The organism is Sphingobium sp. HDIP04, from assembly GCF_000445085.1.
Classification (GTDB): domain Bacteria; phylum Pseudomonadota; class Alphaproteobacteria; order Sphingomonadales; family Sphingomonadaceae; genus Sphingobium; species Sphingobium indicum.
This window is the reverse complement of sequence record NZ_ATDO01000112.1, coordinates 1-57,671: the sequence shown is the minus strand read 5'-3', so window position 1 is coordinate 57,671 and position 57,671 is coordinate 1. Positions and strand designations below refer to the sequence as shown.

The 57,671-nt window shown below is 62.8% G+C and carries 52 protein-coding genes, 1 pseudogene and 1 other annotated feature (1 of these 54 running past the window's edge); of the genes and pseudogenes, 27 read left to right on the top strand and 26 right to left on the bottom strand.

The genetic code is table 11. From position 1 onward, the window contains the following. Positions 1 to 560: the 3' portion of a rod shape-determining protein RodA gene (rodA, locus tag L286_RS40325; RefSeq protein WP_029986627.1), read on the top strand. Its footprint begins 547 nt before the window's first position; the window shows 560 of its 1,107 coding nt (coding positions 548-1,107); the start codon falls outside the window, past its left edge; it ends in the stop codon at positions 558 to 560. Positions 561 to 613: 53 nt separating this feature from the next. On the opposite strand, the gene L286_RS40320 is transcribed toward rodA, so the two are convergent. The 6 genes from L286_RS40320 to L286_RS40305 all read right to left on the bottom strand — a co-directional run bounded on the left by L286_RS40320 (position 614) and on the right by L286_RS40305 (position 8,098). Further along, on the bottom strand, positions 614 to 3,781 hold the full coding sequence (locus L286_RS40320) for a penicillin-binding transpeptidase domain-containing protein (protein WP_052033851.1): 3,168 nt from the start codon (positions 3,779 to 3,781) through the stop codon (positions 614 to 616). A 220-nt stretch (positions 3,782 to 4,001) separates the two neighbouring features. Further along, positions 4,002 to 5,942, bottom strand: a complete 1,941-nt coding sequence (locus L286_RS40315; protein WP_380774401.1) for a lytic transglycosylase domain-containing protein — start codon at positions 5,940 to 5,942, stop codon at positions 4,002 to 4,004. Positions 5,943 to 6,427: 485 nt separating this feature from the next. Next, positions 6,428 to 6,652, bottom strand: coding sequence for a TSUP family transporter (locus L286_RS0124855; RefSeq protein WP_031293439.1), 225 nt, complete (start codon positions 6,650 to 6,652; stop codon positions 6,428 to 6,430). A gap of 660 nt (positions 6,653 to 7,312) precedes the next feature. After that, positions 7,313 to 7,564, bottom strand: coding sequence for an ion channel (locus tag L286_RS49705; protein ID WP_021223726.1), 252 nt, complete (start codon positions 7,562 to 7,564; stop codon positions 7,313 to 7,315). Next, complete coding sequence (locus tag L286_RS49700; RefSeq protein ID WP_338010817.1) at positions 7,512 to 7,757, bottom strand: hypothetical protein; 246 nt, start codon at positions 7,755 to 7,757, stop codon at positions 7,512 to 7,514. The genes L286_RS49705 and L286_RS49700 overlap by 53 nt, the downstream gene beginning before the upstream one ends. A gap of 65 nt (positions 7,758 to 7,822) precedes the next feature. Next, entirely contained in the window at positions 7,823 to 8,098 is a 276-nt protein-coding gene (locus tag L286_RS40305) for a universal stress protein (RefSeq protein WP_021223725.1), read from the bottom strand. A gap of 69 nt (positions 8,099 to 8,167) precedes the next feature. On the opposite strand from L286_RS40305, the gene L286_RS40295 reads away from it, so the two are divergent. Further along, positions 8,168 to 9,396 (top strand): IS3 family transposase gene (locus L286_RS40295; protein WP_443214957.1). Its coding sequence is split into 2 segments (ribosomal slippage): positions 8,168 to 8,456 and positions 8,456 to 9,396, totalling 1,230 coding nucleotides; the frame shifts between segments, so codons are not numbered across the junction. Next, positions 8,449 to 8,563 (top strand) — a sequence feature (AL1L pseudoknot). It overlaps the preceding gene by 115 nt. Here the strand turns inward: L286_RS40295 and L286_RS48030 are convergent. Both L286_RS48030 and L286_RS48630 read right to left on the bottom strand, forming a co-directional pair. Then, complete coding sequence (locus tag L286_RS48030; RefSeq protein WP_238559324.1) at positions 9,360 to 9,593, bottom strand: universal stress protein; 234 nt, start codon at positions 9,591 to 9,593, stop codon at positions 9,360 to 9,362. The genes L286_RS40295 and L286_RS48030 overlap by 37 nt on opposite strands. 443 nt (positions 9,594 to 10,036) lie before the next feature. Then, a complete protein-coding gene (locus L286_RS48630; RefSeq protein WP_152522351.1) occupies positions 10,037 to 10,252 on the bottom strand; it encodes a hypothetical protein in 216 nt (71 codons plus the stop codon). 230 nt (positions 10,253 to 10,482) lie between these two features. Here L286_RS48630 and L286_RS48025 point away from each other — a divergent pair. From L286_RS48025 to L286_RS40275, 5 genes and pseudogenes are all read left to right on the top strand, one after another. Then, positions 10,483 to 10,618 (top strand): annotated as a pseudogene (locus L286_RS48025) (transposase); the annotation flags it as partial. Between the two features lie 373 nt (positions 10,619 to 10,991). Beyond that, positions 10,992 to 12,956 (top strand): BCCT family transporter, encoded by a 1,965-nt coding sequence (locus tag L286_RS40290; protein ID WP_031293435.1) that lies wholly within the window; start codon positions 10,992 to 10,994, stop codon positions 12,954 to 12,956. A 7-nt stretch (positions 12,957 to 12,963) separates the two neighbouring features. Next, entirely contained in the window at positions 12,964 to 13,407 is a 444-nt protein-coding gene (locus L286_RS40285; protein ID WP_021223721.1) for a hypothetical protein, read from the top strand. Positions 13,408 to 13,831: 424 nt separating this feature from the next. After that, the gene (locus L286_RS40280; RefSeq protein WP_031293433.1) at positions 13,832 to 14,740 is read left to right on the top strand and encodes a tyrosine-type recombinase/integrase; all 909 of its coding nucleotides are present in this window, start codon (positions 13,832 to 13,834) and stop codon (positions 14,738 to 14,740) included. A gap of 4 nt (positions 14,741 to 14,744) precedes the next feature. After that, positions 14,745 to 15,944 carry an IS91 family transposase gene (locus tag L286_RS40275; protein WP_031293431.1) on the top strand — a complete coding sequence of 400 codons (1,200 nt, stop codon included), beginning with the start codon at positions 14,745 to 14,747 and terminating at the stop codon, positions 15,942 to 15,944. A gap of 449 nt (positions 15,945 to 16,393) precedes the next feature. Here L286_RS40275 and L286_RS0124840 read toward each other — a convergent pair whose 3' ends face one another. The 3 genes from L286_RS0124840 to L286_RS40265 all read right to left on the bottom strand — a co-directional run bounded on the left by L286_RS0124840 (position 16,394) and on the right by L286_RS40265 (position 19,549). Then, positions 16,394 to 17,401 carry a copper resistance protein B gene (locus L286_RS0124840; RefSeq protein WP_031293429.1) on the bottom strand — a complete coding sequence of 336 codons (1,008 nt, stop codon included), beginning with the start codon at positions 17,399 to 17,401 and terminating at the stop codon, positions 16,394 to 16,396. Then, the gene (locus L286_RS40270; protein ID WP_021223716.1) at positions 17,398 to 19,224 is read right to left on the bottom strand and encodes a copper resistance system multicopper oxidase; all 1,827 of its coding nucleotides are present in this window, start codon (positions 19,222 to 19,224) and stop codon (positions 17,398 to 17,400) included. Before L286_RS40270 ends, L286_RS0124840 begins: the two co-directional genes overlap by 4 nt. An 85-nt stretch (positions 19,225 to 19,309) precedes the next feature. Further along, positions 19,310 to 19,549, bottom strand: a complete 240-nt coding sequence (locus tag L286_RS40265; protein ID WP_139111417.1) for a hypothetical protein — start codon at positions 19,547 to 19,549, stop codon at positions 19,310 to 19,312. Here L286_RS40265 and L286_RS48625 point away from each other — a divergent pair. The 4 genes from L286_RS48625 (at position 19,536) to L286_RS40250 (ending at position 23,744) form a co-directional block, all read left to right on the top strand. Then, on the top strand, positions 19,536 to 19,856 hold the full coding sequence (locus L286_RS48625; RefSeq protein WP_139111418.1) for a hypothetical protein: 321 nt from the start codon (positions 19,536 to 19,538) through the stop codon (positions 19,854 to 19,856). The genes L286_RS40265 and L286_RS48625 overlap by 14 nt on opposite strands. A gap of 261 nt (positions 19,857 to 20,117) precedes the next feature. Beyond that, positions 20,118 to 22,481: a heavy metal translocating P-type ATPase gene (locus L286_RS40260; RefSeq protein ID WP_021223714.1), complete on the top strand. Its 2,364-nt coding sequence runs from the start codon at positions 20,118 to 20,120 to the stop codon at positions 22,479 to 22,481. Further along, the gene (gene cueR / locus L286_RS40255; RefSeq protein ID WP_031293427.1) at positions 22,478 to 22,891 is read left to right on the top strand and encodes a Cu(I)-responsive transcriptional regulator; all 414 of its coding nucleotides are present in this window, start codon (positions 22,478 to 22,480) and stop codon (positions 22,889 to 22,891) included. The genes L286_RS40260 and cueR overlap by 4 nt, the downstream gene beginning before the upstream one ends. A gap of 220 nt (positions 22,892 to 23,111) precedes the next feature. Next, positions 23,112 to 23,744 carry a tyrosine-type recombinase/integrase gene (locus L286_RS40250; RefSeq protein ID WP_021223712.1) on the top strand — a complete coding sequence of 211 codons (633 nt, stop codon included), beginning with the start codon at positions 23,112 to 23,114 and terminating at the stop codon, positions 23,742 to 23,744. Between the two features lie 139 nt (positions 23,745 to 23,883). Here L286_RS40250 and arsH read toward each other — a convergent pair whose 3' ends face one another. From arsH to L286_RS40225, 5 genes are read right to left on the bottom strand one after another with little or no spacing between them, the layout of a single operon-like run. Next, on the bottom strand, positions 23,884 to 24,624 hold the full coding sequence (gene arsH, locus L286_RS40245) for an arsenical resistance protein ArsH (RefSeq protein WP_021223711.1): 741 nt from the start codon (positions 24,622 to 24,624) through the stop codon (positions 23,884 to 23,886). Next, complete coding sequence (locus tag L286_RS40240; protein ID WP_021223710.1) at positions 24,621 to 25,055, bottom strand: GNAT family N-acetyltransferase; 435 nt, start codon at positions 25,053 to 25,055, stop codon at positions 24,621 to 24,623. Before L286_RS40240 ends, arsH begins: the two co-directional genes overlap by 4 nt. Next, complete coding sequence (gene arsB, locus L286_RS40235; RefSeq protein ID WP_021223709.1) at positions 25,052 to 26,110, bottom strand: ACR3 family arsenite efflux transporter; 1,059 nt, start codon at positions 26,108 to 26,110, stop codon at positions 25,052 to 25,054. Before arsB ends, L286_RS40240 begins: the two co-directional genes overlap by 4 nt. Beyond that, on the bottom strand, positions 26,107 to 26,538 hold the full coding sequence (gene arsC / locus L286_RS40230) for an arsenate reductase (glutaredoxin) (RefSeq protein ID WP_031293426.1): 432 nt from the start codon (positions 26,536 to 26,538) through the stop codon (positions 26,107 to 26,109). Before arsC ends, arsB begins: the two co-directional genes overlap by 4 nt. 8 nt (positions 26,539 to 26,546) lie before the next feature. Further along, positions 26,547 to 26,879 (bottom strand): ArsR/SmtB family transcription factor, encoded by a 333-nt coding sequence (locus tag L286_RS40225; RefSeq protein WP_021223707.1) that lies wholly within the window; start codon positions 26,877 to 26,879, stop codon positions 26,547 to 26,549. Between the two features lie 147 nt (positions 26,880 to 27,026). Here L286_RS40225 and L286_RS49025 point away from each other — a divergent pair, with 147 nt between their 5' ends. Beyond that, positions 27,027 to 27,185 (top strand): hypothetical protein, encoded by a 159-nt coding sequence (locus tag L286_RS49025; protein WP_193746244.1) that lies wholly within the window; start codon positions 27,027 to 27,029, stop codon positions 27,183 to 27,185. Between the two features lie 86 nt (positions 27,186 to 27,271). Here the strand turns inward: L286_RS49025 and L286_RS40220 are convergent, their stop codons facing one another. Together L286_RS40220 and L286_RS40215 are read right to left on the bottom strand one after the other, a co-directional pair. Beyond that, the gene (locus L286_RS40220; RefSeq protein WP_021223706.1) at positions 27,272 to 27,859 is read right to left on the bottom strand and encodes a response regulator transcription factor; all 588 of its coding nucleotides are present in this window, start codon (positions 27,857 to 27,859) and stop codon (positions 27,272 to 27,274) included. Then, positions 27,856 to 29,412 carry an ATP-binding protein gene (locus L286_RS40215; RefSeq protein ID WP_238559323.1) on the bottom strand — a complete coding sequence of 519 codons (1,557 nt, stop codon included), beginning with the start codon at positions 29,410 to 29,412 and terminating at the stop codon, positions 27,856 to 27,858. Before L286_RS40215 ends, L286_RS40220 begins: the two co-directional genes overlap by 4 nt. A gap of 527 nt (positions 29,413 to 29,939) precedes the next feature. Here L286_RS40215 and L286_RS40210 point away from each other — a divergent pair. Together L286_RS40210 and L286_RS40205 are read left to right on the top strand one after the other, a co-directional pair. Continuing rightward, positions 29,940 to 30,584: an outer membrane protein gene (locus L286_RS40210; protein ID WP_021223704.1), complete on the top strand. Its 645-nt coding sequence runs from the start codon at positions 29,940 to 29,942 to the stop codon at positions 30,582 to 30,584. A gap of 281 nt (positions 30,585 to 30,865) precedes the next feature. Next, entirely contained in the window at positions 30,866 to 31,066 is a 201-nt protein-coding gene (locus L286_RS40205) for a DUF5818 domain-containing protein (protein ID WP_031293424.1), read from the top strand. Positions 31,067 to 31,069: 3 nt separating this feature from the next. Here L286_RS40205 and L286_RS40200 read toward each other — a convergent pair whose 3' ends face one another. After that, a complete protein-coding gene (locus L286_RS40200) occupies positions 31,070 to 31,834 on the bottom strand; it encodes a hypothetical protein (RefSeq protein ID WP_021223702.1) in 765 nt (254 codons plus the stop codon). A gap of 160 nt (positions 31,835 to 31,994) precedes the next feature. Further along, positions 31,995 to 32,480: a thermonuclease family protein gene (locus tag L286_RS48020; RefSeq protein ID WP_238559322.1), complete on the bottom strand. Its 486-nt coding sequence runs from the start codon at positions 32,478 to 32,480 to the stop codon at positions 31,995 to 31,997. A gap of 675 nt (positions 32,481 to 33,155) precedes the next feature. Here L286_RS48020 and L286_RS49620 point away from each other — a divergent pair. Further along, entirely contained in the window at positions 33,156 to 33,290 is a 135-nt protein-coding gene (locus L286_RS49620; RefSeq protein ID WP_274518525.1) for a hypothetical protein, read from the top strand. Between the two features lie 943 nt (positions 33,291 to 34,233). On the opposite strand, the gene L286_RS40190 is transcribed toward L286_RS49620, so the two are convergent. After that, a complete protein-coding gene (locus L286_RS40190; RefSeq protein WP_021223699.1) occupies positions 34,234 to 35,487 on the bottom strand; it encodes a tyrosine-type recombinase/integrase in 1,254 nt (417 codons plus the stop codon). Positions 35,488 to 35,615: 128 nt separating this feature from the next. Between L286_RS40190 and L286_RS40185 the strand changes: the two genes are divergently transcribed. The 3 genes from L286_RS40185 (at position 35,616) to L286_RS40175 (ending at position 37,960) form a co-directional block, all read left to right on the top strand. Further along, complete coding sequence (locus tag L286_RS40185) at positions 35,616 to 36,782, top strand: hypothetical protein (protein WP_007686500.1); 1,167 nt, start codon at positions 35,616 to 35,618, stop codon at positions 36,780 to 36,782. 96 nt (positions 36,783 to 36,878) lie between these two features. Continuing rightward, positions 36,879 to 37,277: an MbcA/ParS/Xre antitoxin family protein gene (locus L286_RS40180; protein WP_007686501.1), complete on the top strand. Its 399-nt coding sequence runs from the start codon at positions 36,879 to 36,881 to the stop codon at positions 37,275 to 37,277. After that, complete coding sequence (locus L286_RS40175) at positions 37,277 to 37,960, top strand: RES family NAD+ phosphorylase (protein WP_013041559.1); 684 nt, start codon at positions 37,277 to 37,279, stop codon at positions 37,958 to 37,960. The genes L286_RS40180 and L286_RS40175 overlap by 1 nt, the downstream gene beginning before the upstream one ends. Positions 37,961 to 38,004: 44 nt before the next feature. Here the strand turns inward: L286_RS40175 and L286_RS40170 are convergent, their stop codons facing one another. The 5 genes from L286_RS40170 to L286_RS48005 all read right to left on the bottom strand — a co-directional run bounded on the left by L286_RS40170 (position 38,005) and on the right by L286_RS48005 (position 42,554). Beyond that, entirely contained in the window at positions 38,005 to 38,355 is a 351-nt protein-coding gene (locus L286_RS40170; protein ID WP_007688086.1) for a hypothetical protein, read from the bottom strand. Positions 38,356 to 38,419: 64 nt separating this feature from the next. Next, a complete protein-coding gene (locus L286_RS40165; RefSeq protein ID WP_013849890.1) occupies positions 38,420 to 39,433 on the bottom strand; it encodes a ParB/RepB/Spo0J family partition protein in 1,014 nt (337 codons plus the stop codon). Between the two features lie 47 nt (positions 39,434 to 39,480). Continuing rightward, on the bottom strand, positions 39,481 to 40,683 hold the full coding sequence (locus tag L286_RS40160) for an AAA family ATPase (RefSeq protein WP_007688084.1): 1,203 nt from the start codon (positions 40,681 to 40,683) through the stop codon (positions 39,481 to 39,483). Between the two features lie 195 nt (positions 40,684 to 40,878). After that, positions 40,879 to 41,967, bottom strand: coding sequence for a replication initiation protein (locus tag L286_RS40155; protein ID WP_007688083.1), 1,089 nt, complete (start codon positions 41,965 to 41,967; stop codon positions 40,879 to 40,881). A gap of 386 nt (positions 41,968 to 42,353) precedes the next feature. Beyond that, complete coding sequence (locus L286_RS48005; RefSeq protein ID WP_013041755.1) at positions 42,354 to 42,554, bottom strand: hypothetical protein; 201 nt, start codon at positions 42,552 to 42,554, stop codon at positions 42,354 to 42,356. 79 nt (positions 42,555 to 42,633) lie between these two features. On the opposite strand from L286_RS48005, the gene L286_RS40150 reads away from it, so the two are divergent. From L286_RS40150 to L286_RS40115, 9 genes are all read left to right on the top strand, one after another. Further along, a complete protein-coding gene (locus L286_RS40150) occupies positions 42,634 to 42,960 on the top strand; it encodes a single-stranded DNA-binding protein (RefSeq protein WP_007688082.1) in 327 nt (108 codons plus the stop codon). Between the two features lie 61 nt (positions 42,961 to 43,021). After that, positions 43,022 to 43,888: a DUF7146 domain-containing protein gene (locus L286_RS0124825; protein ID WP_007688081.1), complete on the top strand. Its 867-nt coding sequence runs from the start codon at positions 43,022 to 43,024 to the stop codon at positions 43,886 to 43,888. A 66-nt stretch (positions 43,889 to 43,954) separates the two neighbouring features. Beyond that, positions 43,955 to 48,154, top strand: coding sequence for a strawberry notch-like NTP hydrolase domain-containing protein (locus tag L286_RS40145; protein WP_031293422.1), 4,200 nt, complete (start codon positions 43,955 to 43,957; stop codon positions 48,152 to 48,154). A gap of 111 nt (positions 48,155 to 48,265) precedes the next feature. After that, positions 48,266 to 50,278, top strand: a complete 2,013-nt coding sequence (locus L286_RS40140) for a ParB/RepB/Spo0J family partition protein (RefSeq protein ID WP_007688079.1) — start codon at positions 48,266 to 48,268, stop codon at positions 50,276 to 50,278. A 92-nt stretch (positions 50,279 to 50,370) separates the two neighbouring features. After that, positions 50,371 to 51,117: an ArdC family protein gene (locus L286_RS40135; protein WP_013041752.1), complete on the top strand. Its 747-nt coding sequence runs from the start codon at positions 50,371 to 50,373 to the stop codon at positions 51,115 to 51,117. Positions 51,118 to 51,270: 153 nt separating this feature from the next. Further along, positions 51,271 to 52,662: a tyrosine-type recombinase/integrase gene (locus L286_RS40130; RefSeq protein WP_013039032.1), complete on the top strand. Its 1,392-nt coding sequence runs from the start codon at positions 51,271 to 51,273 to the stop codon at positions 52,660 to 52,662. Further along, positions 52,659 to 54,446, top strand: coding sequence for a hypothetical protein (locus L286_RS40125; RefSeq protein WP_013039033.1), 1,788 nt, complete (start codon positions 52,659 to 52,661; stop codon positions 54,444 to 54,446). Before L286_RS40130 ends, L286_RS40125 begins: the two co-directional genes overlap by 4 nt. Beyond that, the gene (locus tag L286_RS40120; protein ID WP_013039034.1) at positions 54,443 to 56,668 is read left to right on the top strand and encodes an integrase; all 2,226 of its coding nucleotides are present in this window, start codon (positions 54,443 to 54,445) and stop codon (positions 56,666 to 56,668) included. Before L286_RS40125 ends, L286_RS40120 begins: the two co-directional genes overlap by 4 nt. Before the next feature lie 44 nt (positions 56,669 to 56,712). Continuing rightward, complete coding sequence (locus L286_RS40115; RefSeq protein WP_013039035.1) at positions 56,713 to 57,615, top strand: ArdC family protein; 903 nt, start codon at positions 56,713 to 56,715, stop codon at positions 57,613 to 57,615. Positions 57,616 to 57,671: the final 56 nt, after the last annotated feature.

The window sequence follows — 57,671 nt, the reverse complement described above, 5'->3', positions numbered from 1 at the left end:
CCGGCGCAATTGTCGTTGCCATGCTCCCGATCGCTTGGGGCATGCTCCACGATTATCAGAAGAACCGGGTCCTTACCTTCATGGACCCGGAAAGCGATCCACTCGGCACCGGCTATCATATTTCCCAATCGAAAATCGCAATCGGCTCAGGCGGCGTATTCGGAAAGGGCTTTCTAAATGGCACTCAGAGCCATTTGGCCTATCTTCCCGAAACGCATACCGACTTCATCTTCGCCACGATGATGGAGGAGTGGGGGATGTTGGGTGGGCTCTTCGTGATCTTCGCCTATGGCTATCTGATTTGGTGGGGGCTGACCCTAGCTCTGCGATCGAGTTCAATCTTTGCACGCCTGACCGTGATTGGTATGGCCTTTACCCTTTTCCTCTACGTGGGCATCAATCTTTCCATGGTTATGGGCTTGGCCCCTGTGGTCGGTATTCCTCTCCCACTCATGTCCTATGGAGGATCGGCCATGATGACCGTTCTGATCCTCCTGGGAATATTGATGTCCATCTATCGTGACAATCAGCCGAGAAACGGCGCTCCGAACGGCCGATAAATGATCACTTCTCCCCAGCGGCTCGCCATGAGGACGTTTATCACGTCATTTTTTCACCGCCGTCCTCGCAGTGATGGGGGAGACCAAAGCGCCTGTTGTCCGCTGACCGCGAGGGGATTGGGCCGATTTAGCAGCGTCTGCCAGTCCACGCGGATTTCCTGTGGTGGATCAGCTGGATCACCGGCCGATGGTTTGCCGGTAACCCGCTGAATGACCGGCGAGAGAAGTTTGAACAATTGCGCAGGCAGCGCACTGGTGAATCGGTAATGCGACGCATCGGCCCCTTCTACGAAGGCCGTGATCGTGCCGAAATAATGTTGGCCGATAAAGAAGGCGAAAGTGGCCGTTCGTGAACGCGCCTCCGATCCGATGAGGCGCCCTCCAGATCCGTATCGCATCTGACGATTGTCACCAGTTCCTGTCTTGCCTCCAATCACCATGGCCGTGCCGTCCTTCCCGACGATCGCTTCATGCGCGCGCCTCGCCGTTCCATTTTCGACCACGTCGATCAGGCCGCGACGGACCGCCGCAGCGACTTCCGGGTGGAGCACCCGCTCGCCCTTTTGCGGCTTTGCCGTCATAATGGTTTCATAAGGTGTGCCTTCCGCGAAGTGCAGCCTCTCGATCAGCCGGGGTTTCATCCGATAACCGTTGCTGGCGATAATGCCCATCAGTTCAGCAAGGGCGTCGGGGCGATCCCCTGACGTGCCGATCGACGTCGCGTAGGAGGGCACGAGGGCGTCGAACGGATAGCCCAGACGCTGCCAGGCCTTGTGGATCGGGATGAAAGCCTGCTTCTCCAGCATGGTTCTGATCCGGCGGTTCTGGCCAGCGAAGCGGTTGGGCTTGAGCAGCCAGCCATAGGCTTCCTGCCGCACGTCGGCCCCGGCCGCGACGATGTCCCGCCAGGATGCGCCGGGATGCGCGTAAAGATAACCGGCCAGCCACAGTTCGAGCGGGTGGATATCGGCGATGTAGGAACGATCGGCCAGGCTGAGCCGGTCAGGCGCGTAGGTGTCATACAGCCTGCGCATCCCCTCCTCGTCCTCGGGTGGTGATTTCGCCCATCGATGGATGAAGGCGGAAAACTGTTCGAAACCGCCCTCGGGCCGAACGGTGCGGAACGCAGCAGCCAACCGGGGGCGAAGATATTTCGCGCGCTCCGCGATATGCTCCATGATCGCCGCCTGATCCAATTCCCGATATTGGGGACGGAACCGGGCCAGATATTGCCGGCCCTCCAGGTCGATAAAGCGCCGCAGATAGTCGCGCCGCGCTGGGTGGTTCGGATTTTCCAATATGCCTGCCGTGCCGGGGATGCGGGCGATGTGATAGTCGACAATGTCGCGCATCATGCGGATGAAGACGAGATTGACGCTCTGCTGGAGCGCATGGGACACGGTCATCATGCCGCCGTCGCTGCGGCTGAAATTGGCGAAGCGGTGCATCCCGCCCGCCGTGAAGAAACGTTCGCCCGTGTTGGCCGAATATTTCTTCTCCATCGCCGCATCGACAAGGGCAGCTCGGCTGATGTCGCGCTTGTCCAGAAGTTGCCCGGCCACCCAGGCGGTGAGCCTGTCTCCTTCGTCGGCGAGGCGGGTCAATTCTTCGGTCGACTTTCCTTTCAGTTCGTCATGCAGACCGGCGACGCTTTCAAGATAGGTGATGAGGGTGCGGACCTTGGCCGTGGAGCCAAGCTCCAGCTTGGTTCCGGCGTTCACGTCGAGCGGGCCGTCAAGACTGTCCGTGCGGATGCGGACATGGGTGGCGTCGGGTCCGCGCTCATAGAGGGCGAAGCTGTAATTGACCTGGGCAGGCGCAGTTCCGGCGAGCATACGCGGACCAATCAGGCCCAGTTCCGACAAGCGGTCCGGCTGCTTCAGGCTTCGCAGCAGTCCCGTCGCCTCCTTCTGGGCCTGTGTGTCGATGGCCGTGTCGACGGTCAGGTCCAGCCGATGGAGGTCGTAAAAGCCGGGCGTCTTGATCAGCCTTGCCAGATCCAGCCTCAACGCATTGGCGGCTTTCGCAATGGAGGAGGGCAAAGGCGGCGCGCCGGGCGGAGTCTTGTTGAACCGGAGCCGCGCGGCGATCGCCGCGTCGCCGAGTTCGGGCTGGATCACGCCTTCGGACACCATCAGCCGCAAATAGCTTTCGGTCAGCGCCTCCAGTTCGCTCCGCCCCTTGCCCAGATAATAAGCGGGGCGGCGCTGCGCGATCACCAGACTCAGAACCTGCTTGAGAGCGAGACCCTTCGAAGCCCGGTCGGCATCCGATCGCACCGGCGCGCGAAACGCTCTGTTGACCGTGGCGAAGTCAGCCCCATACCAGAGCGCAAGCCCATCGCCGAGGCCGGTCACTTCCCCATGTCCCGGAAAGCCGGCCAGCGGGATCAGATTAAGCGCATCCACCACCGTCTGCTTGCGGAACGCGATCGTATTGAGACCTGAATTATAGGCGCGCAGGGAAGCAGACGTCATCTGACGCAGTTTTTCGATCGCGCCGGTCGTGCGGCCCTCGGGCGAGTGGCGCAGCTTTTCCATCTGCGTCGCCACCGTGCTGCCGCCGGGGCTGCGCTCGCCATCGGCGCGCGTACCAAAGCTCACCAGCGCGAGGCCCAGCCGATCCCATTCGACGGCCGGATTGCGCCGTGGAAAACGCAGATTGAGCAGTTCGCGATTTTCGACAAAGAGCAGGCTCCGCACCGCAAGGTCGGGCACCTCCATATAAGAGGCATAGACATGGGCCGGATCGCTGTAGGAAAAAATTTCCCGGCCCTTATCACCGATCAGGGTCAGGCCCGCCGACGCCTTTTCCCGATAGGGCGGAAAGCCGCCGAGATTTTGAAAGGCTTGCAGCGTGGCGGACGTGCGCGCCTGCTTTTCGACGACATATCCTTTTTGCGATAGATTCTCGATATAGTCCGGCAATCGCGCATAGCCGAGCCGCCGGTCGAAGGGACCATGAGCGGGAAAGACGAGATTGTCATTCGGGCCGTCGCCCAGACTGAACTGCATGCGCCCGGCCAGATGAGCGAACAGTCGAGACTGGGCATAGGATGTTCGCATCTCCAGCACCGCGAGCAGCGAAAGCGCGATCACTCCCAGGCACGCGATTTTTAGCCAACGATGATTTCGCCATCGCCGACCCATGAACGCACCCAGGTCGGTCGCGCGCCGGGCCACGCCAGCCTCGATCTTCGCGGTTCCTGGAAATGCCGTCATCGCCCTCCTCACCTCAAGGCGACGCCGCAGCTTCCCATCTTCGCCATCTACAACAAACCGGAAACCGCACCCGCCGAACGCAATTGCACATTATGAAAAACGCATAGAAAGGAGATTCGTTTCATCGCAGATTTAATTCGCTTCATCGTCCTATGTGCAGCCCCGACTCCCTTTTGAAACCCGATATGGACCCAATAATGATCAATGGCGGTCGGCAGCCTCAGCCCGGTGTCTGTTTGCCGAGATATTTCGACAATGGCGTTTTCGATCCACGGAAGCGGGCGCGTTCCGGGTTCATCGATTCATAGACCACGGCATTTTCCAGTACACGCTGAACATAATTGCGCGTTTCGTAGATAGGGATTTGCTCGATCCAGCGAAGCATGTCAGCGCCGGGCATCCGGGGGTCGCCATTGGCCTTGATCCAACGGTTCACATTGCCCGGCCCGGCATTATAGGCGGCCACCGCCAGTGGATAGCTGCCGCCATAATAGTTGAGCATGCGCTGGATGTAGGAGGAACCCAGCATGATGTTATAATCAGGATCGTTAAGAGCACGGGGATTGTAGCTCATGCCCAATTTCCCCGCCTGCTCGCGCGCCGTACCCGGCATTAACTGCATCAGCCCGCGCGCACCTGCATGGCTAACGATCTGCCGGTCGAACTGGCTTTCCTGCCGGGCGATGGCGTGCACCATGGTCCAATTAACTTGCGCTTCGGACGGCACCGGCACGCGCGGGAAGGCGCTGGTGCCATAGCCGGTGAGCCCGCTCGACACGGCACGGCGACCCACCATCACGCCCATGTCGGGGCGGCCGATGCTTTGCGCCAGTTCCACCGCCAGATAATGGTCGGCGTCGCTGTCGGCGTTATTGGCGATGGCGCGGGCGAACTTGCTCTGATCCTCCCAATAGCCCATTTCACCCAGCGACTTGACTGCACGGACGACCGATCGGTCGGCGAAGGCCGTGCGCTCAGCGGGGGTGATGTCCACCGGCCGCTCCACGACTGCGGGCGCGGGGATCGGGCGGCCCAGCCGCTCGAGCGCGAGTTGCCCGTAAAACTGGTCGGGGAAGACGGCAGCGCGGGCGAAATAGCTGTTCGCACTGGCGTCGTCGCGAGCTTGAAGCGCGGCGCGGCCCGCCCAGTAAAAGCCTTTCGACTGAGTCTGTGGAGATTTCGCAGCTTCCGCATATCGACGGAACATTTCCATCGCGTCGGTAGGATTGTTTAGATGATAAAAGGCAGTCGTTCCGGCGAGCCAAGCCAAGCTCGTATAATCATCGCGCTCACCGATGGGGCGCGTACTGACGTCGATGCCAGGCAGGTAGGCATCGTCCAGTTTGCTGGCGATGCTATAAGCAAAGCTCCACTGGCTGTCATTCGCAGCCGCGCGCGCCTGGGTCAGGAGCGTCTCATACCATTTCTCGGCATTTGTGGGGCGGAACGTCAGCGGTGGACGATTCGCAAGATGTTGGCGGCTCGCGATCCGATTGCCGGTGTCGAGCAGCCAACGTGCCTTGTCCGCGACAAAACCTGCATCGCTCGCGCCCAGCGATTCGGCAACTTGCATCTTCGTGGCGGCGTCGGACGCTTTCCGACGGAAAGCGATGCGCGCTTCGTAGAGGGGACGACGGGCCGTCGAAACGAGGCTAAGCATACGCTGCGCGCCAGAAAGATTCCCCTTCCACAGCAGCATATCAGCGCGCAGGTCATGTTCAACAGAAGTCCAGCCGGAACCGAAAGCTGAAAGCAGCCGCGCTTCATCCTCAACGGAGAGCGGGCCACCGAGCCACGCGTCGCGCGCCGCGATGCGAGCCTCCCCGATCCGCATGCGCTGCATAAGCGCCGTCGCATAGCGCGCATTCCCGGTTGCAGTACGTGGCGGGAAGCGTGTGAAGAAGGCGACGACCTGCCCCGGATCATAGCTATCGGGATTGATGCCGGTTTCCGCCAGACGCCGCATCCGGTCTTCGCCAGGCCAGCCGGGATTGGCCATAATGAAGCTCATATAGGTGGCCGAGCCCAGACCATCACTCTGTTGCAGGGTACGCCATCGGCTGATCGTGCTCGAAATGCCAGGGTCGCGCGCCATGCCAATTCGGCTTTGCACGCGCTTCCACGGACTGAGTTCGGTGATGGCAGGAAGCGGTTGAACCATCGCCCCCTTCGAGCCGCTCACAGGAGCAGCGCGAGCCGGAATTTCATTCGACTCAGCCGCAGCGAGCGCCAAGAGAACAAGAGGAAGTATGGCAGACATAACCAGCGATTTTCAACGGTAGCTTAGGAAACAATCGGCTCTAGCAGAACAGGCTACACTCCCAGAGCTGAGAGGGTTACTATAGGTTTTCTATGTCTCAATGCAGCGCCACGAGATCGAATCACCTCGATGGCCGGGACAACCCGACCATCCCCGGATGCGGTGACGTGTGAGTTCGGCGGAACCACTTCCCTTCCGCTGGTGCCGTACGCCTCGCTGGCGATCGAACGAGCAGCTCGATCGCCGCTGTTGCGTAATCCACGACCCCTAGGTCGCTGCCGCGGCCGACGTACAGCTTTCCATGCTGGACGGTTGGATCAGTGGAACCGACGTTCGCACGCGATGAAAATCAGGCCCCGCGCAGAGCGACATAGGTCCCACGGCCATCACCGTGACGGCGAATAACCGCTCGAGCAGCCCCTTGCGCGCCGCCAGTCTGCGGCGAGCGCAATACCGATCGCCGCGCCGGCGACACCGCCCACAATCATGATTCCCACGAGCAGCCAGTCGACATAGCCTGACAGCGCATAGGAAGCGGCGGTCGTGAGCCCCAGCGCAGTGACAACCACCAGCGATGTGCCGACCGCGTTTTTGAGCGGCATGGCGGTCATGCGCGACAACCGAACATCTGGCGCTTCGGCCAGCCAAGCCCTTCTTCAATATCGCTCCCCCTGTCTTTCCCTGATCGCACCGATTGCAGTCGGCCGGCTTATAAGGATGGAACGGGCTGGACACAGCGAGACTTCGGTAGGGCGCGCAGCGTCGCGGGATTTCGCACCTTAAGGCTGATCGGTTTGCTTGGGTGGATCGGTAGCCTTGGGTTCGACTTGGGCGACGCTGCCCTGACCGCATGGCGTGTCCAAGACGAGGGTGTCGCCATCGCCAATTCCTTGGGCTTCACACCGCGCTCATGCTGGCCGCCCCTGTCGTGGGATTATTGCTCGCCGCGCGTTAGGCACTGGAGCATTTCGGACAGGAGAGCATGGCAGTCGTCCTCAGCCTCACCGGCATGTCGGACGTCGATGCAGCGGGATGACCATGGCCGGGCTCCCCACATGCGATCGATAATCAAACCGCTGGCTTCGTACTGGGAGGTGCGCTTCTCGCCAACGCTCTAGCGAAAGGCGTCATACCGTCGGCTGGGCCCACGGCGGTCTGAGAGCCGCGATACCGCTGTTTGGCGCCCTTGCAGCGGCGGCTGCGAGCCTTGCTGGCTGGCTTTGATCGGCTGAATTTTCCGCGCACGCGCGGCCAATGAAAACTATCCACCCTCAACCCTTCTCGAAATCCCGTTCAAGAAGCTTCAACCGATCCACAATGGAAAAGAAGAAAGCAGTGGACCAGCCGATCAGAATAATGCCGTTCGCACCCTCTATCACGCCGAGAATTCGGATGCCAATCGGCAGAACAACATCTCCATAGCCGATCGTCACATACGTTGAAGTGGAGAAATACAGCGAATGCTCAAGATTAGGAAAGGCGTCCAATAGCAGGTAAAGAGCCGCCCAGAGCCAGATTTCCACGGCATGGCAACGCGAAAAGCCCAAATGCCGCGAGCAGGATCGCCATTCCATTCACGAAAAAAGCGATGAGCAGTTGCGATGCGTGACGGTGACGGCGCAAGATCGCCAACAACCCTGCTAGGCCCGTCAAATGAATCATCACGGTCGCCGCCACCGTTGCAGTCGCGATCGCCAATTGCGTCGTTAAACTCATGCTACTTCGATCCCTCTCGGGCAAGGAGCATATGCACTGGGCGGCTCAAGCCGCGCGGCGATGGCTCATCGCACTATCAACACCGGAATATCGCTGTGGGTCAGCACTTCGGATGCTTTGCTGCCAAGCATCAGGCGTCCCAATCCCCTGCGCCCGTGCGAAGCCATAACGATGAGGCCACAATTGCGTTCTTTTGCAGCAGCGATAATCGCCTCGGCCACCTCCGCATCAGGAACATGAAGCGTGTCGACGGTCACTCCCAGCCGTTCAGCTGACTGGCGCGCGCCAGAGAGGATGCCGTCTGCCGCCTTCTTCTGCCCTTGGGCATACTCATCCAACACGGCCCCGCTCCAAGCGAGGTGAAGCGTCCCGGGTTTTCCGGAGGCTCCTATTTGTGAGAAGGAGCTACAATGAGCGCTACAAGGAACAAGTTTTCGCCCGAGTTTCGTGACCGTGCGGTGCGGATGGTTGATGAGCATCGCGGGGACTACCCGTCGGAGTGGGCGGCGATGACGTCGATTGCCGGGAAGGTCGGCTGCACGACCGAGACGCTGCGCCGCTGGTGCCGCGAGGAGGCGAGCCGACGAGCGGGGCCAGCGGCGCAGGCCGCCAATGACCGGGAACGCCTCAAGCTGCTTGAACGCGAGGTCAAGGAGTTGCGCCGGGCCAACGAGATCCTGCGCAAGGCGTCGGCGTATTTTGCGATGGCGGAGCTCGACCGCCGCGAGAGATGATGATGTCGTTCATCGACGCCCATCGAGAGGACCTGGGTATCGAGCCGATCTGCCGTGAACTGGCGATCGCCCCGTCCTCCTATCACGAACACGCCGCTCGCCTCGCCGATCCCGGCAGGCGACCGGTTCGTGCCCGGCGCGACGACGAGATGCGCGAGGCGATCAAGCGCGTCCATGATGCCAGCTTCGGCCTCTATGGTTCGCGCAAGGTCTGGCACCAGCTGCGGCGCGAAGGCGTGGCGGTCGCCAAGTGCACCGTGGAACGGCTGATGTCGGCCATGGGATTGGCAGGCGTGCGGCGGGGCAAGAAGACGACCACGACCGTCAGCAACCCGAAGGCGCCGTGCCCGCTGGACAAGGTCAACCGCGAGTTCCGCGTCAGCCGGCCCAACGCCCTGTGGGTGGTCGACTTCACCTATGTCCATACCTGGGCGGGGTTCGTCTACGTCGCCTTCGTGATCGATGCCTATGCCCGCAGGATCGTTGGCTGGAAGGTCAGCACCTCGGCTACCGCCGGCTTCGTGCTGGATGCCCTGGAACAGGCGATCCACGCCCGCAGGCCCCGTCCCGATGACGGCCTGATCCACCACAGTGACAGGGGCGTTCAATACTTGGCCATGAACTACACCCAGCGCCTGGCCGAAGCCAACCTCGTGCCATCGGTGGGCAGCGTCGGCGACAGCTATGACAACGCCTTGGCCGAAACGATCAACGGCCTCTACAAGGCCGAGGTGATCTGGCGGCAGCGGTCATGGCCGAGCGCGTCAGCAGTGGAAATGGCAACGCTGCGCTGGGTCGACTGGTTTAACAATCACAGGCTGTTCGGTCCCATCGGGCACATACCGCCCGCCGAAGCCGAGGCCAACTACTATGCAGCCAACGAGACCCTCGAAATGGTCGCATGACTCAAATGAAACCGCCTCCGGAAAACCCGGGACGCTTCAAGGTCATATCCTACAACGCCTGAATAAACTTGGAAGCGTTCCGTAACGGTGATGATGGTGACATTGACGCCCAAGGCCTTCGCCAAAGCAAGACCATGGTCCACGCCCTTTTGCGCGACTTCTGATCCGTCCGTAGAGATGAGAATCCGTTTATACATGGCGTTCCTCTTCCATTGGATTATTCACGCAGATCATCAATGTCTCGTCCCTTACGTCAAGCTGAGACTCGCCCATGGACGATATGAGTCTGTAGCACAGCCATGGTCTGGTTCTCTTGCGGAGCCCCGCTTGGCAGCCGGAAAATTTGGCGGCTATTCGGGGGTGCACATCAAAATGCTCGTGGCCGCCCTCTGCATCGGCCTTCAATGAAGTCAGGCAAAATCGGTTGTCTCGATGTTTACAAGGAAGAAGAGGACCTGTTCTTCAGGGGTCTGTCAGGCCAGATGCTCTAGGACGACATCTTTGCCTTGCTGCTAACTTTTATTTTGCGCCTAGCTTGATCGAGCAAAAGGCTGACGTTGAAACGCCTGCGCGCAGCCGGCAGCCGCTTCGATTTGGCCTTTGACTTATCGACCCGTAAAAAGAGGGAGCGAGCAAAGCCCTAAAAAGATCCCAACTTCTTCTGTACTATGGCGCAGCCACGGCTTTGCGCTACCTCAATTTCATAAATCTTGATGGCCTCCATATAGGTCGGAACCTGCCAGGTTTCACGGGTTCTTAGCGAGCGGATGAAGTATGGTTTTTCGGTATGCGATCTGTGCCAAAGCTGTACGCCCTCCTCTTGCGCCACGAGCCTTTCTGTTACCGATACGACCATTCTTACTTCTCCATGCTTCAAAAGATTCTACTTCTATAGAAGAGGATCCTCAAGGCTTGTCGCAGTGACCGCTTCAGCACTCGGCCAGGGTCAGGGCCCATTCATATTGGGTTTCAGTGATCCAGGCTTCCTGAGGAGACTGGATTTGAGCGGCTCATATTGGCTGATGGATGAGCAGATGGCACGTTGAGCCCTATTTTCCGAAGAGGCATGGTAAGCCCCGCCTTGATGAACGGCGCAACCACATCGAGATCATGTTCGCCTGCCTCAAGAGACTGGCGACGGGTCGCGACGCGCTACGATCGATGCCCCAAGGCCTTCTTCTCGGCCATCGCCCTCGCTGCCACTGTCATCTTCTGGCTCTAATCAGTGAGTCCTGAGCTTAGCAACACCGCCGTCGATTCGAGATTTCAGACGACGACATGGCTGCGCTGAAAGCGATTGAGCGGGTGACTGACTACGGCCAGCCGACGAAATTCCCGGTGTTCGGAAAGACGCGCCAAGCCGACCCGCGAAGCCCGCGGTTGAGCAATGAGCCGCCGGCAGCCTGGCCACACCGGCTTGAGGACCGGCCCGGCCACCCGGCGGTTCTCTCTGCCATGATTGGCTAGGCTGTTTGACGACATCGCTCGAAGCGACAGCGGCTATTGCAACTGACCCTGCCCTGGGTTGTTCCCCTCTGTAGGCAACGCCTTGGCGGCAGGAGGAGAATAGATTGACGCAGCCGTCTGCCAAGGACATGGCGGGACCAAGCGCCAGGCGGAAGTTGAAGATCAATCCGCCCGTCTTCTTCGTTTCGGCCGGGTTAATCCTCGCCTTCGCACTGTTCGGTGCCATGGCGCCGGAATTGGCGAACCGGATCTTCACGGACGTGCAGGCGCTGATCGTCGCCGACTTCGGCTGGTTCTACATCGCCGCGGTGGCGGGCTTCCTGGTGTTCGTCCTGTTCCTGATGCTCAGCCGCTATGGCGACATAAAATTGGGACCGGACGACAGCGAGCCGGATTATAGCTATCTGTCCTGGTTCGCGATGCTGTTCAGCGCCGGCATGGGCATCGGCCTGATCTTCTTCGGCGTGGCCGAACCGATCGAGCATTATGCCTCGCCGCCAGTCGGCGAGGGGCGGACAATCGAGTCGGCGCGCCAGGCGATGGTGCTGACCTTCTTTCACTGGGGGCTGCACGCCTGGGCGATTTACATCGTCGTCGGGCTGGCGCTCGCCTATTTCGCCTTTCGCCGGGGCCTGCCACTCACGATCCGTTCGGCGCTGTATCCGCTGATCGGGCAGCGCATCCACGGGCCCATCGGACATGCAGTGGATATTTTCGCGGTGCTGGGCACGATGTTCGGCGTCGCAACCTCGCTCGGCCTCGGTGTGCTGCAGGTAAATGCCGGCTTCAGCTACCTGTTGGGCCTGCCGACCAACGCGCCCGTGCAGCTTGTGCTGATCGCCGCCATCACGGGCATGGCCACGTTGTCGGTCGTGATGGGGCTGGACAAGGGCGTGAAGCGCCTTTCCGAACTCAATATCGCTCTCGCCGGGCTCCTGCTCGCCTTCGTGCTGGTCGCAGGATCGACCGTGTTCCTGCTTCAGGCGTTCGTCCAGAATATCGGTAGCTATCTGAGCGAGGTCGTCCAGCGCACCTTCCGGCTCTACGCCTATGAGCCCAATCCCTGGCTTGGCGACTGGACCCTGTTCTATTGGGGCTGGTGGATCGCCTGGTCGCCCTTCGTCGGCATGTTCATCGCGCGCATCTCCCGCGGGCGCACCATTCGCCAGTTCGTGGGCGGCGTACTGCTCGTGCCGACGCTGTTCACCTTCCTGTGGATGACGGTGTTCGGCAACACGGCTATCGCGCTGGACTTGACCGGGGCCGCGAACATTGCCGACACGGTCGCCAACAACCTTCCTGTGGCGCTGTTCGAGACACTGGAGCAGCTGCCGCTGGCAACCGTCGTTTCCGGCATCGCCACTTTGCTGATCATCACCTTTTTCGTGACCTCGGCGGATTCCGGTGCGCTGGTCATCGACATGATCACATCGGGCGCGGCGGAGAATCCTCCCGTTTGGCAGCGGGTGTTCTGGGCGGTGTGCGCCGGCGGCATCGCCGCCGTGCTGCTGGTCGCCGGCGGTCTCCAGGCGCTCCAGACCGCGGCGATCGCCAGCGCGCTGCCCTTCGCGATCGTGATGGTCTTCATCTGCTACGGCCTGTTGCGCGCGCTCCAGATGGAAGGCAGGGAGGCATTGGATCTTTCCTCCGAGGATCAAGTCGGGATCGCTGAAGCGCCCGTCGGCTGGCAGCAGCGCCTTGCCACCATCACGCGCTTCTACGCCAGGGGCGAGATTGCAGCGTTCCTGACGAACACCGCCGCGCCGGCGCTCCAGGCGGTGGCAGCCCAGATGCGCGAAAGCGGCCTGTCGCCGACTCTGGTTCACGGTGCCGATCTGGCGGAGCTTCATGTTTCGCACGGCGAGCGCGGCGGGTTCCGGTATCAGCTTCGCGCCCGCGGATTTCGTGCCCCCAGCTTTGCCTGGGCGGAGCCGCTCAAGGCGTCCGAGCGGGAGCGCCTGCACTACCGCGCGATGGCGCATTCCTCCGACAGTGACCAGCCGCACGATGTGACCGGCTACACCCAGGAGCAGCTCATCAACGATCTGCTCAATCGCTATGCGCGCTTCCGCCATAGCAGGCCGATGGCGTGAGCGAGCGGTGAGTATCCGCCGGGTCAGCGAGCTTCATCTGGAGCATAGCCGAAGCCTGTTCTTCAGCGAGCGCTCCCGCCGTGAGGCGATCCGTGGCAGCCTCAGCACGCCGGTCGCCGTCATCTCCTTCGCCGTCTTCGCGCTGAGCAGTCTGTCGGTCAAAATCGACGTCGACCGCTGGCAGGAGGGCACCGCGCTGGCTGTGCTGGCACTCTCGGCCATGGCGATCATGGCTCTGTGCGCTTCGCCGTGGCAAGTTGTGCTCTCCGAATGGTCGCTCGTCTATCATGACCCGCCGAGGCTGGTGGATCTGCTGGATGAGGACAGTGATGCGGATGACGGTGGCAACCGGACGCGCGCCGTGCTCACGGCCAGCTATGCAGTGATTATGAGCAATATCTCCAAGGCAATGCCGTCAGCGCGCGCTGACGCACCCGAGCCTTGCGGTTGATCCTGCTGTCGCTCCTGCTCCAAGCGTTGGCATTCGCAGTTCTACCGTTCCATCTCGTGGGGGCTGAGGATGCGATTGCTAGATCGACCTTTCACCCGCCGGCGCCGCCAGCCCGGCTCTGCCGACCGGCCCGACAGGCTACGACGACGCCTAACTCCTGCATGCCGCGAGCTGACCGATGCGGAGGACCGAAATCGCGGGTTCCTGCATGGGAGGCTTTCGTACACAAGCGCCCAAAACCAGACAATCGTAGACGGCCGTGATCGAGCGAATGGAGGACAGTGCTTGGGACATGTACGAACCCGCTGGCGCGGGAGTGGTGTTTGCCCTGAGCTTTGCCGGCCGGTCTGCGGCCTGGGTCGAAGTTGAGGTCTGCGCCAAGTAGGCAGACGATCGTGGCTCCTTTGAACCAAGGAGCCGTACGATGACCAACATCCTTTCTAATGCCCCTGTCAGTTCCCTACGTCAGCGCATGATCGAAGACATGAACATGCGCCGGTTCACGCGGAAGACTCAGTTCGATTACGTGCGGCATGTCGCGAGGTTCGCCACATATCTTGGGCGTCCCCCCGATACTGCGACCGTGGAAGAGCTCCGGCGATTCCAGGTCGAACAGCGCGAGGCAGGCATTGGCATCCCGACCATGAACAGCATCGTTTCTGCGCTGCGTTTCTTTTTCACTCACACCATTGATCGCCCGGATCTGTCCCGCAAGCTCTACACAGTCAAGAATCCGCGCTCCTTGCCCGTTGTCCTCAGCCGCGATGAGGTCGTGCTCCTACTTGGCGGGACCAACTGCCTGAAGCACAAGGCTGCACTGTCCGTTGCGTATGGCGCTGGCTTGCGCGCCGCCGAAGTGACGATGCTGAAGGTCCGCGATGTCGACAGCAAGCGCATGCTCCTGCGCGTAGAGCGCGGTAAAGGCGGGCGCTATCGCAATGCGCTCCTGCCCGCTGACCTTCTTGCCCTTTTGCGTGAGTGGTGGACGGTTGGCAGCAAGCAGGGCGTCATGCATGCCGATGGCTGGCTGTTCCCAGGCATGCACTATCTCAAGCCGCTTAGTACCCGGCAGCTCCATCGGATCGTTGTCGATGCTGCCGAGGCTGCGGGTATCAAAAAACGGGTTGGCCCGCATACTCTGCGGCACAGCTTCGCCACGCATCTGCTGGAAGACGGCGTCGATATTCGGATTATCCAGGCGCTGCTCGGGCATGCGAACCTCGAGACAACCGCTTTCTACACCACGGTCGCAACTCGAACGGTGCGCGCGGTCATCAGCCCGCTGGACAAATTGACGACGCTGCTCGAGGCGCAGGTAGTGCCTCCCGGCTGAGCCGGTGCGCGCCTCGCTCGAGGTCGCCGACATCTTCCGTAGCGCCGGGCCCGCGTATCGCGCAGCCCATGCCGGGCATCTCAGCCTAGGCCAGCTCAAGGTCATGACGGCCATCGAGAACTGCCGCACCGCCGCGCTGGGCGGTCACGTCGAGGCCTGCGACGACTGCGGGCACTGGCGGATCGCCTACAACTCTTGTCGCAACCGGCACTGTCCCAAGTGTCAGGGCGCCGCCGCGCGCACATGGCTGGCCGCGCGCGAGGCCGATCTCTTGCCGGTCGGTTACTTCCACGTCGTGTTCACGCTGCCTGCCGAGATCGCCGACATTGCCTGGCAAAACAAGGCAGTGATCTACGACCTGCTGTTCCGCGCGGCTGCGGACACGATGCTGACCATCGCGGCCGATCCCAAGCACCTCGGTGCGCGGGTTGGCATCACCGCCGTGCTGCATACGTGGGGATCGGCACTCACCCACCACCCGCATGTGCACATGATCGTGCCCGGCGGCGGCATCGCGCTGGACGGCACACGGTGGATCTCGTCGCGCCCAGCCTTCCTGCTACCGGTGCGCGTGCTGGGGGCATTGTTCCGCCGCCTGTTCCTCACGCGTCTGTTGGCGCTGTTCGATGCCGACAAGCTGTCCTTCTTCAGCACCTTGGCGGGCCTCGCGACACGCAAGGCGTTCCTGCGGCATCTATCGCCGATCAGGAAAAAGCGCTGGGTGGTCTATGCCAAGCCGCCCTTTGCCGGGCCGCAGGCGGTGCTGGCCTATCTCTCGCGCTACACGCACCGCGTTGCCATCTCGAACCGGCGCCTCATTGCCTTCGACGAGACCGGCGTGACGTTCCGGTACAAGGATTATCGCCGCGACGGTGGCGAGCGCCAGCAGGCCATGACGCTGGCCACCGACGAGTTCACCCGCCGCTTCCTGATCCACGTCTTGCCGCGCGGTTTCCACCGCATCCGGCATTACGGCCTGCTTGCCAGTTCAACGCACAAAGAAGCCATGGCGCTGGCCCGCAGGCTGCTTGGCGTCGCCGCGCCGATTGAGGAGACCGACACCGAATCCGACAAACAGCCCAATCATTGCCCGCCATGCCCATGTTGCGGCGGGCACATGACCATTATTGAGGACTTCGCTCGCTGGTGCCAGCCCCGCGCTCCGCCGCAATCGGCGCCGCCGAGCCGGAAGAACACGTCATGATCCGGCATGGCTTACCCTGCATGATGGCCGTGAACGTTGCGCCACGGCCCATGGGGATAGGTGTGTCGACGCCGCCAGCACAGTCAAAACTGGGCTCATTGCCAGCAGGATCAGCGGCGCTTCGAACACAATGGCCATCTGACTTCTATGCTGTTCCGCCCATCACGGGCTGGCCGGTAGGCTTGCTTCAGTCACCCCAATCCACACCAAAGCCCTTTTACCCATAGACCTGTGCGAGCCTCACCGCGGGTCGTACTTGTAAGACTTTCGTACGCCTGTCGGCGCCCGAAACCCTTCGACTTACCTGCCGGTCACGATTGCAGTGGCGAACGACAGCTTTTCGCAGGAGCGGACGCCTCGCGTGCGTTGATGCCTCCGCTCCGAGCCAGTAGACCAAAATCCAGACTGGCCAACATCAGCGACGCGTGCCAGCCTGGAAACTGTCGTCCTCAGAACCAGGAACGGATTCCGATTAGGAGATTCCATCCCCCTGCCTTCTCGCCCTGCGCCCGGCGAAAATCGGCAGTGTCGCCGAAAGCGCGCTCATATTGAACGCCGACATAGGGCGCGAACTCGGGCACGAACTGGTAGCGCAGCCGTAGCTCCAGTTCGGCGGTGGAGAGGCCAGAGCCTATGCCCAGTTCGGGGACGTCCTGTGCGGCAAGGTTGAATTCGATTGCCGGCTGGAGGATCAGTTTCTGGGTCAGACGCTGATCATATTCCGCTTCGATCCGCGCGGTGACGTCACCCCTGTTCGACAGGAACAGCGCCCCACCCATTTCGAACCAGTAAGGGGCAAGGCCCTGGACGCCGACAACGGCATAAGTCCGGTTTGGCCCCGTGCCAAAATCCTGCCGGATGCCGGTCTGAAAATTCCACCACGGCTCGAGCGCATGGTTCCAGAGCGCCTGCGCTTCGGCATGTGTCGGACTTTCGTCGAAGCTGCTTTCACCCTCGGTCTTGATCCAAAGCCTGTCGATGTCGCCGCCATACCAGCCTTGCGCATCCCAAGCGTAACCGTCCTTGCCCTTGCTGATGACCGCTTCGAGCTGATCGATCAGGATCATACCGCTTTTGATATCGCCATGTTCCTTGCGGACGATTTCGCGCGCTGGGGCCATTGCCGGAGTGCCGTAAATGGCATCGGCCGCATGATCGGGACCGGTCAATGCCGCAGCGGATGGTGGCGCCACCGGCGGATCGGGAATGCCGGGCGCGTGGTGTGCATGGGCCGTGTGCGCTTCATGGGCGGATTGTGATGGCATTGCGTGGCCTGCATGTTCATCCGCCGGGAAGGATGATGGGGCGTGCGGCTGGTCCTGCCCATCATGAGGATTGTCCGCTTCCGCCTCCGTCGCATGGTGCGCGTGAGGATCGACCGGTGCCTCATGATGCTGGTGCTGCGCCAGCGCAGGCGTCGCCACCGCCGCGAGAAGGATTGCTGCGAGATATTTCATGCCGCCTCTCCCTCCAGTGGACGGACGGTGACGACGCGGAACATGCCCGCGTGCATGTGCAGCAGCAGATGGCAGTGGAATGCCCAGTCGCCCGGCGCATCCGCCGTCAGGTCGAAGCTGACTTTGCCGCCGGGCAGCACATTGACGGTGTGCTTGCGCGGATAGCTGCCCGTGTGGCCGTTCACCAGCTCGAAGAAATGGCCGTGCAGATGGATCGGGTGGGTCATCATCGTATCGTTGATGAGGACGACGCGTGCGCGTTCGTTGCGTTCGAACCGGATCGGCTCGACGCCCTCGCTGAATTTTTCACCATCGAACGACCACATGAAGCGCTCCATGTTGCCGGTGAGATGAACCTCGATCGTGCGCCTTGGCGGCCGCGTATCGGGGTTGGGAGTGAACGACATCAGATCCCGATAGGTCAGCACCTTGTGGCCGACATCCTCCAACCCAAGACCGGGGTCGCCGGTACGGTCGACCGGCGCCATGGCGATGGCATCGACGCCGACGCCGACCTTGACGCTGTCGGGCACCAAAGACTTGTCGCGCATGTTCATGCTGCCCATCGAATGGGAACCGCCATGCCCCGCCGTCGCCGCGCTTGTTCCGGCGGCCATTGCGCCATGATCCATCCCGGCCATGGCGCTGTGGTCCATGCCCGCCATGTCCCCGTGATCCATGCCGCCCATACCCATGTCTTTCATGGTGAGGGTGGGACGCGGGCGCAGTGGCGGGACAGGTGCGGCCATGCCCAGGCGCGGGGCGAGCGTGGCGCGACCCATGCCGGACCGATCGATCGATTCCGCGACGAAGGTGAACGCCCTGTCTTCTGTCGGCTCGATGATGACATCGTAGGTTTCGGCATTGCCGATCTGGAACTCGTCCACCGTGACCGGGCGGACATTCAGCCCATCGGCACTGACCACGGTCATCGGCAGACCGGGAATGCGAATGTTGAAGATCGTCATGGTGGCGGCATTGACGATGCGCAGCCGCACCCGCTCGCCGGGACGGAACAGGCCGGTCCAGTTTTCCTGCGGACCATGGCCGTTGACGAGATAGGTGTAGGTGGCAGCCGTCACGTCGGCGATATCCGCCGGGTCCATCCGCATTTTCCCCCACATCGCGCGGTCGGCCGCGGACATTTTCTCCTCAGGACCGCCTTTCAACATGCCGAACAGGGTCTGCTTCTGGCGGTTGAAATAGCCGCCTTCCACCTTGAGCTTGGTGACGAGTTGGTGCGGATGCAGGAACGTCCAGTCGCTCAGCACGATCACATGCTCGCGATCATAGGCGACCGGATCGGGCTCTGCCGGATCGATCACGATCGGGCCATAATGGCCCTGCTGCTCCTGCAACCCGGAGTGGCTGTGATACCAATAAGTACCGCTCTGAACAATCGGAAATTCATAGACGAAGGTGGTGTGCGGCTTGATACCGGGAAAGCTGACGCCCGGCACCCCGTCCATCTGGAACGGGACGATCAGCCCGTGCCAATGGATCGAGCTATCTTCGTCGAGCGTATTCTCGACATGGAGGCGAACATTCTGCCCCTCGCGCAGCCGGATCAGCGGCGCGGGCAATACGCCGTTCATCGTGACGGCATGGCCGGTGCGTCCGCCGACCGTAAAGGGGGTGTTCGCAATTTTGAGGTGGATATCCTCGCCCGAAAGCGTGGGCATCTGCGTTGCCAGCCCCGGCGAGCCGGCCAGACCTGCCGAACCCGATTGCGCCCAAGCCGGAAACAGGCCGGAAAAGCCCAGTCCGGCGGCACCGACCGCGCCGGCACGCAGTAGGGATCGTCGATCGATCGTCTGTGTCATGATTTTGTCCTCGGCTCCACTGGGGAGCCTTCTATGTGCTGAAGGAACCGGGAGGCGGGAAAGCCGCCTCCCGGTTCGCGTCCGATCAGTGCTGACCCGTGCCATGTCCGGCATGCGGATCGGCGGCAGGCGCCTTCGCCTTGCCCTCGACCTTCATTTTCTCGCAGCAGGCCATCTTGCCATCAGCACCCTTGTCGCAGCGGCCGCCGGACATATCGTGACCTTCATGCATGTCATGACCGGTCTTTCCGCCCTGCCTGCTGTGTTGGTTGTGCACATCGGCCGGTGCGACGCCCTGGGCGAAGGCTGGCGTGGCGATCATCATCGTGATCGCAGCAATTATCAACTTCATGACTAATCTCCGGAAGAAAGTGGATGAACCTCAATTCCTCGGAGTCATGCGCGGCGGCGGCGTTTCTCCCTCAAGCGTGATCGCGGCGAGATGTTTCTGTCCCACAACCGAATATAAGGTCTTTGTTGGCCGATACCGCTGCCCAATGAAGGGCGCCATTGCCGGGAACGCCGCGCAGGCAATGGCGCAGTGCATGGCGGGTTCGGGAGATTTACGATCGGAGGGAGCTTCGCTTCCGGCACAATGCCCCGCGACCGAAGCCATCTCCATTGCACCCTGATGCGGCATAGCCGCTGCAGTGCCGCTCGCCGTGAATACGGACGAGACGAGCATGGCAAGCGCGATCAGAAGTGACGAAAGCAACTTCATCACAAGCCCTGGCGGGTGGTGGGGCCTGTTGGGGGATTGGGCCATGGGTGACAACGATTCGAATCCTTCTCGAACTCTCCATGCACCTTGACACAATGATAAGGTCAAGCGCCTATTGACCCTGACATAGTGTCAAACTCCATATTGCCCTGTGATGGAAGGAGGCAGTGTAATGGCCGAGTCGAATCACAGCGCGCATCCCGGGGATCATGACTGCTGCGGAGGTCACGGCAAGCATTCCGCCGGGCTGGTCGTCGACCCGGTTTGCGGCATGACCGTCGATCCGCAGAAGACGGTGCGCCATGCGAGCCATGCCGGCCACGACTACCATTTCTGCGGCGCCCGTTGCCGCGAGAAGTTCATTGCGGACCCGGAAGCCTATCTGAACAAGTCGGCCGATCGCGTCGTCGATGCTCCGGCGGGGACGATGTGGACCTGCCCGATGCACCCGGAGATCCGGCAGGACCATCCCGGCGCCTGCCCCATCTGCGGCATGGGGCTTGAGCTGGAAATGGTCAGCGCCGATACTGGGCCAAGCGCCGAGCTGACCGACATAACGCGGCGTTTCTGGATTGGCCTCGTGCTGGCCCTCCCGGTCTTCATCCTTGAAATGGGCGGGCATCTGTTCCCCGCGCTGCATCATCTCGTGCCCATGAAACTGTCGATCTGGATCCAGTTCGCGCTGGCGACGCCGGTCGTACTGTGGGCGGGCTGGCCCTTTTTCGAGCGTGGCTGGGCTTCGCTGAAAACCCGCAACCTCAATATGTTCACGCTGATCGCGATGGGGACCGGCGTCGCATGGGCCTATAGCGTCGTCGCAACGCTGGCGCCCGGCATCTTCCCGGATGCCTTCCGCGCCGCCGATGCGACCGTCGCGGTCTATTTCGAGGCCGCCGCCGTCATCACCGTGCTGGTGTTGCTGGGGCAGGTGCTGGAACTGCGCGCGCGCGAACGCACCTCCGGGGCGATCAAGGCGTTGCTCAATCTCGCCCCCAAAACAGCGCGGCGCATCGACAAGGACGGCAGCGAAGCGGAAATCCCGCTGGAGGATGTGGCGGTCGGCGACCGTTTGCGAGTGCGGCCCGGCGAAAAGGTGCCGGTCGATGGCGTGGTCGAGGAAGGGCGTTCGGCGCTCGATGAATCGATGGTGACGGGCGAATCCATGCCCGTCACCAAGTCGGATGGCGACAGGGTGATCGGCGGCACGATGAACCAGAGCGGGGCCCTGGTCATCCGCGCCGACAAGGTCGGGCGCGACACCATGCTGTCGCGCATTGTCCAGATGGTCGCCGAGGCACAGCGCTCGCGCGCGCCGATCCAGCGCATGGCCGATCAGGTCTCGGGCTGGTTCGTGCCGGTTGTCATCGGGGTCGCTGTCCTCGCCTTCATTATCTGGGGCGTCTGGGGACCTGAGCCGCGCTTTGCCCATGGGCTGATCGCGGCGGTATCCGTTCTCATCATCGCCTGCCCCTGCGCGTTGGGGCTGGCGACGCCGATGTCGATCATGGTCGGCGTCGGGCGCGGTGCGGGGCTTGGCGTGCTCATCAAGAATGCCGAGGCGCTGGAGCATATGGAAAAGGTCGACACGCTGGTGGTCGACAAGACCGGCACGCTCACCGAAGGCAAGCCCGCCGTCACCCGCATCGTCGCAGCGGACGGGTTCGAGGAGACGGAATTGCTGCGGATCGCCGCCGGGGTGGAACGCGCCTCCGAACATCCGCTGGCGCTGGCGATCGTCGACGCGGCAACGGGCCGGGGCATCGACATTCCTCCCGTCAGCGACTTCGATTCGCCGACCGGCAAGGGGGCGCTGGGAATGGTCGAGGGCCGGCCTGTCACGCTCGGCAATGCGCGTTTTTTGGCGGAAGCGGGGATCGACACCGCGTCCCTCGCCACACAGGCCGATGCACTGCGTGCGGACGGCGCGACCGCGATCTTCATGGGGCTGGCTGATCGGGCCGTGGGCATCTTCGCCATCGCCGATCCGATCAAGCCGACGACGCCCGAAGCGCTGGCCGCCCTGCGCGCTGACGGCATCAAGGTGGTGATGCTGACCGGCGATAACCGCACGACGGCCGAAGCGGTTGCACGCCGGCTCGGTATCGATGCGGTCGAGGCCGATGTGCTGCCCGATCAGAAGGCGGCGGTCGTCGTGCGGCTGAAACAGGAAGGCCGCATTGTCGCCATGGCGGGCGACGGGGTCAACGACGCACCGGCCCTCGCGGCGGCGGACGTCGGTATCGCCATGGGCCATGGCACCGACGTCGCGATGGAAAGTGCGAGCGTGACCTTGCTCAAGGGCGATCTCAACGGCATCGTCCGCGCCCGCCAGCTCAGTGAGGCGACGATGTCGAATATCCGCCAGAACTTGTTCTTCGCGTTCATCTATAATGCGGCGGGCGTGCCGATTGCGGCCGGATTGCTTTATCCGTTTTTCGGCATCCTGCTCTCGCCGATGATCGCGGCGGCGGCGATGGCCTTGTCGTCGGTGAGCGTCGTCGCCAACGCGCTGCGGCTAAACCAGGTGAAGCTGTGAATATCGGCGCAGCCTCAAAGGCGAGCGGCGTCTCGCAGCGGATGATCCGCCATTATGAGAAGATCGGCCTCATTCCACCGCCGTCGCGCCGGGACAGCGGCTATCGCGATTATGCCGATGCCGATGTCCATCGCCTGCACTTCATCGCCAATGCCCGCGATCTCGGCTTTCCAATCGAGGATATCCGCGATCTCCTCGGGCTGTGGAGCAACAGCCAGCGCGCCAGCGCCGATGTCAAGGCACTCGCCGTCGCCCGCGCCGAAGAACTGGGCCGCAAGGCCGAGGCGCTTCAGGCGCTTCGGCAAACGCTGCTGGAACTGGCCGAACGCTGCCACGGCGACGACCGCCCCGATTGCCCGATCATCGAGCGCATGTCTGGCGAGGACGACCGCGACGCCGCGGGCGTTTGATGAGGAGAACCGAGACCCGGATATGGCTCGGTAGACGGCAATGGACCGCATTGCTGCTCAGCATCCGCGACCCAAATAGATGGCAGATTCTGGCCTAAGCAGCTGTTCAGGCGAGAGCGGAGAAAACTTAATTTGGTCGGCACGGGCCGCAAAGCCACTCCTGCGCATCGTCATCGGCAAGCGTTCTGCAAATGGCCAACGTGGCCATAGGAGAACGACCATGGAGATGCCTGAGACCGAACTCACCGCCACCAAGCGCCCGGTTTGGAATGCCGGAAGGACCGTTGGTGCAAAGCGGGCTCTGAAACCGAAACAGATCTGGGAAATCCGCTTCTACCTCAATCAGCGCCGCCGCCTGCGAGATCGGGCGCTTTTCGATCTTGCGATCGACAGCAAGCTTCGGGGCTGCGACCTGGTGCAGATGAAGATCGGTGACCTTGTCAGTGGCGGGCAGATCCGAACACGGGCAATAGTAATGCAGCAGAAGACAGGCCGGCCCGTTCAGTTCGAACTGCTGCCAGATGCTCGGGCGAGCTTGCTGGCATGGCTAGAACTCCGGGGTGGCACGGTGGACGATTATGTGTTCCCGAGCCGGGTTGATCACAATGGGCACCTGAGCACACGGCAGTATGCTCGGCTTGTCGACGAATGGGTGACGGGGGTCGGCCTTATGCGAAGCGAGTATGGCACCCATTCGCTTCGGCGAACAAAGGCATCGATCATCTGCAGGGCGACCGGCAATCTGCGAGCTGTCCAGATCCTTCTCGGCCATAGCAAGATCGAGAACACAGTGCGTTATCTTGGGATCGACGTAGAAGATGCGCTTGCCCTTGCCGAAAACACCGAAATCTAAGCCGTCGGCTCCTCGCCAGAGACGAGGAGCCGGCCTCGTGACGCTTGGGACTTAGCTGCCGTTTGGATGGGTTAGCCTGAAAGGCTGTTTTCAGAATAAGCAGATATTCTAAGTCTAGGTGGCGGGCAACCTGCGGCCATCAGCCGAAAGCGCGCGAGGCAAGATCGGCCGCAGCATCACGCTTCGCCTGTGCGGCCTTCCGTTCGGAATAGCGATCGACGAGTTGACCAGCGTGAGAGCGGGTCAGGATAGTAAAGCGAACCAGCTCCTCCATCACATCGACGATACGGTCGTAATAGCTCGACGGACGCATGCGGCCGGCCTCGTCGAACTCCTTGAACGCCATCGCCACGCTCGACTGGTTCGGGATGGTGATCATCCGCATCCAGCGGCCGAGCAGGCGCAACGTGTTGACCGCGTTGAACGACTGCGAGCCGCCCGACACCTGCATGACCGCGAGGGTGCGGCCCTGGGTCGGCCGCATGCCGCCGAACTCCAGCGGCAGATGGTCGATCTGCGCCTTCATGATGCCGGTGATCTGGCCGTGCCGCTCGGGGCTGCACCAGACCATGCCTTCGGACCATAGCGCATGCTGGCGCAGATCATGGACGGCGGGATGATCGTCGCCTTTCACCTGATCAGGGAGCGGCAGGTCGCTCGGATCGAATATCCGCACCTCGGCGCCGAACAGGATCAGCAGCCGTGCCGCTTCCTCGGCCGCGAGGCGGCTGAACGAGCGTTCGCGCAGCGACCCGTAGAGCAACAGAATACGCGGCGGCGGCTGATCATCGCCCATGCCGGCGCCGGGCCGGGTGATGGCGATGCTGAGATCGAGCGCAGGCAAATGGTCGGGGTCGATCAGGTTACGAAGGCGCGTCATACAAGATCCTTGACGAGATAGGTCGCGCGCGGACCGCACAGCGACGTGAACTGCGCGGTCGCTGCGATGAAGGCCGGCGCGGCACCGCGATCGGCATCGGCGTAACCGAGCCTGCGGAAGAACTCCCCGGTGCCGTTGGTCAGGAGATGCAGCCGTTCGACCGCGCCGTCGGCGACGCCTTCAAGGCGCTCGACCAGCATCCGACCATAGCCCCTGCCGCGACGTGTCGGCAGCACGACCAGCGACCGGAGCAGCCGATCTGCACCATCGCCCTCCAGGCCGATGAACCCGATCAGCCCTTCATCGTCGGACAGACTGAAGAACATCTGATCGGGACCGCCGAGATCGTCGGTCGGGAGCTGCGCGGCGCCAAGCGCGAGTCGCAGAACATCATCAGCGTGCTGAGACTCCGAGAAATAGATCTGGGTCATGCCGCTCGCGCCTCGTACCAGGGCCGCGTCCGCTTCACGATCGAGACGACCGACAGCATCACCGGCACCTCGACCAGCACGCCGACCACGGTCGCCAGCGCCGCGCCCGAGTTGAGCCCGAACAGGCTGATCGCCGCGGCGACCCCCAGCTCGAAGAAGTTGGAGGCGCCGATCAGCGCAGCCGGGGCCGCGACGCACCATGCCACACCGAGCCTGCGGCTCAGCCAATAGGCTAGCCCGGCGTTGAAATAGACCTGGATCAGGATCGGCACGGCGATCAGCGCGATGACGAGCGGATGGGCGATGATCGCCTCGCCCTGAAACCCGAACAGCAGTACCAGCGTGGTCAGCAGCGCCAGTAGCGAGACCGGTCCGAGCCGGGCCAGCAGCCGGTCCAGTGCTGCCTGTCCGCCCGATCCGATAACGGCGCTGCGGACGATCTGCGCGACGATAACGGGCACGACGATGTAGAGCATGACCGAGATCAGCAGCGTGTCCCAAGGCACCGTGATCGACGCGACGCCGAGCAGCAGCCCGACCAGCGGCGCGAAGGCGAACACCATGATCACGTCGTTCAACGCGACCTGGCTCAGCGTGTAGGTCGGCTCGCCCTCGCAGAGGTTGGACCAGACGAACACCATCGCCGTGCAGGGCGCGGCGGCGAGCAGGATCAGACCGGCGATATAGGAGCTGATTTCACCCACCGGAAGCAAGGGCCGGAACAGCCAGCCTAGGAATAGAGTGCCGAGCAGCGCCATCGAGAACGGCTTCACCGCCCAATTGATGAACAGGGTGACGCCGACGCCCTTCCAATGCTGGCGGACCGACCCAAGCGCGCGGAGGTCGATCTTTAGCAGCATGGGGATGATCATCAGCCAGATCAGCACCGCGACCACGAGGTTGACCCGCGCCACTTCGGCCGAGGCGATCGTGCCGAACAGGCTGGGCAGCGCATAGCCGAGCGCGATCCCCACCACGATGCACAGCGCCACCCAGATGCTGAGATAGCGCTCGAATGTGCTGATCGCCGGCTTGGCCGACCCGGCGGTGGTCATGCGCCGATCCTGTTGCCCGCGTCGTCGATGACCTTCTCGCCATCTTCCTTGGTGAAAGCACCGCGCTGCCGGGCCGGCAGCAGGTCCAGCACATCTTCGGACGGGCGGCACAGCTTCACGCCGAGCGGCGAGACGACGATCGGGCGGTTGATGAGGATTGGATGCGCGATCATCGCGTCGATGAGCTGGTCATCGCTTAGCGCCGGGTCGCCCAGGCCAAGCTCGGCATAGGGCGTGCCCTTCTCACGCAGCAGCGCGCGCGGCGTGATACCCATGCGGCCGATCAGCGACACGAGACGCGAGCGGTTGGGCGGCGTCTTCAGATACTCGATGACGCGCGGCTCGATGCCGGCGTTCTGGATCATCGCCAGCGTATTGCGCGACGTCCCGCACGCGGGATTGTGATAGATGATGATATCGACGGTCATGGGAGCCTTCAGCAGCAAGGATTAAGCTCGGCGATAAGCGGCTCGCAAAGCTCCGCCTTGCCTCCACAACAGTCCTTCACGAGAAACAGGGTGAGCGCCTTCAACTGGTCGAGATCGGCGCGGTAGTTGATGATGCGGCTGCGCCGCTCCGACCGGATCAGTCCGGCACGCGCCAGGGTCGCGAGATGCACCGACATGGTGTTCTGCGGAACGTCGAGCGCCTTAGCGACCTCGCCGGCGGCCAGGCCGTCAGGCTCATGCCGGACCAGCAGGCGGAATGCATCGAGGCGGGTGCCTTGGGCGAGCGCACCAAGGGTCGATATAGCTGAGTCGTCGTCCATATATCCGCGATAATAGATATATGGATTTAATCAAGAAGCGTCTGACTTTTGTCAGAAGCCGACCTTGGCCGCCGCGTTACAAAAGACCGGGTCTGGTCGGATGCCGCCGGAAGGTCCTGGCGGGACCTGCCATTCAAGGCTTGCCCGGTGAACGCCAATTTGGTCATCGAAGATCGGCCCCAGCCCCGGATCTTTGTCGGACCCGCTAGTAAAGGCCCCGACGAGGCGCGCGATATCGTCTCCTTGATTTCGGTCGTCATGACGCTGGCGTCCGGCTTTGTAGAAGTGGGTTCAGGGTTAGCATGAGCTCGTCTTCCACCAGCGGCGCTTTAATGAGAATGGCGTCCAGGTCCGCGGCTTAAGCCCGAAGCGTGCGGGTGGGTCCATGAAAATTAGTCCAGCGATGCCAGAGCGATCAGTTGGGCCAACCCGTTAGCGCCCGTTTTGGAAATGATCGACGCCCGGTGATCCTCAACCGTTTTAGGGCTGAGCTCCAGCATGGCAGCGATGACCTTGTTGCTGTGACCCTGCACGAGCAGGTCGAACACTTCTCTTTCGCGCGGAGACAATGTGGCGGTGCGGGCGAGCTGCTGTCTTTTCCGGACCGACCAATCCACACCTTCACTGACCGCGGCAAGCAGCCGCGCTTCATCAAGCGGCTTCTCAAGGTAATCAATCCCTCCATGGCGACGCACCGAATCGACGGCATTTGCGGTCGTCGGCCATGCCGTCATGAAAATGATCGCGACTGCCGGATCTATGACTCGGACCCGGTCGGCAAAGCCGAAGCCATCGAGATCATCCATCATCACGTCGGTGACGATGCAGGCTGCAGGCGCCGGTGCATAAATATCGAGAAGCCGGACCGGGTCCAGGAAAGACTGCGCGCTAAAGCCATGCCGACAGAGCAACCGCGCCACGGTGGCGCCCAGATCTGCGTCATCATCCACCACGTAGACCTTGGGATCGTCTGCGTTCATGCATCGTCTCCGGCAAGCGGCAGGATGATTGAAGCGTGGGCCACACCGTCATGAACCTTCGCCTTTTCCAAATGCCCGCCATGCGCTTCCACTATGGCCTGCGCAACCAGAGCGCCGACCCCCATGCCTGCCTTGGCGCGATGGCTGGTTCCGACGCGGTTCGTGACCATGATCCGCACACTTTTTCCTTCCTTCTCGCCGGTCAGTTCGACCTGTCCGTCATTCGCCGCGTGGATGGCATTGCGCAGGAGGTTCATCAGCGCCTGGCTCAGTTCCACCTCCTGCGCAAACACGACAAGATCGGGATTGATCGGGCCGATCTTGAGGAACGCACCCTGATCTCTGGCTTCCGGAGTTGCAATTGCGGCCACGCTTTCGATCAGCGCCGAAACCGGCAGCGCGCTCGGCTCGTCCACCGCCGCCCCGCCGAACCGTCGCAGGCGGCGCACAAGGTTGGATAATGTCGCGGCCTTGCGATCCACCAGTGCAGCGCTCCGCATGATTTCGTCGTCGGCCCCGTCCGTGATTTCGTGAAGATGTTTCGCCTCGATCGCCAAGGTCGATAGCGGCTGGCTGATCTCATGGATAACTGCCACCGACATCGCACGCAGGGTCTTCAGTCGCTCGGCCTGGAAGAGCAGCCGGTCGCGCCGCTCGATGTCCGTGCGGGCCTGCTTCTGGGCGTCGCAATAGCTGCCCGCAAGATAGCCGACCACCACGACAGTCGCGAGGTCAAGATGCAGGTGCAGCCGATCAATTGTGCTGAACGCGCCCGCCGTCTCCGGCAGGATAAGAAGGCTAACGATTGTCAAAGCAATCCACACAGGAAAGCGCCCAGAACGCAAACCAATCCACGCGACAGCCAGGATGAGGGGCATTGGCTGGGACCCCAGTCCAATTCGGTTGAGGAGCCAGGTCGTGGCGATCCCGCCTGCCAGTAGGAGCGCAGCCTCCAGCGTTGCGCTCCCGCGAATTGCGCATTCGCGGAAAGCCGCAATCATGCCGCTTCGGCGCTGGCTGATCATCTCGGCCACCCAGAGAAGCGGCGGCGCGATGATCAGCACGCCCAACAGGTCGCCGACAGCAAAGGCCGTGAGCGAGATCATGATATCCTGAACGCTTTCAACTGCCGTTCGGTCTGGCCGCAGCAGTGCTTCTGGCAGAGCGCTGAACGCTGCGACCCCAGGTGCGGCAACGGCGGCAAGTCCGAAGGGCATTGGAGGCGCCATGACGCCCGCTCTTCTGCCGGTGGATAGCCAGCGGATGACAGCTACCACGCCACCGTAAGCCAGAACTGGCCGCAAGATGCCCCACAGCGTCATCGCCAGGTCGGGCGAGCCCGGATTGAAACGCCCCATGATCAAATTGACCACGATTTCCACGGCGGCGATTGCTGTCGTAAGGCGCGGCCCGGCGTGCCATAGCACGGCGAGGCGGAGGCCCGCAGCCGGAAACCAGACGGAATAAAAACCTCTACCGCCCCAATAGGCTGCCAGCCCCAGTGTCAGCCAGAAGCCGAAGCCGTAGGCCAGCAACAGTAACAAATCAGCCATGGGCGCCCGCGTGCCATCATATCGTGCCTGGCCTGAAGGGATTATCATGCGGTTGCCTTGCCGAGTTCGTTGAAGGTCGTGAAGCAGGGAAATTCCTTGAGGAGACATTGAGCAGATCAAGCCATTGTAATCATCGGCCCAATGCACCTGCTGCGCCAGGCACTGAGCCGCGGTCGATCCATCCGGCGAGCAGCACCGGGAAAAACCCGGATAGGCAAAATGGCTTAATCCAGCCAGCAGTCCCCTGCGACCCGAAGGGAACTTTAGTTTCCTTTACCTGACCCGGCCATCCGGCCGGGTCACTTTTTCCGCAGCCATTGTTCAGCAGCGAGCCGCCTTCGATCTAGAATTTCGAGGGCGCACATCGTGTGAGTCTCACATCCTCCGTGCACGCTTACCTGTTGTAATCAATCAACAGTTTTGCGGAAACTATCGCTGTGAGCTTGACCTGATCTGCTTGCTCGACTACCCGCCACATCGGGTCGCAACCGAAACAAAAAATTTCCGCGAACCAATTCAGGGGAACTATGAAGAAAATTTCTTTGACGCTTCTGGCGATCGTCGCCGGAGCTACTTCCGCTCATGCCGAAACCTTTTCCGGTCCATTCATCGGCGCGCAGATCAGCCGCGACGCTTATGAAGTGAAGGCCGAAGACACCGATATCGGCATCGGCACGCTCGACCTGGATGGCCTGAGCGGCAACGGCATCGGCGGCGGCATTTATGTCGGCTATGACTATGCCCTGTCGAACAACGTCTTCTTCGGCGTGGAAGCTAACGCCAATTTCTCGGGCGCCAGCATTTCGGCTGAGCTTGACGACGGCACGGACAGCATCAGCGGCAAGGTCAAGGCCCGCGAATCGTTCGGCCTCAGCGCTCGCCTCGGTGCAATGATCGCCGACAGCACCGCCCTTTATGCGCGTGGCGGCTGGCAGTCGACCAAGTTCAAGACCACGGTTTTTGACGGCGTCGATACCTACGGCACGAAGACGATGCAGGACGCCCTGGTTTACGGCGCAGGCCTGGAAACGCGCGTCGGCGCGCAGGCGTCGATCCGCGTTGAATATCTGATCGAAGATTATGGCAGCGCTGGCCTCAACCGCGATCTGGATACCAATGGCATCCGCGTGGACAACAACAAGCTTTCGCTGGGCATTTCCTGGCGTTACTGATTGCGTAACCGCATGAACAGGAAGGGGTGTTCTGACGAACGCCCCTTTCTTCATTGCGCACGCGACAAGCATTTCCTCAGACTGGCTCCGCTTTTCACAGTCGAGCGGAGTCTTTTTTCATTAGGGGCGGCATACTCCGCAGATCGAAACGCCCAGATTAAGGCGTTTTGGTCATGTGGTGGGCCTCGGAAAATAGGTCGACAATCGGTCCAGCGGTTCTCTGAGCGAGAAATCACGCTGTGATCCAATTCTTGACCTAGCTATCGGGAGCACAAAGCGTCATGCATCGGCCAACCCGTCACGAGCTAACCGGCATCTTGCTGGAGAACGGTCTTTATCCAATCCTGCGTGTGCCGGACGGTGGAGAATGGCGGTTGGACATCCTGAAGCGGCACAAGCATCTTCTGGGCACGCGGGTCAAAGTGGTCGGCATAAGAGATGGGTTCGATCTGCTCGCCGTGGATCATATCGAACCCGCGTGATGCCTAAGCAGGACTTTCAACCCCGATTTCGCTTCTTATTTGCTCTGCAATCAGTCTGATCGCTTCATTGCTGTTCAGGCTGTGGGGTCCCCCGCTCAGGTGAGGAATTACGGCGACGGGAACCATCCCGTTTGTGGCGACATGTAATCTCTTCGCGTGACCGTTCACCGTGATGGTGTGGACTGTCGGAGTCCCGGGTGTACCGGTGATCTCAAGGAAATCTACAAGGTGGGTCAGGCCAGTGCCAATGACCAAGCGGGGTCGGCAGCGTTCAATCCAACTTTTCATCACGCGGAAGCGATTTTCCCGCAGCCACGCGCGGTAGTCATCCTTGCGGGTGAAGCCGGTCTTTGCAGCGGAATGTGCGTCCCACTCCCCGACCTTGTTGCAAGGTTCAGGGAAGAGATTTGCTTTGAAATATCCAGTCGAACCGTGCTCGAAAGGACGGGCACGCTGCGCAAATGCGCGGAAATCCTCCGGATCCCCACCCTCCAACGCGCAGAGCAGCTTGAAAGCATTGCGATTGAAGGGCCATTCAAGTTGTAGTTCGACGGCGTAGGCATCCAACTTTGCTGCTCGCTCACCTTCCATCTCAGTATCGGCGGCTTCGTCGGCGAGGGACCAGCCAGGTTCGATTCCCAGCAACCAGATTGACCGATTCTCGGGCGAGCCAGGGTCGCCCCCTTCGCACGTCGTGAGAAAGGCCGCTTCGTCCTCAACGCGGTTACGGAAAGCGGCGGCGGCTGGTGAGAGCGGTGTCACGATCATTGTTCATCCCGTTAATGATTTTGGTGCTGCCCCGACCGAAAACACGATGGCTTTCGGATTGGCGGCGAACACAGGCTTGAGGTCGTCATAAGCGCCTAAGCGTAAAGATGAAGGTTGAGCTGGCAGGCGATTATGCCCGTGCGGCTGAATTCGCTGACGTTCAGCACCATGGCTCCCGCCTGCCGCTCCATGTCCGGGCTAGCCCCTCGCTAACCAACACATCACCGAGTGACTGACCGCCCCGTGTCAACACCCGCAATTTTCTCCCATATCGATCGGTATCGCGATCAAGCGTGGCCACAATGAATGGCCCGGCATTGACCAATTGGTGAAGCCGCCGCGTCGCACGCTCGCCTAACTCTGCTTCTGTTGGGCAGTGCGGCGGGTGCGTTTCTGGCGCATCAATATCGGCAACTCTGATCTTCTCCCCATCAAGCCAGATCGTATCGCCATCAACCACGCAGTTGGTGCCGCCGCCGGTATGGCAAAGGGCAAAGGTGCGGGAGACATCATCCCTGGCCTTCGCTCCATCGGGCATTGAGAGCGAGGCGAGTCCTCCGGCGATGCCGATGATGGCGAAGCTTGCCAGCATGACAGGCGAACGGGGCGCCTTTTCGCGGCGGCGGAATTTGAGGACATTAGACATTGGATGGGATTAGGGCCTTAGCTTCGTTACGTAAATCAAACGTCACCGACGCCCATCAACTGGCTAGGATATGCGCACGCCAGCGATAGCGCATCGTCAAGATCCGCGCGCAGCCAGCGGTCATAGTCGTCCGGTTGAAGGATGACAGGACAGGCCGGGGTGGATAGAGCCGACAACATGCGTGGCAGCGTCGCCATCATAGCCACAGGTCAGGAAGGAATAGACCGGCAGGCTTTCCGTGGGTCGCCAGCAGCGGCGACGGCGTTTCGATAGTGCATGGTCTGAAGGCGCTCAGCCTCATCGAATGACACCGGCGTCCATTCCGACGAAGGGTATACCGTATCGTAGATTGCCTTAGCGGCGCTGCGCAGTGGCGCCTGATTAGGGGTCTGCTCCGCCATCGCAGAATCAACTTTCCCACATGAGAACAAATGGGGACCATGCCTCACAGGAAAGGAGTCGGCAATGATGAATATCGATGGCGCGTTCCTTATGGGCGTGGCGGCAATTCTGACGAGCGTGGTGCACTTATGGAGAGCGGCGCGGTCTGGCAGGGCGGAGGAACCTTGGCATGGTTCATGCGCTCATCGCAGGCAAATTGGAGAGATGACGCATGAGAAATCTGATCGGAACAGCAGTTGGGGCGGCGATCGACCGGCGGGACGGTGACAGCGCGTGAAAGGCGCGATCATTGGCTATGTGGCATCTGGTGCGTTGAAGACCGCCGCAAAGCTGGGGGTTCTGGCGGCGATCGCTGCTGGAGCCTACCGCTTGGTGCGCAAGTCAGATAAACCGCAGGCCACCTACTGACGCAGTCGCTGGCCGGGTCATTGCGCATTCATGATTGCGACCTAATATTGGATCTGCCGCCTGTTCCCCTCGGGCGGTCCTGAACCTCGGCCTCGTCGTTGAGCTTGCTCCGACGGGGCCATTTTCTTTCGAGCGACCAAATTGTCTAGGGGTCCTAACGAAAGAAGATCGACTATCATAACGCGGCCCCCGCTCATAAATGGCTGGCAATACAATCTTCCGATGCGTTGTCTCAGGGAACGAGCATCCACGCTATGAAGGCGCGGGCAATCGTCACCATCAGCGCTGCTCCAACTCATCCTGTGGTAGACCCATGATTGGCATCCTTATCGCCCAAAGAAAATTCACGGGGTCTCGTTGATGGCCTGCCGAAGGCCGGATCCAACGTCCTGCCATCCGAGCCAAGGCAGTCCTTCGCAGCGGCAGAGTCAAGGCTAACCGCCAGGTGATTCGCGCAGGCGGAAACGTCAGCCAGACGAAGCAGCCGCTTATGACGAATAGCTCGCGCTCCGCGGGATGTATAACGCGCTTCATGATTGCGCGGATTACAACACTTACAAGCGACGGTCCCAGCTGCTGACCGCGACGCTCGTCGAGTAAGACTAGCTCTCCGGTAAGTCCATGTCTGCGAGACAGGTTTTGGTCATAGCGGCGGTTCACGACGTTGTCGCTGAATGGCGCATGTTGGTCGGGAGCTGCCGGCGGGTTTGCCCCAGATTTTGTCGCTTATTGGCAATCGCGTGAGGCGCGATCGTGCCGAGGCTCGGCAGGCGGCAGCGCGACGGCAACTATCGCCATATCTCAACTCTGGACCGGACGTTCGCCTATCGGCCAAGCTTCAGTCGTAACATCACGCCGCGCGGACAAGCGCCGAACGTCGGCCTCTGACAGGAGCAAACGCTCAACCTGTCCGGTGGGAACTACGGCTTTGTCCCAGGTGTAGTCATTCAAGCTTGCGCGCGAGACGACCCACGGCTCCTGCTTCGGCAGCAAGATTGCGATTATAGGCCAACGGCATGCGCGGGCTTTTCCAGCGCAGCGCGTCCATGATGCCGGCGAGCTCCTCGCCGCTGACGAACAGGTCCTGGTTCAGCCCCACCCGCGTCGAGTGGGCGCTGATCCCGTTGAGCAGCCGGACCAGATCGTCGGCGGTGAGGTCGGGCAGTGCGCCGCGGTCAAACGCGCGGCGAATGATTGCGCGCCAGAGCGGCCCGATCGATCCGGGATGCAGCGCCGTGTCTCCCACATCATAGTCGACCCGCGCGGGCTGCGCCGGCTTGCCGGCGGCCCGCAGGAGCAGCAGTCTGCCGTCCGCGTCGCGCCGGGCGATCCCTTCCCCCGCCACCGCCGGCTTCGCCTTGAACCGGCGCACCTGGACCCGCCGAAACAGCGGCCCCTCTTCGATCCCCGCCGCCGCTAGCCAGGCGGTGATTGCGCGCACGGAACGGGGCGACAGGAACGCCGTCGCCCCCTCCCCCTCCGCGTCGCCCTTGCTGCGCGGAACGCGCAGCAGCCGCGCCTCGGGATCGGTCGCCTCGAGGATATGCGCGACGTCGATCGCCACCAGCTCGGACGCGCGCAGGCCGGTGTCATAGGCGGTCGAGAGCAGCGCCCGGTCGCGCAGCTCGGGCAGCGTGTCGCCGCAGCTGTCGAGCAGGGCGCGGAGATTGAGCCCGCGCGGCGTGTCGGCGGCGACGTCGCGCACCGGCCCCTTGAAGCGTAAGGCGCGCGCCTGGCGCTGCGCGGTCCCCTTGTCCTTGCGGATCGCGCGCAGGCGAAGCTTGACCAGTTCGGCTTGGGTCGGGTCTTTCAGATCGAGCAACTGGTGGATCTTGGCGATCGACGCCTTGTAGCGCGCGAGCGAGGCGGGCCTGGCCCCATGCCCCGCCCGCCCGACCAGATAGTCCGCCACCACCTCGGCCGTCGCCGGCAGCGCGATCCGGCCCGTGCGCCGGCACCAGAGGTCGAACGCTTCAAGGTCGCTCTTCAACGCGCGGCGCGAGTGCGGCGAGCTCGCGGCCTGATAAGCAGCGATGAGCTCCTCGTTGATAACGATCCGTTCCCCGGCCCGCATCTGCGTCGCCGTCGAGGCCAGATCGGGCATCGCGGCAGCAGGCAAGGCGACAGCCTCGCCGCCAGCGGCCGCGATGCCCCCGTTTTCGGCGCTGTCGCGCTGGCTTGCCCCGCTTGCATCCATGGCCCGGTTGTAGCGCAGCTAAAAGAGAGACGTCAAATCCGCTTCTGCGATAACTGCAATTATCACATGTTCGTTCACCAACCACCTGAGTAGTTGTGCAGTGTTTTGGCATTCACTACACATCGGGCATGGAGCGCTTCCATCCCCTCGCCGCCGACACCGACGTCCCACCCGAGGAGCTCGCCCTCGCGCAAGGCGAATGCGCGCTGGCGCTCGGCCGGCTCGACGGGCTCCTCGCCAGCCTCACCGATATCGAAAAACGGCTGTTCTGCGTAGGGCTGCTGCGGGAGGTGTTGCTTTCATCCCTGGCGCAAGCGGGATTTGCGGACGCCGAACACCGGTTCAACGCCTGGTTCGCCGGGCTCGACCGCGGCCCCCAAGAGACACCCCTCACCGGCTGCTCCGCCTATGCCGTGGTCCGCGCCCTGCTCGGCGAACTCAGCCGTCATCCGTGGGAACCGCTCGCCGATGCCGCGCAGACCATCGCTCTGGCCGCTCGCTTCGGGGCCGACCGCCCGATGCAAGCCGAAGACGCGCTGGCGGAGGAAGCGATCGGCAGGGCGATCACGCTAATGAAACAGGCCGGCGCGGATGACGAGACCCCCCTGCCCTTCGCGGGTCTGGCCCGCCTGCACGCGCTGCTGCGCGCCGATCCGCGGTTCGCGCCGCTGGAGCGCGCGGTGCAAATCCGTTCGTTTGGGAACCGCGCGGTGGCGATCGAGCAGGCCGCCACGCGCACCCCGCTCTGGGCGGTCGATGCCGCGCTGGGGCGGCTGCTGACCGCGTCCGGCGCGTGGGCCCGCGCCCTCCCCTGCCCCGGCGCGGTGACGGCGCAAACGCTGCAGCCGCAGCTCTGGCCGGGCGAACGCGCCATGCTGGCGGCCCGCAGCCTCCAGCGCAGCGTGACCCGGCTTGCCGAGCTGGTCGCGCAAGCGCGGCGGCGCGCGGTGCTGATGCGCGAGCAGTTGGGGCACCTGCGCTCGAGCGCGCGGGCACCGCAGGTGTGGATCCTGCTCGCTGGTTTTGCGCCACTCGGGCTCGATCAGATCACCTGGGCGTTCGGGATCAGTCGGCGCGGCACCTATGCGATCGGCGACGCCCTTGTGGCGGCGCGCATGGCACGGCGGGAGACGGTCAAGGGGAAGGCCCTGCTGGTCGTCGAAGAACCGGGAAGGGATGGGCAGCCGGCGTCTTTGGACCAGGCTACCGCCCTCCCCCATGCGGCTCTTGCCGAGTTCGACGCGGCGATGGGTGAGATCGACCGGCTGCTCGCCGGCAGTTCTGGCCATCCCTGACGCGGCATCGCGCGCATTCGGCGTGTATGAAAACTGATCTCTTCTTGACGTTATGTACAGATATCATACATAGACAGAGAAAGAAGGAGATGGCCAATGGCCACAACTGCCCATTCCGGCGTCCCCGCCAAAGCGCCCAGCCGCAAGGATCTGAGCGGTCCGGCGCTGCGCACCTTTTTCCGCATTGCCGACGCCTGGGACCTCAAGGAAGCCGAGCAGATGAAGCTTCTCGGGCTCGACAGCCGCTCGACCTTCCAGACCTGGAAGCGCGGCGCGGTCGCGGCGATTCCCAAGGATGCGCTGGAGCGCATCTCCTATGTCATGGGGATCTACAAGGGGCTGAAGATGCTCCTGCCCCGTACCGCCAACGAATGGGTACGCAAACCCAATGAGGCGCCGCTGTTCGCCGGACGCCCGGCGATCGAGCGGATGGCCTCGGGCAATGTCGCCGATCTCTACGTGGTGCGTCAATATATCGACGCGCAGCGCGGCTGATGGATGCCATTGCGACGACGCAAGTGCGGTGGCAACCGTGCTACCGGATCGTCGCAAGCCGGTTCCCGCCCATATCGCTGTTTGAGGATGTCGCGGATCCGGCCGACCTGGAAGCGGTCTATGCGATCGAGGCGATGACCAACGACCGGCTTCGCGACGAGGTCGGGGACCTCGCCCTCGTCCCACCGGAGGACCGCGTATCGGGACCCGGAACATCGGCGATCATGGCAGCGTTCACCCACCTAAATCCCGATGGCAGCCGGTTCTGTGACGGCAGTTTCGGGCTGTTCTACGCTGCCAGCACCATCGAGACTGCGGTTGCCGAGACGCGCCATCACCGAACCCGCTTCATGGCGTACACCCACGAACCGGCGCAGGAACTCGACATGCGCGTCTACGCGGTCGACCTGGACGCCATGCTCCACGATATTCGCGGCCTGCGCGATGAACGCCCTGCCCTCTACGCCCCGGACAGCTATGCCGCCGGCCAGGCGCTTGGCCGGCACCTGCGTGAGCAAGGTTCGGATGGCATCGTGTACCAAAGCGTGCGCGACGCCGACGGCGAGTGCGCCGCGGTGTTCCGCCCTCGCCTACTCGCCAACAGCCGACAGGAGCGGCACCTGTGCTACGTTTGGGATGGCCGGGCGATTGTCACCGTCTACGAGAAGAAGACATTCGCCTAAAGGTCCTGCGGACAAGCTAACCTTTCGGCCTTGAGTGACGCCTGTCAGGAATAGACCCCGGCAGCCATACGATCGAGATCTTCCATGACGATATCGATATCGCCATTCGCAACTAATTCCGCGGCCGTTTTCCCAACTCCAGAAATGGGTTGATGCTTGAACCAGATAACCGCCTTGCCTTCTTCGCCTGCAAGTTCTGCCGCTCGCGTTATAACTCGGGCTATTTCCTCCAGTTTAATCTGCACGGTCGGGGCGGAGGGATACAGAGTCATGGCCTTAGGATCCAGGCGAGCAACGCGAGCCAAATGCGCCATGGAGAAGCGCAGGCGCTCCGCCAGACGACGGGGCGAGATGATCTCATTCTCGCGAATGTCATCCTGGAAGGCTGCAGTCATAGGGCAGTCCATATTCAACATGTGAAGACAAAACTCTCACGTCTCAGAACCGCTGAAGATTGTCCTAGCTCCAATGCTGATCGAGCAGCGCTTTCAACGCGGCCTCCGCTTCAGCCCGCGTACCACCGGCATGCGGGAGCAAGGTAAGTTTGAGACCCTTACGATCCACCGCCTCCACTTTCAGCAATGGTTTCCCCCCTTCGGACACGATCGTTTCCGGCTTTCCTGACTTCTTGGGGGATCCTGACCTCTTGGGGGGATCGGCGGCCAGAGCGAGCGCGCGTATGATATCGGGGACCGGCATCGGTGCTGCGCGATCGGACTGCACCTGAGCGAGACGTCCCGCCTCGGCGAACACACGCTGCCGCCGATCCTCCGGTTTCAAGAGAGGCTTGATCGCGGTGACATGCTTGATCCTGAGATCCTGCGGAAGGGCGAAGGCCGCCATCAGTTCCGCCGGCAGCCGGGCAAGGTCGAGATAGCGGCTGAGCCAGCTTTCCGTGACATTGATCCGCTCGGCCATCACCTTCTGGCGCCCCTCATAATAGGCGTCGAGCGCGCGCAGATAGTCGCGCGCGCGCTCCAGATCGGTGAGATCGTCGCGCGCCCGATTCTCGAGGTCAGCGAGACGGAAGGCCTCCTCGTCGGTAAGGCTACGGATATCGACGAGAAAGCGGAAATCCGGATAGTTGTGGGCGCGCAGCCAACTGATCGTCCAATGCCGGCGCGCGCCGCAAATCACCTCGAAATCGAAGGCAGGATCGTCCTTCACGCGGCGAACGATGGCGGGCATTTCTTGCTTGCCCTGCGCCTTGATGCTCTCGATGAGGTCGGCGCACCGCTCCTCATTGAGGAGCGCATATTCGCGGTTATGCCCCGCCCACATTCGGCAGCGCGCGGGATCGACAAGCTCATGGGTGCGCGAGACGACGCTGCCCGTCGCCAATTCGGCAAGCCGGCTTTCCCGGCCCGCCAGCACGCTCGCACCGATGCCAGGGCGCCGCGCCGCTGGGGCTTGCGCCCCCGGGTCGATTCCGGCGACCAGATCAGCCGCGAAGTTGGCGTTCTTCTTGCTCATCATCCACCCCTTCTACCCGGAATTGCACCGGTGCAATTTTGCTCGCATCAGGCGAGTCCCTCCTTGCGAAGCCGCGTCAAATGGCTCGGCCACATCGACCGAATGTCGACCTCAATTTCACTGTTCACGCCATCAAGATAGGCAAGGCAGCGGTTGCGCACCGTCGAACTGGTGACCGGGCCGTCCAGCTCGTAGACGGTCATCAGCCGCGCCGTTGCATTGTCGATTTCGGCCGAATCCTTGAGCGGCGTACGGACGATCGCGTGACCGAAAAGGGTCCGCATCAGGTTCAGCAGTTCCTTCTGCATCGACTTATTCTCATCGACCTTGGACGCCACAAAGCGCAGGAACTGCAGCGACGGCGCCAAGCCGCGATCGGCCAGCGTCTCTATGGTCTCATCGAGCATGGCGAGGAAGGCCGCCGTCGACGAGAAGTCCATCACCGTCGGCGGAACCGGCACCACCAGCGCATTGGCCGCGCGCAGCACCGAAAGCGAGATCGCGCCGAGCGCCGGAGGCGGATCGAGAACCACCACATCGAACCGATCGGCAATGCTCGCGATGCCTTGCGCCATGCGGTCGATCAGGTTCCCCTGCCCCCGCGCCATGCGCGCTGCGATTTCATATTCCGACTGGAACAGCCGCAGATTGGCCGGAACAAGCTCGAGGCCGTCGAAGTGGGTCTTGCGCAGGGCATAGTCGAGCGACTCCATGTCGTCGTGCCGCAGGAATGGATAGAGCGTGTCCTCCTCGGTCAGGTCGAGGTCGGGCACATAGCCGAATAGCGTGGTTGCCGACGCTTGGCTGTCGCAATCGATGAGAGCCACCCGGTAGCCCTTGATCGCGAGATATTGGGCCAGGTGCACCGAAAGAGTCGATTTCCCCACCCCGCCCTTGAAGTTCTGCACCGCGATAACGCAGCAGGGATCGGTTGCGGCCCGCCAGGGCCGGGTGCCGAACAGTCCGCGCATGTCGTTGAGCTGCGCCAGGGTATAGCCGACACGCCGATTATTCTCGGTTCGCGGAGGCGGCGGCAAGCGGCCGTCCTTCTCGGCCTCGCGAATGGCCGCCGCGGTTCGGCCGACCAGTTCCGCGGCCTTGCCAATCGGGAACGTCGGCTCGCGCCGCTCGTCCGCCCGGGCACTCCGCGCGGAGTCGCGGAGCCGCTCGAGGACAGAGCTGGTCCGTTGTGCGAGCGTCGAGACGGACAGCAGGTCCTGCGTGCCCTCAATGTCGAGTGATGCAGCCAAGAGAGGCCCCCTTGCGAAACTAGAGGGGGCATAGCTCAATTTGCACTTTTAGGTCAATCGAAGGCTGATTTTCGCAAGTCGGCCCAGCCCGAAGGGCGAAACTTGCCCAATCTGCGCCGCAGACCTTTTGCGCCCCCTCGCAACCTGACCCCTTGGGGGCAGTTCACCCCGAAATTGCACCGGTGCAATTTCGGCTCAGGGGCGCCCGCGTCGTGCCAGGAAACTCTCGCAGAAGCCGGTCCAGGATGCGATCAGCTTGGCGCCCTTGAGCTTCGCCAGCCTTTCGCCCATCTGCGCGCGATAGGCATCGGCAATGAGATCGATGTCCCAACCGCCGCCAGCCGAACGGCCGATGGCCGCGAGCGTGTCCGAGCCAAAGCGGATCGTGCCGTTCGGGAAGGTGACCTCCCCTGCCCCAGCCTTATCCTTTGACACCAAGGCCGCCACCGCCGCCTGTGTGACAGCCTCGACGGCAACGGTCTCCACCTCGTCCTCGCGCCGCGCCTTTCTGCCCGCAGAGTGCCGACCGATCTCATCCACGGTCGCGATTTGGGCCGGAGCATCCTTGGGCTCAAAGCGGAATTCGATTTCGGTGACAGTTCTGCCCTGGCGGATCTCCCGCCACTCCACGCGAAAATGGGCGAGCTGGTCGATTTCGGCCTTCGCCTTTTCGAGAACTTTGCGGCGCAGCTGCGCGAAATCCTTGTAGACGTCCGGCGCGATGCCGAGCAGCGCACGCAGCGCCGTCATGTCGCCCTTCCAGAGCGACTGGCGCCTATGCAGCCTCAGCGCCCCGATCTCGTACAGCTTGAGCGCATAGGTTGATCGGAAGCCGAGCACCGCCTGGCGGTTCAGGACCGCATAGGTCTCCGATTCCTGGATCAGCTTTCGGGCTTCGGGCGTGAACTCCCACTCGATCCACCCAGCGTCCGCGCCCTCTTCGTCTTCCGCTTCTTCGCGCGACGACGAGATAAGCGAAAAGCGCAGCGTCGCCTTCTTGCCGCGCCAGGACTTGTCGTCGACCGCGAAAAGCGTGCGGTGCAATTCCTCAAGCATATCCGAGATGCGCTCATTGCCCTTGTGGCCGCGGCGAATGTCCGCCTTTCGCATCTTGTGCGGGCGGTCCTCCCAGGCATCACCGCCCGCGGTCAAAATCATCAGCGCAAGCAAACGCGAAGCAGTCAGGCTAAGCGACTGGCCTTTGACGAACTTGACCTCGACGATGCTGCCGGGCTTGGCGAACTCGTCACCGCCCTTTGCCTGCAGGGCGGCAGCCACCCGCATCGCCCGTCCCGGAGAAGCGTCATCGCCGGTGGGGGAGGGCGTTACAGCGTGATCTAGGGCTTGCTCGTCATCCATGCCATGAAGTCTGCGCCGATTCGTCCAGCGTGGGAGAAAATCTGCCTGACCTGTCCTTACGCGTCAAGTCAGGGCAGGATAGACACCGGATTCGGCCCCCAAGAGGTCAGGATGGAACTTCGCTCCGAAGCAGCAAACCATGAGGAAGTGCGGCGAGTCGCGTTTCCAAGCGCCCGGACCCGCGCAAACGGCAGCGCGGACGCCGAAGAAAGTCCCTGACGAACGCTATGGCGAGCGAATCACTCCAGCAGGAAGCTGTCCCCCATACGGTCAGGAAGGCCCCAGCAGGTCAGGTTGCATCCCCCGATCGGTCAGGGAAGCGCCCCCGGAAGGGCAGGCAAAATCCCCCGTCCGGTCAGGATAAGCTTGCTCAAACCCGCAGAAATGCTGTGCTTTCGGCCTCCTGAATCTGAATCCTTTTGAATCGGAAAAGCTTCCGCTGCGAGCAGCGGCGTTTTGATTCTTTTTATTTTGAGAAAGAGATCGGCGTCGCGCCTGATGCAATCGTTCAATCCCCCCGCCTGGAGGGATACGCGAAGTTAGCCGCCTACGATAGGCTGCCGGCCAAATGACCTTGCGCATGGAGGGTGCATGATCAACTTCGCCAAGTTCGAGATCATCGGCCGGATCGGGGAAATCGACGCGCGGCCGAAAGTCACCCTGCTGTCGGTCTGCGCGAATTATCGCCGCAAGGGTGACGATAACGAATGGCAGGAAGACAGCCACTGGAACCGCGTGAGCGTCTTCAGCGAAGGCCAGCGAAAACATATCGCCGACCGGGCTCAAGTCGGGGATCTCGTGCGCATAGCCGGACGGCTCAAGGACAACTCCTATGAACGCGACGGCGCGACGCACTACACAACCGATCGCATCGTCGAGGAATTCGGGATCCTGGCACCCAAAGGCATGCCGGGGTGAAATATCGGGGAGGGGAGGGCGCAATCAGCAGCGGCGCTCCACCACTTCCGAGGATTAGTCGATGCCCATAGCTGCTCCCCATCGCGCCAAAGCCATTGTCGAAGCCCTGGGTGGGATCTGGCGCGGTACGCGCGGCGAATGCCGGTGCCCGGCACATAACGATCATGGTCCCAGCCTGTCGGTACGCCTGGGCGAGCGGGCGATCCTGTTCCACTGCTTTGCCGGCTGCGACACGCGCGATGTTCTGGCTGCTTTGCGCCGGCGCAAACTTCACGATGCGGAGCCGCTCACAATGCCGCGCCCGAAGGCGGCCGCGGACCATCGCGCTCTTGCACTTCGCCTATGGAAGGCGAGCCAGCCCATCGCCGGATCTCCAGCGGCCGATTATCTGGCGGCGCGCGGTCTGCCGCCTCCCTATCCGCGTTGCCTGCGCTACAACCCGCGCACCATCGTCGGGGCCGGTGAGCGCCGCCGGTTCTTTCCGGCGATGATCGCCGCGGTCGAGAATGATCTGGGGGTTGTCGCCGTCCAGCGGACCTGCCTCGATCTCGCCGACATCCTGCACAAACCCATGCCAAAGCCGAAGATTGCCCTTGGCCTTCTCGGCGACGCGGCCATTCGTCTGGCGCCGGCCGGCGAGGAGCTTGGCCTTGCCGAAGGCATCGAGGACGCCCTTTCAGCAATGGCCTGGTTCGGAACGCCCACCTGGGCGCTGGGCGGGGTCGAACGCCTTGGGCTTGTCGCCATCCCCGAACGGGTCAAGCGTATCATCGTCTATGGCGATCGCGGTGCCGCCGCTGCCGCCATGCTCAAAAAAGCCCGCCCCCATCTCACAGCCAATGGACGCGAACTGGTGCTCCGGCTGCCGGAACGGCACGCGGACTGGAATGATGCTTGGCGTGTCCGCCGGGCCGCCGAGGCGGCCTGAAAGGGGAGGGAGCCTTCCGGCTGATGACCTGGCGCTGATGCCAGGTGTCAGACCTGGAGATGCCCCATGGCCACACACCCCCTCGCGCTCACGCTGCCGCTCGATGATCCCGCCCGTACCGCTGCTCAAGGCATAGCCGACCGGCTGTCCGAAGGATGTCCGGTTGCACGTAACGACCTCCTTGCCGAAATGACCTCCGCTTTCGGTGGCTCGAGCGCCGATGGCCTGTGGTCATTGCGCGACGCCTACGATGTGCTCGAACTCGCGCAGGTCCTCCATCTGAAGAACGCGACGCTCCCGGCAGATGCGAATGCGCGGCTCGCCCAGCTGATCGCTATGACGGCGGCGCTTCCCACGCAAAGCGTGCGTAGCGAAACGCAGATCGCGTTCCAGCAATTCTCGACACCGGCGCCGATCGGCTTCCTTGCCGCCAAGGCAGCCGCGATCACGGCACACGATATCGTGCTCGAGCCCTCGGCCGGGACCGGCCTCCTGGCCGTACACGCCCATCTCGCCGGCGCGCACCTCCTTCTCAATGATATCGATGCCTGGCGCACGCGTTTGCTGCGTCACGCCTTTCCCGAAGGCAGGCTGAGCACGCATGATGGCGAACTGATCGACGATATGCTCGATCCGCAACTGGTGCCGAGCGTCGTGCTCCTCAATCCGCCCTTCTCGCGAAGCCAGGGGCGCGCGCGCGATCGCCATGCCGCGCTTCGCCATTTGCGCTCCGCGCTGTTGCGGCTTGCTCCAGGCGGGCGCTGCGCCGTTATTCTCCCCGACCGCATCGAGACGGAGGACGCGGATTGGCTGCACGCCACTGCGGGCGCGCATGCCCGGCTGCATCTCGACCTGCCGCCCGATGCCTATGCCAAGCACGGCACCGGCCAGGCAGTCCAGCTCATACTCCTCGAAAAGGACGGGGCAGGGGGCTCGGTCCCGCGCCAGACCTGCACGACGCTCGGCGCTGCGCTTGCGGCCATCGATGCGATGGCGACCCCATGCGCGCCGCAGCCGCAGCCGATCTCCCGCCCCAGCGGATTGTTCCGGGGCCTCACGCGGCGGACCCGCCCCGTCTGCTCGCGTGCGGCGGTGACCCTGCCCACGACCCGCGCGGTCGCCTATCACCGTCTCGACGCGCCCGCACCCGCGGGCGAACCGCAAGGGATTTACCTGCCCTATCGGCCGAGCCGTCTGCTGATTGCCGATGCTCGTGAGCACCCAAGCGCGCTGGTCGAATCGCAGGCAATGGGATCGATTGCCGCACCCCCGGTCGCTTATGAACCCGTGCTGCCGGCCAGGATCCTGGACGACGGCCTGCTCTCGGACGCGCAGCTCGAAACGCTGATCTACGCTGGCGCGGCGTTCGAGCGCGATCTTCCCGGGCGGTTCATATCCAGCGAGGAGGGTCTTTCGCTGTCGCCGGCAGAGGCCGGTAACGCCTATCGGACCGGCTTTTTCCTTGGCGATGGCACGGGCGCCGGCAAGGGGCGGCAGGTGGCAGGCGTCATCCTCGACCAGTGGTTGCGTGGCAACCGCCGCCACCTCTGGATATCCAAGAGCGAGACGCTGGTCGAAGACGCTCGCCGGGACTGGTCGGCGCTTGGCGGCTTGCCGCTCGACATCCAGCATCTCAACCAGTGGAAGCTCGGCACCCCGATCGCGCTGGGCGATGGGATCCTCTTCCTGACCTATGCCACCCTGCGCTCCAACCGCGGCGACAGGGGCACGCGGCTGCGCCAGCTGATCGAATGGATGGGTGAGGATTTCAGCGGCGTCATCGTTTTCGACGAGGCGCATGAAATGGCCGGGGTGGCCGGCGGCGAGGGCCGGTTCGGCGCCACGAAAGGGTCCGAGCAGGGCATTGCCGGCGTCCGCCTGCAAAATCTCGCTCCGCGCGCCCGGATTCTCTACGCCTCGGCGACGGGCGCCTCGGATGTCAACAATCTTGCCTATGCGACACGCCTCGGATTGTGGGGACCGCAGACGGCCTTCGCCGACCGGCGGGCCTTCGTGGAATCCCTGCGCCGAGGCGGCATCGCGGCGATGGAGTTGATCGCCCGCGACCTCAAAGCGCAGGGCCTCTATGCCGCGCGGGCGCTCAGCTTCGCCGGCGTCGAATATGACATCCTCGAGCATCGGCTCAGCGAAGAACAGATCGCCGTCTACAATGCCTATGCCGATGCCTGGGCGATCATTCACAACAATCTGCAGGCCGCGCTCGCCGCCACGCGCGTCACCGACGGCTTCAGCGGTGCCACCTATAATAGCGGCGCGAAGGCCGCGGCATTGTCGATCTTCGAATCGACCAAGCAACGCTTCTTCGGCCAGATCCTGCTGTCGATGAAGCTGCCCTCGCTGATCCCGGCGATCGCCGCCGATCTCGCGCGCGGCGACTGCGCCGTCGTCCAGCTCGTGTCGACCTCGGAAGCGATGCTCGATCGTGCCCTTGCCGACCTGTCCCCCGAGGAGCGCGCCTGGCTCGATATCGAGCTGTCCCCGCGCGAATTCCTGGTCGATTATCTGACCGCGGCCTTTCCCGTGCGCCAGATGCGCACCTATACCGACGATAGCGGCACGGTGCGCTCGGAACCGATGATCGACGAGGCCGGGCAGCCCGTGCTGTGCCGGGAAGCGATGGCCATGCGCGACCAGCTCCTCGAGCAACTCTGTGCGCTGCCGGTCGTCGGCTCGGCGCTCGATCACATAATCGGGCATTTCGGGACGGAGGCTGTGGCCGAGGTGACGGGCCGCAGCCGGCGGATCGTCGTCGATGCCGACGGCCGTCAGCGGATCGAACGGCGCAGCGCGCGCACGAACCTCGCGGAGACCGACATCTTCATGCGCGGCGAAAAGCGCATCCTGATCTTCTCCGACGCCGGCGGCACGGGGCGGAGTTACCACGCCAGCCTCGACGCGCCCAATCAGAGCCGCCGCATTCACTATCTCCTCGAGCCCGGTTGGCGCGCGGACGCGGCGATCCAGGGGCTGGGCCGCACGCACCGCACCCACCAAGCCTGCCCGCCCTTGTTTCGGCCCGTTTCCACCGATTGCCGTGGCGAACGGCGGTTCATCTCGACCATCGCCCGGCGCCTCGACAGCCTGGGCGCGCTGACCCGTGGCCAACGCCAGACCGGCGGGCAGGGACTTTTCGACCCCCGCGACAATCTGGAGTCCGACTTCGCGCGGGAATCGCTCGACCAGTGGTTTCGCCTGCTGTTCCAGGCAAAACTCCAATCGGTCCACTTCGATCAGTTCCAGGCGCTCACCGGTTTGAACCTGGCCGGGGAGGGCGGGGGGCTCACCGAGACCTTGCCCACGATCCAGCGGTGGTTGAACCGCATCCTGGCGCTGCGCATCGACCTGCAGAACGCGATCTTCGACGAATATCTCGGCTTGATCGAAGCACGGGTGGAAAAGGCACGCGAGGCCGGCACCCTCGATCTTGGCGTCGAAACGATCGCGGCCGACCGTATTTCGATCCTCGACCGGACGGTGATCCGGCGCGATCCCGTGAGCGGCGCCGAAACCGAGATCCTGCGTATCGAAACCGAGGAGCGATATCGGCCGCTGACCCTGGAGCGAGCGCATTGGCTTCTGGCCGACCCGGAAGCGCGCGGGTTGATCAACCCGCGTTCCGGCAAGGCCGCCATTTGCCGGCCGACCTTCTCGCTGACGGACGAAGAGGGGCGGACCGTGCGCCGCTATGAGCTGGTGCGGCCGACGCGCACCGAACGGCACCGGCAGGACCTCTTCGCCGAAACCCATTGGACCGACGTGGACCGGGCGAGCTTCGACGAAGCCTGGCAGGCCGAATGCGACGCAATGGCGGCGCAGACGCGCACGCAGATCATCTATCTGGTCACTGGCCTGCTGCTTCCGGTGTGGGGCAAGCTGCCCGACGATCATGTCCAGGTCTGGCGGCTGACGAGCGATGACGGCCAGTCGCTTCTCGGGCGTCTTATTCCGGCGCCGCTGGTTGAGCGGATTGCCAGCGCATTCGGCATCGCGGCCCATGTCGAGATCGACCTCGGCGCGCGGGTCGAGCACGTCCGCACCTCGGGCGAGATCATGCCGATCGGAGCGCTGCGGCTGAAGCGCGCCTTGGTCGCCGGCGATCAACGCCTCGAATTGCTGGACTGGAAGCCCGAGGCGCTGCCGCATCTCAAGGCGGCGGGCTGCTTCACCGAGATCATCCAGCACCGCACGCGGCTGTTCGTTCCCCCGAGCCGCGCCCTCGAGATCCTCGCCAGGATCACGGACTGACCCGCGGCCGCGCCAAGCGACCGAAGAGAGGGGAGGGGGCCTTCGGCCGGGTGGGCCTGAGTGGCTCAAGCCGGCCGACGAGGTCGGCGCAACCCTCGAAGGAGACAACCGATGATCCAGTCCGTGAAGGTCAAGAACCTCTCGCTCTCGAAGGACAATGTCCGCAAATCCAATCGCGATGCCGACCTCGACAGCCTCGCCGACAATATCGCCGCGCATGGCCTGTTGCAGAATCTCGTGGTCACGCCGCTCAAGAAGGCAGGACATTTCACCGTCAAGGCGGGTGGCCGCCGCTTGCGGGCGCTCCAGCGGCTGATCGATTCAGGTCGGCTTGCCGGGGACCATGAGGTTCAGGTGCTGGTGCTCGAGGATGATGCCGGATCGGCCGAAGCGAGCCTTGCCGAGAATTTCCACCGCGTCGCGATGAACCCGGCGGATGAGTGCTCGGCTTTCAAGCACTTCCTCGACAAGGGCGCGAGTGCCGAGGATGTGGCGAAACGTTTCGGCGTCACGACCCGCTTCGTTGAGCAGCGGGTACGGCTTGCCGAACTGGCTCCTCTCGTATTCGCGGCGCTGGCGGCGGGCGAGATCACGCTGGGGGTCGCCCAGGCTTATGCCGTCACGCCCGACGTCGATCGCCAGGCGCGCGTGTTCGAGAGCATGAGCCGGTCCTATTATGGCGACAATCCCGACAATATCCGCCGTGCGCTCCTCAACGGAACGGTCAAGGCGACCGACGCCAAGGCACGGTTCGTCGGCCGCGAGGCCTATGTCGGCGCGGGCGGCCGGATCGAGCGCGACCTGTTCGGTGAAGATGTGGACGAGAGCTGGATCGACGTGGAGCTCATCGAGCAGCTGGCCGCCCAGAAGCTTGAAGCGGCCGCGGAAGCGCTCGCTGCCGAACAGAAGCTGGCGTTCGTGACGCCGGTTCTCGCGACGCATGTGCCCTATGATACGGAGTGCCAGCTCCACGAATATCATCCGCCGCTGCGCGAATTGAGCGGGGACGAGCAGGAGCGCGTCGATAGTCTCTCGGATGAGGGCGACGCGCTCATCCGCGAACTTGAGACCGAACTCGAGGACGGCACGCCCGAGGCCGAGGCGGCTTCGGCGCGTCTCGCCGACATCGAGCGGGAACTCGATACGATCGAGGCGTCGCGCACGATGGTCGATGATGCGATCAAGGACCAGCTGGGCACCTTCATCTATCTGGCGCCCGATGGCAGTCCGCGGGTGCACAGCCGCATGTTCAGCGAGCGCGCCATCCGGCAGGCGGGCGAGGATGCAGAACCCGAAGCACCGTCCGGCAAGGTCGCGGCCTCCCGGCTCAGCGCGACGCTGGTTGACGAACTCGCGACCCAGCGCCGGCAGATCCTGGCAGCCCATGTCGCCTCGGATGCCGGGTTCGCGCTCGATCTCACGATATTCCTGATGGCGCACCGGACGGTGTTCGCCAGCAGCTATGTCCGGGACCACGCGACGTTGCAGGCCGCCGCCGCGAGCTTCCCGATCGTCAGCTTCCGCGATGAAGGTAGCGCGGCGAGCAATGTCCTGACCGAACAGCGCCAGGCGCTCGATGTGAGCTGGGCAGGCGGGAACACGCTGTCGTCCCGCTTCGATGCCTTCCGGCAACTGGATGAACAGGCGCGCGCCGATTGGCTCGCCCATGTCATGGCGCAGACGCTGGAGCCGACACTCAACGTCGACGATGGCGGGCGCCGCAACGGCTTCCACGATCATCTCGGACGGCTGCTCGACATTGATGTCGCGCAATGGTGGCGGCCCGATGCCCAGAACTTTTTCGGGCGGGTGAAGAAGGACGTCATGCTCGAAGCGCTCGACGAGATCGGCGGGCCGGTGCTGCGCGGCCGATACAAGGACGCCAAGAAGGGTGACCTTGCCAATGCCTGCGCTGCGCTCTGTTCGGGGCAGGGCATCGTCGAGGCCGAAGTCCGGGAAAAGGCGCTCTCCTGGCTGCCCGACGAGATGCGGTTCGGCGCGATCGAAAAGCCCGAAAGCTTCCGGAGCTATTCCGCTTTCCTCAGCGATGAAGACGACAGCGACGGCGGGGCAGGGGAGATCGCCCCCGATGGCGATGCTGGCGACTTCGAACAGGCCGCCTGAGGCGAACGCCTAACGGCGGGCGGCGCTTTCGTGTCGCCCGCCGCCCTTCATCGGCGGCGCTGAGACAGCCGCTCTTTCGCGGAGTATCCACCATGACCCAATCATCGGGCCGGCCCTCGCCGGCCGAGACCATCACGCGCGCCATCATCGACCGGCTCGAGGCCGGTGTGCGTCCCTGGGTACGGCCCTGGCGATCATGCGCCGCGCAAGGGCGCCCGCTGCGCGCCAATGGCGAGCCCTATCGCGGCATGAACACCTTTTGGCTATGGCTGGCCGCCGAGCAGTGCGGCTATCGGTCCCGCTACTGGATGACCTATCGGCAAGCACAAAGCCTCGGCGGGCAGGTCCGTGCCGGTGAGCAGTCGCAATTTGCGATCTTCTACAAAGCCTATTCGAAGAAGGTCGATTCCTACGAACGTCCGGGTGAGCTCGTCGATGAGCAGCGCCGGGTCATGCGGTCCTATGCGGTCTTCAATGCCGATCAGATCGATACACTGCCGGGCGATTTCTATCCCGAAGCCCTCTCCCTCGTCCCGCCGGGCGACCGGCTCGGTCCGCGGGCGGAGCGCTTCGTCGATCGGCTGCCCGCGCGGCTGCGATGCGGCGGCGATCGTGCTTATTATGATCTGCGCGCGGACGTCATCACCATGCCGCCGGTCGAGCAATTCGACACGCGCGCCGCCTGGGCAGCCACCATTGCGCATGAGGCCGGCCACTGGACAGGCCATCCAGCCCGGCTTGCCCGATCGTTCGGGAAGCGCTTCGGCGATCAGGCATATGCGTTCGAGGAGTTGGTCGCCTTATCTGGACAGTCTGCACCGTGCCTGACGCACCATTGAACGGTATGCTTTGGCGCGACGCAGGGGGGCATCAGGCCGGATGAAGCGCTATCCATAAGCTGGCGTAATCCGGCCTGATGACCACCGTCCCGCAGGCGCGCAACGTGTGCGATCTGGAGTCGGGAGGGGGTCCGGGGGAGGGACTGACAAGCTGTGGATAATTCAGGTGCGTCGATCGTCATTCAGGAGCGCCGGACGGCGGATGGCCTGGACTCCTACATCCCGGTAATTCTGCGTGATGGTGCGATCTATGATCTCCACCTTGAGCGCTACTTCCTCGATTTGCCGCTGAACGGTTCGCGTTCGCGACACTCGTTGCGCGCCCATGGTTATGATGTTCTGGTCTGGGTTCGCTTTCTCGCTTCGGCCCGCGGCAAGTCTGTCTGGCAAGCCGATGCCGATGATGTCGGTGCCTATCATCGTGCCCGGCGGCGCAGCGATGCTGAGTTCCGGATTTCTGCATCGACGTGGAACCGGGCGATTGCCTCGCTCGACAAGCTTTATCGATGGGCCGAACGGGAGGGGCTGATCGAGCGTACACCTTTTACGCATCGTCAGGTCTGGCGACGATCGCACGATGGGCGCCGTGCGGCGGTCACGGGCCGCAATAACGCCTATGAGCGCGCAGCCCGTCGTTCCGACGTCCGTTTCATCGATCTCACCGATTACCGCGCCTTCCGGGAAGTTGGTTTGCGCGGCCTGACCGTTGAAGGGACCGAGCGTCCTGGAGCGCGTGACCGCAATGGCGCGCGCAACGCGCTGTTCGCCGATCTGCTGGTCACCACCGGCCTGCGCCTGGAAGAGGCATCCCACTTGCTCGCAGCTGAGATTCCGGTTTGCGACGCCCGCTCGGAACGTCAGCGGCGGGTCGAGCTTCCGGCGGCACTCACCAAGGGTGACAGGGGGCGAAGCATGCTGCTGCCGCGCCGCTTGTTGCCGGTGTTTGACGCCTACATCGCCGTTGAGCGAGCCGCAGCCGTCGCCAAGTTCGCACAGCGCCGTGGCTGGGAAGCCATCGACCGCCCGATCTTCATCCACAGCCCCTCATTCGGGCAGCGTGCATTGCATCTCGTTGGCGGTGGCACGATGGACATAGAGGTCGTCACACCGGATGAACGCGCAAGGCTTGTTATTTGCGCTGACGATGGAACGCCGCGCGAAGCCGCGGTCCTCTGGCTGACCGAGGTGGGCCATCCTGTGTTGCCCAACTCGTGGGAAGCGATCTTCGCACGGGCGAGCCGCCGCTGCACGGACGCCGGCATCCCGGTCCGGCTTAGCCCCCATCAACTCCGGCATTCCTTTGCAGTCCACATGCTTGCCATGCTGATCCAGCGCCGCCTCGCCGACGCAGCGGCACCAGTGGGCGCCATGGAAGGTTATCGCCAGCTGGTCGGCGATCCGCTTCAACAGGTCCAGCGATTGCTTGGCCATTCGAGCCTCGCGACGACCTCTATTTATCTCGATCACCTCGCCACGCGTGCCGATACCGTTGATGCGGCAGTCGAAGAACTGCTGGCACTCGTACCAGGCTATCTTCGATCATGACCGCTGCTCCACGCAAAGGACGCAAGGTCAGCTTCGCGGCAGATACGGCTGCGCCCCAAGCCGATCCATGGTCGCAGATCAGCACGCTGCGCTTCATGATTCATCCCTTATATGGCGGCGAGCTGCTCGTCGATTTCACGGGCTTGCGGCCACGCGGCCTGGCGCTCGCATTTGCCCGGAGCCTGTTCATGCTGGCTGCTCCGCGCGGCCCCATCATGGTACGTTCGTCGCTCAAGACATACGCCAACCAGCTGCCAAGCTTCTTTTCCTACCTGGCCGGGACAGGCGACGGGATCAACGGCCCTGCTGACCTTCGTGCCCATCACATTGATGGATTTGAGACATGGCTCAGCGCGCAGGGCAAGTCTTGCGTGCATGGACCAACCTATGTCGCCAAGGTCGTTTCCGTCCTTCGTCGCATCGCGGACGACAGCCCCGAGCTTGTCGATTGCGGCTTGCGGGAACGACTGCGCTACGTCAGCTCACACGCACACGTTCGTTCCCGTCCACGCGATGCCTACAGTCCGTATGTAGCCCGCCAGCTGCGCGATGCGGCACGCGCGGATATCGCTGCGATCGAGGCGCGCTTGCGGTCGGGGCCGCAGTTCGATGAGGTGCCGCAGATCGATGGCGCATATTGCAAAGCCCATGCTGCCATCGAGACATACGGTGTTCTGGGCTACCGTGATCCCACGTTTCAGAGCCTGTACAAGCTGCGCAAAAAGCGCGATCTCACCAGTGACAGGCTTAACCTGAGCCTCCACGCAGCCCACTATCTTACTGCCGACGATATCGTCCCGCTTCTTGTTCTGCTCTTAATCGAGACAGGGCTTGAGCTGGAGTGCTGCAAGTCGCTCACCCTCGATTGTCTGCGCAATGCCGCAGGGGGTACCGTCGATATCGCCTACACCAAGCTGCGGGCACACGGTGCCGAGCACAAGACAATCCGGGTGCGTGATCGCGGCTCATCCACCGCTGGCGGTCTGATCCGACGCATCATCGCCCTATCGTCCAAGGCCAGGGTCCATAACTCCAGCGATAACCTTTGGGTCTATTTTCAGCCGGGCGAGATCACCGCAGGTATTCGTCAACTGCGCTTGAAGGTCAGTGCCTGGACGCAGCGCCATTGTATTACCGATGATCAGGGTAAACCGCTCCACCTGTGTCTTTCGTATCTGCGCAAGACGCACAAGGCCTTGTGGTATCTCAAGACCGAAGGCCACATGGCCCGCTTCGCCGTAGGTCATACCGTCGATATCGCGGCACGGCACTACGCCGATATTCCCTCCCTCAGACCGCTGCACGAGCAAACCGTGGCAGATGCCCTCGAAGAGGTGCTCGCTGGTCCAATGATCCTGCCTCCTCAAGACGAGGACCGGCTGCGCGGCGAGTTGGCAAGCCCTGATCCCGATGATGGGGGCATTTCAACCGCACTGCTCAATGGCGAACAAGACGTCTGGCTTGCAAGCTGTGGCAACTTCTATTCCAGTCCCTTCGCATCCGCCGGCACGCCATGCCCTACACCGTTCTGGGCCTGCCTCGATTGCCGCAACGCGGTCATTACCGCGCGCAAGCTGCCTGCCATTCTCACCTTTCTCTCCTTCGTCGACGCTCAGCGGATCGGCCTGAGTGCTGCTGATTGGACCGCCAAGTTTGGTCATGCCCATGATCGCATCGTTCAGCAGATTCTGCCTGCCTTCGCCGAAGACGTCGTGACAAGGGCCCGTGCGCAAGTCGCGAACGACCCTCCCACGGTCTATCTGCCGCCAGAGGCACGGGCATGACCGTTGTCCAGCTTCTGGCGGAGAGCGACGATGAGCGCGATGCCCTCCCTGTGCTTATGTCCGCGCCTTTGCGCCCCGGCTGCGATCGCGCGCATATTTCACGATACGGCGATCCAGTGTGGGATCTGGCTCCCGGCGTATTTCGCGACAACGCGCGGCGCTGCCATGTCACGGTACATTTCGGCGGTATCAAAGACCCATCCATTGCTGATGCCCTGCGCCAGATTCTCCATGCGCGGCTCAATGTCGATCTCCCCGGTCACCGTTCGCGGCTTGAGCCGGCCGGGGTGCGCGGCGAGGCCAACCGGACCTTGCGCTTTTTCGACTTCGTCAAGGCTCAGCTGGGGCGTTTCGATCTCGCCCGGGTCGATCAGGCTCTGGTCGATCGCTACGCCGGAGCCTTGCGCCTAGCCGGGCTGCGCCCAGTTGCAGCGGCAGCGCTGCTGCGGATCGTCTTTGACCTGCACGAGTTGCAGCATCATCTGCCGACTGCGCGCCTGTCCTTCGAACCGTGGCCGGGACGAAGTCCGTTTTCCGTGGCGGGCGCAAAGCATATTGCAGGGGAGAACCGGACGCCGCGCATTCCTGAAGCGATCATGACGCCGCTGCTCTCCTGGTCGTTGCGCTACGTGACCTGCTACGCAGGCGATATCCTTGCCGCACGGGCAGAACTCGATTGCCTTGAAGCAACGCGCAACCGTCTGATTGCCGCTGAGGAAGGTCTGGATCCCGCTGTTCGTCGGTTACGGCAACGCCAACGCCTCCTCGACTATGTTGCATCCTTGCGGCAGCATGGGCGCGGCATTCCGATCTGGACCACGGCACATAACGGCGCAACGCGAACAGATCCGCAAACCGGCGCCGTCACGCCGCCGATCAACTACCACCTGATCCACCTCCATGCCGGTATCAACGCGCAGGCCGAACCTGCCATGCACCTTGGCCTGGCCACGGGTGCACCAGACCTCATCGCCGCTGCCATCGCAGAACTCGGCACCGAGATTGGCGGCATGGATACGCCCAATTCTGCCGATCCCGATACGGGCATGCCTTGGCGCACCCGCTTCGATGCCAAGGTTTTGCCCCTCGAGGAAGTCATGCTGCAGTCCGCAGCCTATATCGTATGTGCCTTTCTCTCAGGCATGCGGGACAGCGAGATCCAAGCCATGAGGCGGGGATGCCTGTCTATTACCAAAGCCGAAGACGGTACGATCTTGCGGCATCGTATCAAGTCCACTGCTTACAAGGGCAAGCGCGGCGGCGGCGAGGAGACCGAGTGGGTTACCATCGCGCCGGTCGCTGAAGCCATCGATGTCCTCGAACGCCTTTCCGCGCGGGCGGGACAAGCGCGCGGAACAACGACCCTGTGGCCAGTCCTCACGCTTCGGGCCAATACCAAGACGCACGTCTCTGCAGAGATAGTCCGGCAACTCAACCGGTTCCGCGATCACCTCAATGACCACTTCGGATCCGCGCAGGCACCCGTCATTCCTGCCGGACCCGACGGCCGACCATGGCGTCTGACAACGCGTCAGTTTCGCCGCACAATCGCCTGGCACATCGCCAACCGGCCCTTCGGAACAATTGCCGGCATGATCCAGTACAAGCATGCGAGCGTTGCGGCTTTCGAAGGCTATGCTGGCAGCAGCCGGTCCGGATTTCGGGGAGAGATCGAAGCCCAGCGTGCGCTTGGCCAGATTGACGATATCCTTGTCTACTTCGACGAGCGGCAAAGTGGCGCACGCCTTGGCGGACCTGCCGCGAACAGGGTCGGAGTTGTGCTTGATACTGCCGCCCACGAGTTGGCGCCGCTACCTGCCATGATTGCCGACCGTCCACGTCTGCGCACCATGCTGGGCAGTCTCGCGCGGACATTGCATGTCGGCCCGCTGGCCGATTGCTTCTTTGATCCGGCAACCGCCCTGTGCCTGAACCGGAGTTCGGAGCCAGGCGCAAGCGGGCCAATGATCTCCATGTGCGAACCGGTCCGCTGCCCCAATGCCTGCATCGCCGAACGGCATCGCCCGGCATGGCAGCGCGGTGCTGATGAGGCACGGTTGTTGTTGCGCGAGAAGCGGCTTCCAGAGCCGCAGCGGGTGACGCTTCAGGCCGAGGTGGCCAGAATCCAGCGTGTTCTTGAACAGATCGCACCGGGTACCGCCACACCGCATAACGGTATGGCGGGAGAGGAAGAGGAGGCGGGTTTGCGGGTGACGGATTGAAGGAGCGGAAGACAGTTTCCCTCCGCCCGTCGTGGAGACCTGCCATGTCCCGATCCTACCCTGCGACGCCGCGAGCCGACGTTTATTCGCGCATCACCACCGAGATTGTATCTGCCATCGAAGCCGGGGCCGGCGATTGGCGCATGCCCTGGCACCATGATGGCGCTGCCACCACCAGGCCGCAGAACGTCACCTCTCGCCGCCGCTATCGCGGCGTCAACGTGCTCGCGCTCTGGATCGCAGCCGAAGCGGCTGCCTATTCCAGCGGTCTTTGGGGGACCTATCGCCAGTGGGCATCGCTTGGCGCACAGGTCCGCAAAGGTGAACGCGGAACGACGGTTGTGTTCTGGAAACAGGCCGCATCGCGCGCCGATGATGATCATGACGATGGCGAAGCCGGACCCGGCCGCATGTTCGCGCGGGCCTTCACCGTGTTCAACCTCGCCCAGGTCGAGGGCTATGAACCCCCACCTGTCGCAGTTCTACCCGAGGGCGAGCGGTTCGGGCACGCCGAAGCTTTCGTCGCGGCCCTCAAGATCCCGATCACCGAGGGCGCCTACGATGCGCACTACCGGATCGACCTCGATCACATCTTCATGCCGACCTTTGCCTCGTTTCGGGATGCATCAGCACAGATGGGCACGCTTTTGCATGAGGCGGCCCACGCCACAGGGGCAAAGCACCGGCTCGACCGCAACTTTGCCGAACGTTTCAAGCGCGACAGCTTGGCGATCGAGGAAATTTGCGCTGAACTGACCGCATCGTTCGTACTCGCCGACCTCAGGATCGCTCACCATCCGCGGGCCGATCATGCCGCCTACGTAGCATCGTGGTTGCGCGCACTCAAAGACGACCCTCGCGCCATCTTCACCGCCGCCAGCAAGGCGCAGGCGGCCGCCGATTGGATGCACGCCCAGCAGCCCCAGCCTGAGGAGATCGCCGCATGATAAGCGCCCCGAAAATTTGCGGTAGAAGTCACATTAGGGCTGGACTGTCAGGATAT

Coding starts and splice junctions, on each gene's coding strand:
- L286_RS40250 (WP_021223712.1), top strand. CDS start 23,112: ATGGAGATGCCTGAGACCGAACTCACCGCCACCAAGCGCCCGGTTTGG.
- L286_RS40265 (WP_139111417.1), bottom strand. CDS start 19,549: ATGATGATCGCCACGCCAGCCTTCGCCCAGGGCGTCGCACCGGCCGAT.
- L286_RS40115 (WP_013039035.1), top strand. CDS start 56,713: ATGTCCCGATCCTACCCTGCGACGCCGCGAGCCGACGTTTATTCGCGC.
- L286_RS40185 (WP_007686500.1), top strand. CDS start 35,616: ATGGAGCGCTTCCATCCCCTCGCCGCCGACACCGACGTCCCACCCGAG.
- L286_RS40135 (WP_013041752.1), top strand. CDS start 50,371: ATGACCCAATCATCGGGCCGGCCCTCGCCGGCCGAGACCATCACGCGC.
- L286_RS40200 (WP_021223702.1), bottom strand. CDS start 31,834: ATGATCGTGACACCGCTCTCACCAGCCGCCGCCGCTTTCCGTAACCGC.
- L286_RS40120 (WP_013039034.1), top strand. CDS start 54,443: ATGACCGTTGTCCAGCTTCTGGCGGAGAGCGACGATGAGCGCGATGCC.
- L286_RS0124840 (WP_031293429.1), bottom strand. CDS start 17,401: ATGAAATATCTCGCAGCAATCCTTCTCGCGGCGGTGGCGACGCCTGCG.
- L286_RS40220 (WP_021223706.1), bottom strand. CDS start 27,859: ATGAACGCAGACGATCCCAAGGTCTACGTGGTGGATGATGACGCAGAT.
- L286_RS40205 (WP_031293424.1), top strand. CDS start 30,866: ATGCATCGGCCAACCCGTCACGAGCTAACCGGCATCTTGCTGGAGAAC.
- L286_RS40145 (WP_031293422.1), top strand. CDS start 43,955: ATGGCCACACACCCCCTCGCGCTCACGCTGCCGCTCGATGATCCCGCC.
- L286_RS40320 (WP_052033851.1), bottom strand. CDS start 3,781: ATGACGGCATTTCCAGGAACCGCGAAGATCGAGGCTGGCGTGGCCCGG.
- L286_RS0124825 (WP_007688081.1), top strand. CDS start 43,022: ATGCCCATAGCTGCTCCCCATCGCGCCAAAGCCATTGTCGAAGCCCTG.
- arsC (WP_031293426.1), bottom strand. CDS start 26,538: ATGACCGTCGATATCATCATCTATCACAATCCCGCGTGCGGGACGTCG.
- L286_RS40315 (WP_380774401.1), bottom strand. CDS start 5,942: ATGGTTCAACCGCTTCCTGCCATCACCGAACTCAGTCCGTGGAAGCGC.
- L286_RS40280 (WP_031293433.1), top strand. CDS start 13,832: ATGACCAACATCCTTTCTAATGCCCCTGTCAGTTCCCTACGTCAGCGC.
- L286_RS40290 (WP_031293435.1), top strand. CDS start 10,992: ATGGCGGGACCAAGCGCCAGGCGGAAGTTGAAGATCAATCCGCCCGTC.
- L286_RS49700 (WP_338010817.1), bottom strand. CDS start 7,757: ATGAGTTTAACGACGCAATTGGCGATCGCGACTGCAACGGTGGCGGCG.
- L286_RS48630 (WP_152522351.1), bottom strand. CDS start 10,252: ATGGTCGTATCGGTAACAGAAAGGCTCGTGGCGCAAGAGGAGGGCGTA.
- L286_RS40170 (WP_007688086.1), bottom strand. CDS start 38,355: ATGACTGCAGCCTTCCAGGATGACATTCGCGAGAATGAGATCATCTCG.
- L286_RS40210 (WP_021223704.1), top strand. CDS start 29,940: ATGAAGAAAATTTCTTTGACGCTTCTGGCGATCGTCGCCGGAGCTACT.
- L286_RS40150 (WP_007688082.1), top strand. CDS start 42,634: ATGATCAACTTCGCCAAGTTCGAGATCATCGGCCGGATCGGGGAAATC.
- L286_RS40260 (WP_021223714.1), top strand. CDS start 20,118: ATGGCCGAGTCGAATCACAGCGCGCATCCCGGGGATCATGACTGCTGC.
- L286_RS40225 (WP_021223707.1), bottom strand. CDS start 26,879: ATGGACGACGACTCAGCTATATCGACCCTTGGTGCGCTCGCCCAAGGC.
- L286_RS40125 (WP_013039033.1), top strand. CDS start 52,659: ATGACCGCTGCTCCACGCAAAGGACGCAAGGTCAGCTTCGCGGCAGAT.
- L286_RS40190 (WP_021223699.1), bottom strand. CDS start 35,487: ATGGATGCAAGCGGGGCAAGCCAGCGCGACAGCGCCGAAAACGGGGGC.
- arsH (WP_021223711.1), bottom strand. CDS start 24,624: ATGACGCGCCTTCGTAACCTGATCGACCCCGACCATTTGCCTGCGCTC.
- L286_RS40180 (WP_007686501.1), top strand. CDS start 36,879: ATGGCCACAACTGCCCATTCCGGCGTCCCCGCCAAAGCGCCCAGCCGC.
- L286_RS40240 (WP_021223710.1), bottom strand. CDS start 25,055: ATGACCCAGATCTATTTCTCGGAGTCTCAGCACGCTGATGATGTTCTG.
- L286_RS40155 (WP_007688083.1), bottom strand. CDS start 41,967: ATGCGGGTGGCTGCCGCCCTGCAGGCAAAGGGCGGTGACGAGTTCGCC.
- L286_RS40215 (WP_238559323.1), bottom strand. CDS start 29,412: ATGGCTGATTTGTTACTGTTGCTGGCCTACGGCTTCGGCTTCTGGCTG.
- arsB (WP_021223709.1), bottom strand. CDS start 26,110: ATGACCACCGCCGGGTCGGCCAAGCCGGCGATCAGCACATTCGAGCGC.
- L286_RS48020 (WP_238559322.1), bottom strand. CDS start 32,480: ATGTCTAATGTCCTCAAATTCCGCCGCCGCGAAAAGGCGCCCCGTTCG.
- L286_RS40270 (WP_021223716.1), bottom strand. CDS start 19,224: ATGACACAGACGATCGATCGACGATCCCTACTGCGTGCCGGCGCGGTC.
- L286_RS40175 (WP_013041559.1), top strand. CDS start 37,277: ATGGATGCCATTGCGACGACGCAAGTGCGGTGGCAACCGTGCTACCGG.
- L286_RS40165 (WP_013849890.1), bottom strand. CDS start 39,433: ATGAGCAAGAAGAACGCCAACTTCGCGGCTGATCTGGTCGCCGGAATC.
- L286_RS48030 (WP_238559324.1), bottom strand. CDS start 9,593: ATGTATAAACGGATTCTCATCTCTACGGACGGATCAGAAGTCGCGCAA.
- L286_RS40140 (WP_007688079.1), top strand. CDS start 48,266: ATGATCCAGTCCGTGAAGGTCAAGAACCTCTCGCTCTCGAAGGACAAT.
- L286_RS0124855 (WP_031293439.1), bottom strand. CDS start 6,652: ATGACCGCCATGCCGCTCAAAAACGCGGTCGGCACATCGCTGGTGGTT.